This is a genomic window from Streptococcus sp. HMSC066E07, assembly GCF_001814695.1.
Lineage (GTDB): Bacteria > Bacillota > Bacilli > Lactobacillales > Streptococcaceae > Streptococcus > Streptococcus hominis.
This window is the reverse complement of sequence record NZ_KV817466.1, coordinates 116,796-162,108: the sequence shown is the minus strand read 5'-3', so window position 1 is coordinate 162,108 and position 45,313 is coordinate 116,796. Positions and strand designations below refer to the sequence as shown.

The following is a 45,313-nucleotide window of genomic DNA, read 5'->3' as shown; positions in this document are numbered from 1 at the left end:
CCCATCCGCTCGGCTGACACTATAAACCAAAACTAGTTCACTTCGTCCGCCGGGCGGACGGAAGAAATATGATGCAATTTTGAAGATTTAGCAAAAAATAGTTGTGAGACAGAGCAATTGCATTTTAGCTTTGTGCCGCTAAGGATAGAAAAACACGAACTCGTCCAGATTAGCTAACTGCTAGTCAAGACAGGGTTCGTGCTTTTATTGTTTCGTTGGAGTTTTGTTTTGCTCCTTTATTCGTTAGGCTTCTTTCTTGGCAAACTGACTTGTATATAAGTCGTAATAGAAACCTTTATCAGCTAAAAGCGATTCGTGAGTTCCTTGCTCAATGATTTGTCCATCTTTGAGAACCAAAATCTTATCTGCCTCTTGAATCGTCGATAAGCGGTGAGCAATGACAAAGCTTGTCCGTCCTTGCATGAGGTTCTTCATCGCCTTTTGAATCAAAAGCTCTAAGCGCGTATCAACCGACGAGGTTGCTTCATCCAAAATTAAGATTTTGGGATTTGCCAATAGTGCTCGCGCAATGGTCAGCAATTGTTTTTGTCCTAGCGAAATATTGCTGGATTCCTGATTCATTTCCATATTATAGCCACCTGGAAGCGTCCGAATGAAATGATCGACATTAGCTGCTTTGGCGGCTTCCACAATCTCTTCATCTGTCGCATTCAGATTTCCAAAGCGCAAGTTTTCTTTGACTGTTCCTTCATAAAGCCAAGCGTCTTGCAAGACCATACCAAATTGTTTGCGGTAATCTTGGCGCGATAAGTTGCGAATATCGTGACCATCCACAGAAATTGAACCTGCTGTTACATCGTAAAAGCGCATGAGTAGATTGATGAGGGTGGTCTTTCCGGCACCTGTTGGACCGACAATCGCCACCATTTCGCCCGGCTTAACCTCTAAGTTGAAGTCTCGAATGAGCGGTTTGTTTTCCACGTATTGAAAGTCAACATGCTTGAAGCTGACCTGACCTGTCAAATCATGTTCCAGCCGCTCTTTCGCATCTGTTACTTCGTCTGGTTCATCCAAGACTTGGAAAACACGATCCAGCGAAGACTTAGCACTCTGCAATTGCCCAGCTAGTTGCGTTAAGTTTTGGATTGGTTGGTTTACTTGCCACACATATTGTACGAATGCTTGCATGTTCCCAATTGTTAATTGTCCAGAAATGACTTGCAAACCACCAACAACTGCTACAAGCAGATAAGTCAAATCTGAAATTGCGTTCAAAATTGGCATCATCAAGCCAGAAATAAAACTAGCTTTGAATCCGACTTCTTGGAGGTTTTGCGTGATTTCTCGAAAATCGTTTGAAGATGTTTCTTCACGGCCATAGAGTTTCAGCACATTAAAACCAGTTAGATTTTCTTGAACAAATCCATTCATGACACCTAGCGTATCTGCTTGCTTTTTAAAATACGGTTGTGATTTTTTCAAAATAAAGTTTGCCCCCAAATAGGTCAACGGAATGCTAGCAATCACTATCAAAGCCAGTTGAAAATTAAGATACAAGACCATTCCGATAACTAAGGTAATGGTCAAAACCGCATTTACAACTTGTAAGAATGATTGTTGAAGCGCATTTGAGACAGTTTCTACATCACTGGTAAAGCGCCCTAGCAAATCTCCAAATTGATGCTTATCAAAATAAGAAACTGGAATTTGATTAATTTTAGAACTCAACTCATTACGCATGTCACGTACTGTATTTTGCACTGCATTGGTCATAAAATAATTAGAATAGTAAGACCCAATTTCATAGAACAAACCACGCAAAAGGTAAAGTGCCATTACTCCAAAGACATATGTTGTGTTTATACTGGCGCCTTCGACTCCTTTTGCTATGTCCAGCACATTTCGTGTCAATTCTGTAATAGCAAGACCAAGTACAAAAGGCTCTAGCACGCTCATCACAATACTCACTACCTTCAAAAAGATAGCAAGGATTACTGAGAGTTTATAAACTTTTAAGTAACTCCACAAGCGCATAAAACTATGTTGTTTCATCTTTCCCTCCTATTCTTCTGTTAGTGATTGACTATTAAGCTGAGAATTAGCAATTTCGCGATAGATATCGTTATCTTGCAACAATTCTTCATGCGTTCCACGACCAACAATTTCTCCCTTATCCAGAACAATAATCTGATCTGCATCCATAATGGTTCCCACGCGTTGTGCTACAATCAATACAGTAGCATTTTGCGTAACTTCTTTGAGTCGACTTCGAAGAATGGCATCGGTCTTATAGTCCAACGCAGAAAATGAATCATCAAAGATATAAATATCTGGCTCTTTTACGACTGCCCGCGCAATGGAGAGACGTTGCTTTTGACCACCAGAGAGATTACTCCCTCCTTCTGCCAAATGCGTTTCAAAACGCTCTTCCTTGCTTTCAATGAAGTCCCTTGCTTGTGCCACATCTGCTGCTTGCACCAATTCCTCACGACTAGCATTTTCTTTCCCATACCGCAGATTTTCTGCGATTGTGCCGGTAAAGAGCAGAGCTTTTTGTGGAATGAAACCTATCTTCTGCCGTAGTGCTTTTAGATTATAAGAACGCACATCCACTCCGTCCACTAAAATCTTTCCTAAAGTCACATCATAAAAGCGCGGAATCAATTGCACCAATGAGGACTTCCCTGAGCCGGTCGAGCCGATAAAAGCAATCGTTTCACCAGGCTTGGCTTTGAAGGAAATATTATGCAAGACTGGACTCTCTGTTTCACCAGGATATGCAAAGGTAACATTATCAAACTCTAAATAACCATGACTATCTGTCTCAGTCACACCATCTTCGTTTGGATTGATTGAAATGGGCATTTCCATTACTTCTTTCAACCGTTCACTCGAAACAGCAGTTCTAGGATACATAGTAAACAAGCTAGACAGCAACAGAAATGACAGCAATGCATGAAAACTGTATTCGATAAAAGCAACTAAATCGCCAATTTGCAAATCTCCTGTACCTAGTGGTTTTAAAGCAAAGCAGACAATGGCAACAATCATCGCGATGATAATTTGAACAAAAAGAGGTTCTGTCAAACCAGTTAACTTGAACAGACGATTCGAATTATTCGCATAAATGTCATTTTGTGAAGCAAAACGCTCTTCTTGAAATTCTTCTCGAGCAAAAGCACGAATAACGCGCAGCCCCATTAAATTCTCACGTGCGTATTGATTGATTTTATCTAACGTTTTTTGTTGTTTTTCTGATAAAGGACGAGTCTTGACTGCTATATACCAAACGACAATGCCGAGAAAAGGAACGGAAATTGCGACAATCCAAGCTAAAGAGGGGCTGGTGACAAAAATCATCATCACACTGGACATCATCATCATAGGCGTGACGACACCCATTTTTAAGGATTGCTCTGCAAATTGCATGAGAACAAAGGCATCACTGGTAATCCGTGTCACCAAAGACGAAACGCCAATTTGCTCATATTCATGATGCGAATACTCTTGCAATTTATCATACACATCATTGCGCATGTCACGTACCATGCTCGTCGTTAATTTCCCAGCAGCATAGGCAAGGACAATCCGTCCAAAGACTCCTAGCAAAATGACAATGAGCATCACAATTGCCCAATAATACAAACGATTGCTCTCTCCTCGATTAATCCCTTCGTCAATCATTCGTGCCAAAACAGTCGGCAAACCGAGATTCACCACAACAAAGAAGACAGCACCAAAGAAATCCAACATCAACCATTTGGGATATTTTTTCAAATAAGACCAAATATACTTCATGTTTCTCCTTTCTCCTCATAAAACAAATCCACAATAAAAAAGCACTAACGTACTTTTTAGACAAAATGGGAGTGGGACAGAACTTATCTTGAAAAATTTAAGTTCGTGGTCCCACCCCCGCGAGGGTGATTAGGTGCTCTTTCGAGCTTGAAAAGCGAATAAAGAGTCCAATCACCTACTGCGTCATTCGCTTATCACTAAATTAGATAGAGGCTGAGATACTTTTTGTCCGACCTCATGTAACAATAGTATAACAAAAGGATGATATAAATGCAACACTAGCAATAATCTAGTTGGTAACGGTCACTTCTCCTGTTTGATAATTTAGCCGAAGTCCTGTCTGTACGTTGGGAACAAAGACATTCATTTCCAAGCTACTATCGCTTGATTTAGCTTCAATATGCGAACCAACTGGCACTAAATCCTGTTCATTGGCATAAATCAAAGTCACCCGATACCGAACTCGTTTATTATTGTCTAGTGCCTTGCGAACCTTTGTTTCATAGAAATTTTGACCCGTAGAATGACTAGTATTTGCTTGATTAGCCCAAGCTGTTTGCACAGCTATATTTTTCGGGTTACTGGTCGAAGCATCAAACCCTTTCAAGTTACCAATCAAAGCATAACCCAACAAATGTCCTCGGTCAACTGCATGGTTGTATTCACCTGATAAATGCTTGACTTGATGCCAACCAGCAGGCGTCCAAGTCGTGGAGCCATTTCCTGTTTCTTCACGACTTCTATATTGGCGAGTTGTTTTGGATAAAAGAGCATTTGCAACCGTCGGAACGGTCTGACCTCGGACGAGTTTAGTCTTATTATCCGCATAAGGAACGCTTGCAACTTTAGCATCCAATGTTGTTTTATTTTCATTGATTGTGAAGGCTCCTGCCCCATTCCATTCAATCTTTCCTTTGAGTTGCCGTTTAACGGACTCTGTCAAAACACTCTGTGCTAATTCTTGACTGGGTGCTGCATGATTCGTCCGAATACTTCGATTAATAGCAGTGCTGTCAGAAGGCTTCGTACTACCATGATGATTGCTAAAAGAATAACCTCCCAGCGCAAGAACCAGTGCTATAACCAAACCAGCTACACTTTGTGCTACTTTCTGATTGGATTTCTTTCTCGCCATTTCTCCCCCTTTTAAATAAATAGGAAGCGGGACTCAAAGCCAATTTCTACGAAATCACGACCTCTGTCTCACTCCCTTTTTCCTATCAATATTATTGTCTATTGTCCTGTGAATTTGCTGATAATCTCCTGCCACTTATCTGGCGATAAAATAGCCCATGGATTTTTTCCACCATAACCAACAACTAAACCGAGTGCAAACAAAATCAAACCCAACAATAAGACTATCAGAACAATTCCGACTTGTTTTCCAACATATTTCAAATCATTATTCATCGTCTTCTTCCTTCACTCGCTTAATAGAAGCACCTAAGTTAGCCAACTTTTTATGGAACTGATAATATCCTCTGTCCAAATGAGTTAGTTGTCCTACTTTTGTTTCACCTTCTGCAACCAAGCCTGTTAAAATCAGCGCGGCACTCGCACGCAAGTCTGTTGACATCACCTCTGCCCCTTGCAAGGCTTGACCACCAACGATACGAGCTGTGTCCCGCATAATTTCTGAATGTAAACCCATCCGACGCATTTCTTCCAGATGTTGAAAACGATTCTCAAAAACAGTCTCAATCATGGTAGACTCACCCTTGGCAACCGTCATCAAAGCTGTAAATTGCGCCTGCATATCTGTCGGGAAACCTGGATGCGGAAGAGTCTTCACATTGACCGCTTTTAACTTGGATAAATCCGAACAAATCCGAATTCCTTCGTCCTCTTCGGTAACAGACACACCCATTTCCATCAGTTTCGCAATGAGGGGACGATTATGCTCCCAGATAGCATCTTGCACAAGAACATTGCCACCTGTCATAGCAGCTGCTACCATAAAAGTTCCAGCTTCGATACGATCTTGCACCACGCTATGACTTGTCCCAGACAATTCCTTAACCCCAGTAATGGTTAATGTTTCCGTACCTGCTCCACGGACTTTAGCCCCCATTTTGTTTAACAAAACGGCTAAATCCACAATTTCAGGCTCCCGAGCTGCATTTTCAATAACAGTCACACCGTCTGCTAACGTTGCTGCCATCATAATGTTTTGTGTCGCCCCTACACTTGGAAAGTCCATATAGATATGAGCTCCATGCAATTGGTCAGCTTTTGCTTCGATAAATCCAGCCGTCTGCTTAATTTCTGCTCCCATTGCCTCTAAACCTTTCAAATGAAGGTCAATAGGACGGCTTCCAATCGTACAGCCACCCGGCATGGAAACTTTTGCGTGACCATTACGCGCCAAAATAGGTCCTAATACAACAATTGAAGCACGCATTTTACTCACATATTTATAAGGCGCTTCTTCACTCAACGGCTGTGTAGCATCCACCGTAATCCGGTTTTCTTCTTGCTCAAAAGTCACTTTTGTATTCAATCCACGAACCACATTGTTCATCGTAAACACATCTGATAGAACCGGAACATTGGTTAGAGTTGTTTTCCCTGTCGTCGCTAGAATAGTTGCTGCAAGCAAAGGCAAAACAGCATTTTTGGCACCTTCAATTTTAACCGAACCAACTAATGGATTCGAACTGCCTTGTATAATAATTTTATCCATATTTTCTCCAAAACACTTATTTTATTACTTTTCTCATCTTATAAATTGCTATTAAACACATCACGTCCTAATGTATAGAGACTGAGGAAGAAAGAGCTGAGCAAAAAGCCTAATGCAATACTAAGCAATAAAATCAAAAAACGAATTCTAAAAGCATTGTCAGCATTCACTTTCAATAGTTTTTCCCAATTCACAACAGTAGAAAGTAAGTGAAATGAAAGAAAAATAAAGATCATATGGCTACTAAGCGTAAAAATTAACTGAATCATATTCCCATTATACCAAAAAAATAGATGAGAGCAAACTATCGGACACGAATCATGTACCGATAACAAAAAAGCCATTATAAAAAAGGCCAATTGGCCTTTTTTATAATCTTGTTCCAACGTTAATTCGGTTAATGGCACGTTGAAGAGCGATTCTGGCACGACGTTCTTGGTCAATCAAATGCTTTTCATGTGCTTCTTCAATAGCACGTTCAGCACGTAATTTTGCTCTTTCAGCACGACTGATGTCAATATCGCGAGCACGTTCGGCAGAGTCTGCAACAATGGTGATTACATTATCAGCTACTTCGACAATTCCACCATTCACAGCAATCCAATTGACATGATCTTCATCATCAATCCGCTTCACTTTGACCTCATCGACAGCCAAAACAGCAATCATATTTTCATGATGCGGTAAAATCCCCATTTCTCCATCAAGAGTTTTAACGGAAACAAACGTTGCATGGTGGTCAAAAACTAGACCATCAGGTGTCACGATTTGTACTGTCATTTGAGCCATAGGTCACCTCTTAAAATCCCATTTTTTCAGCTTTAGCAACGACATCTTCGATAGAACCAACACCACGGAAGGCATCTTCAGGGAGATGATCATATTTTCCTTCAAGGATTTCCTTAAAGCCACGAACTGTATCAGCAACTGGTACATAAGAACCTGGTTGCCCAGTAAATTGTTCAGCAACATTAAAGTTTTGTGACAAGAAGAATTGAATCCGACGCGCACGCGCAACCAAAGTCTTTTCTTCGTCTGACAATTCATCCATACCAAGGATTGCAATAATATCTTGCAATTCATGGTAACGTTGAAGGACACGTTTCACTTCTGCTGCTACAGCATAGTGCTCTTCTCCGACAATTTCAGGAGCAAGTGCACGGGAGCTAGAAGCAAGTGGATCAACTGCTGGGTAAATCCCTAATTGCACCAATTTCCGTTCCAAGTTGGTTGTAGAATCCAAGTGAGCAAACGCTGTCGCTGGCGCAGGGTCAGTGTAGTCATCGGCTGGCACATAGATAGCTTGGATAGAGGTTACAGAACCTTTCTTGGTTGATGTAATCCGTTCTTGCAATTGTCCCATTTCTGTCGCAAGTGTTGGTTGGTAACCAACGGCTGAAGGCATGCGTCCAAGAAGGGCAGATACTTCAGAACCTGCTTGCGTGAAACGGAAGATATTGTCAATGAATAAAAGCACATCTTGACCTTCAACATCACGGAAATATTCGGCAATGGTCAAACCAGTCAAAGCCACACGCATACGTGCTCCAGGTGGTTCATTCATTTGACCGAAGACCATGGCTGTTTTTTCAATAACGCCAGATTCTTTCATTTCCCAGTAAAGGTCGTTCCCTTCACGCGTTCGTTCTCCAACACCAGTAAAGACAGAAATTCCACCGTGTTCTTGGGCAATGTTGTGAATCAATTCTTGAATCAGGACTGTCTTTCCAACACCGGCACCACCGAAAAGTCCGACTTTCCCACCTTTTAGATAAGGTGCAAGGAGGTCAATTACCTTAATTCCTGTTTCTAAGATTTCTGATGAAGTAGACAACTCATCAAAAGTTGGAGCTTTTTTGTGGATTGGTTGACGTTCTGCATCTTCACCAAAAGGAGCCTCCAAGTCAATGGTATCTCCTAAAACGTTAAAGACGCGACCGAGTGTTTCTTTCCCAACGGGGACAGAAATTGGACGACCAGTATCTAGGACTTCCATGCCACGAGTCAACCCGTCAGTTGATTCCATAGCAATGGTCCGAACCACTCCGTCACCAAGCTCAAGAGCTACTTCAAGGACGATTTTTGATTTTTTTTCGTCATTTTTATAGACTACAAGTGCATTATTTATCTCAGGTAATTTATCACCAGCTGCAAACGCAACATCAACGACTGGTCCGATAACCTGAGCAATTTTGCCTGAGCTCATTCTTTTCTCCTCTTTATATTTATTTTCTGTGACACTATTCTAGTGCACTTGCACCCGCCACAATTTCAGTAATTTCTTGCGTGATAGCTGCTTGTCTAGCACGATTATACTGAATGGTCAAATCATTGATAACTTTTTTCGCGTTATCTGTTGCTGTCTGCATCGCGGTCATTCCTGCCGCATTTTCTGCTGTTTTCGCATCAATAATTGCTCCGTAGATCATACTTTCAGCAAACTGAGGCAATAATTGATCCAAAATGACATCTCGGCTAGATTCCAATTCCAAATTCAAAACGTAGTCTTCATCTGCTTCATTTGGATCCAAATCCACGATTGGAAGCATTTGTTCAACACGCATTTGGCTGGTCAAACTATTGACGTGATGATTATAACAAACATACAATTCATCAAATAATTCGTTTTGATACATTTCAACCGTTTTGTTAATGATTTTACGAACTTCATCAAAGCTTGGTTGATCAGCTAAACCACGTAGTTCATAAATTGGTTGAATACCACGCGCACGAAAGAAGTCCGAGCCCATACCACCGATTGAAATGATGACGAAATCATCTTTATCATGGTATTCTGCAAAAAGTTCCATCATGGATTTGAGAATGGTCGCATTATAACCACCCACTAAGCCGCGATCCGATGTAATAACGATATAGGCTGTTTTTTTCACCGGACGACTAATCAACATAGGGTGGTATTTGGAATTTTGCACTTCATGCCCATGAAGCAAATCTGTCAATAACTTTCTGACTTTAGAAGCATAGATTTGGAAATTCTTGGCCGCTTCTTCTGACTTTCCTAGCTTAGCAGCAGATACCATTTGCATAGCATTTGTGATTTGACTGGTGTTTTTTGTGGATGCAATTTTATTTTTTATATCATTTAATGAAACTGCCATCTGACACCTCTATTCTTACTTGAAGCTAGACTGATTGATAAATTCAGTAATTGCAGCATCTAAGACTGCTTCCTCTGGAAGGTCTTTTGTTGTACGAATGATTTCATAGAGGTCTTCATGATGAGCATCAAAGTAATCAAACAGTTCTGCTTGAAAACGAAGAATATCATCAACCGGTACACTATCCAAGAAACCATGTGTCAAGGCGTACAAAATAACGACTTGTTTTTCAACTGGTAATGGTTCATGAACAGGTTGTTTCAAGACTTCTACCGTCCGACGGCCACGATTCAATTTCGCTTGCGTTGCCGCATCCAAATCACTACCAAACTTGGTAAATGCTTCCAGTTCACGATAAGAAGCAAGGTCAATACGCAAGGTTCCGGCAACCTTCTTCATCGCTTTTATCTGTGCAGAACCACCTACACGTGATACAGATGAACCGGCATCAATAGCAGGTCGAACACCTGCATTAAAGAGACTGTCGCTTAAAAAGATTTGACCGTCTGTAATTGAAATTACATTGGTTGCGATATAAGCGGAGATGTCTCCTGCTTGCGTTTCGATAAACGGCAGCGCTGTAATAGAACCACCACCTAATTCATCCGAAACTTTGGCAGAACGTTCCAAAAGACGGCTATGAAGATAGAATACGTCTCCTGGGAAAGCTTCACGACCTGGTGGACGACGAAGCAAGAGTGACAGTTCACGATAAGCAACCGCTTGTTTTGATAAATCATCATAGACAATCAAAACGTGTTTGCCACTATACATAAATTCCTCTGCCATTGCTACACCTGCATAAGGTGCTAAAAACAGCAATGGTGAAGGTTGAGAAGCCGACGCTGTGACAACGATTGTGTAATCCAGCGCTCCATACTGACGAAGTGTTTCTACTTGCGTACGAACCGTTGATTCTTTCTGACCAATGGCAACATAGATACAAATCATATCTTGTCCCTTTTGGTTCAAAATCGCATCAATCGCAATACTTGTTTTACCAGTTTGACGGTCTCCGATAATCAATTCCCGTTGCCCACGACCAATTGGCACCAAAGCATCGATCGCTTTCAAACCTGTTTGAAGCGGTTCTGATACAGATTTCCGTTGCATAACTCCCGGAGCAGGTGTTTCAACTGGACGCATCTTTTCTGTCTTAATCTCGCCAAGTCCATCAACCGGACGACCAAGCGGATCAACAACCCGACCAATCAAAGCATCTCCGACAGGCACTTCCATGATTTTACCAGTTCGACGAATGGTATCCCCTTCGCGAATATCTGTGAAATCACCTAAAATGATAATCCCTACATCTGTTGATTCTAAGTTTTGTGCCATACCGTATGAGCCATTTTCAAAAATCAACAGCTCACCACTCATTGCATTGTCAAGACCATGAGCACGGGCGATTCCATCACCAATATATGTGACGACCCCTGTTTCTGTGACGTCAAAATTTGGCTGGAAATTTTCAATTTGTTGCTTAATTAAAGCGCTGATTTCTTGTGCGTTAATCGCCAAAATTCACACCACTTTCTATTTCAAATTTTCTTTTACTGTTTGTAATTGACGTTTAATACTTGCATCAATTGTCTTATTATTAGCTGTGATGATAAAGCCACCAATGAGGCTTGCATCCAGTTCTTCTTTTAAAGAACGAACCTGCAATCCAAATTTTCGTTCAATAATCGGAATAATTTTAGATTTTTGCTCCTCCGATAAACCTTGAACTGATTTGATTGTCACTTCAAATTCATTACTAATCTTTTCAAGCTGGTGAAGACTTTCTACTAAAATATCATAAAAAAGATCTTCACGATGATTATGAATAATAACTTCAATGAAATTGTCAATCAAGGATGAATCAGATCCTTGAAAATAGCGAAGGCTTCTTTCTTTTTCTGTATCATCAACACCAATATGTGACAAAAAAGCAGCTAAATGGGTATTGTCAAAAATGTCTTTGATTTGTTGAAGTTTTTCAAAAACATCTTTTTGCTGACCTTTTTCAATCACGAGTTGGACAAAAGGTGTGGTATATTTTTCAATTACCGCATATCTTTTTTTGTCCATTAAGCATCTCCTAGCTTGTCAATATAGCGGTCAATGAGCTCTTTGTGAGCTTCTTGATCCAATTTTTGACCTAAAATTTTGCTAGCAAGATTTACAGTCAAATCGGCTACATCACCTTTGATACTGTTCATGGCTTCTGCTTTGGTTTGAGCGATTTCTTGATTAGCCTTTTCTTTTAAACGTCCAGCTTCATCAGCTGCATCTGCCAAGATTCCTGCCTTGTTTTTCTCGGCAGTTTCCTTGGCATTTTCAATAATTGTTGTCGCTTCTTGACGACTACCTGCTAATTCTGTTTCTCTCTTTTGAGCCAAATCTTCTGCTTTTTGACGAGCAGATTCTGCGCCATCAATATCATCCGAAATCTTTTTGGCACGTTGCTCAAAAGTACTTGTAATATTATCCCAGGCAAATTTCTTAATTAAAACGATTAACAGAAGAAATGAGCCTGCTACAAGGATAAAATCCCCAATAAGACTACCTAAAGTAATATTCATCTCTTTTCTCCCTTCTATTCCTCACCATTAATTTTCTTACCTAGATACATAGATGTCAACATGGTAAATACATAGGCTTGAATACATGAAATAAAGACTGAAAAAGCTGTCCAAACAAGATTCAAGACAAATGCTATTGGATACCAAGCAGCAGCTTGTTGTGACAAAGTTAATAACAAGCCAGACAGAACTTCCCCTGCATAGATATTACCATAGATCCGCAAAGCCAAAGAAGCAAAATTGGTGAATTCTTCCAAAATATTCATCGGTGTCATTCCAGCAGGTGTCGCAAAAGCTTTGAGATACGCTTTCACCCCACGTCGGCGAATCCCTTCAATGTGACAAATCAAGGTAATCAAGAATGAAAATCCTAGGTCAAATGCAAGATTAGCTGTTGGAGATGTCCACAAGTTATATCCCTTGGTTGTCTGCACTTTTGCCATCAAGCCAAGGTTATTAGCTACTGCAACGAAAAGGAATAAGGAAAAGATAAATAGAGAGTAATTCTTCATATACTTATCGCCAATATTGCCCTTTGTAAAGCCAATGACAAAATCATAGAGGTATTCTAAGACGTTTTGCTTACCAGAAGGCTTCAGCGTCATTTTCCGACTAGCCCAATAGACGAAAGCAAATACGATAAGTACGGTTAGAAGAGACATAGCAAGTAGAGTCAAATCAAAGGTCACAGGACCTAAAGTGATAGTTGGATTTACACTTTCTTCCAACGAACTCCACCCCCTTTTCTAAAGGATAACTTTCTTTTCTTATTTAATGATGAATGACATCGCAAGTGTTACGAAGAAAGTACCTTCGATAAAGGCAATCCCCATGATCATAAGTGTTCTCAACTGACCAATGATTTCTGGCTGACGTGATGCTGATTTAAATAGATTTGCCATTAAAAACCCTTCAGCGAGTGAAACACCCATACAGGCAAGACATAATCCAAAAAATGTTAAATTCATGATGAATTCTCCTTTATGTTTAAAATTTACTTACTTAGTTTAGTCCTAAAAATTCTTTTTGTCAAATGTTTTTGTCTTTTGGAAACGTTTTATACGGATTTCTTTCAATTTCCAAAAAAGTAGGCTATCCTGCAACAATTGTGGTTGTAGAATAGTAGTAAAACGAACTTGATCCCACTATCAGTTTGTTGATGTAGAAATAGCTATTTCCAATTATCGAATTTTTTCCTATATATGTATATTATAGGTAATCTTTATCGATTAAATATAGACAAAAACTACAATTCACTTTTTCAACAAAGAGGCTGGATAAGTCCCAGCCCCTAGCTTATTACTTTTTTAGGTTCCAAATTTCTTTGGCGTATTGTTCAATCGTATCATCTGATGTGAATTTATCAGATGTTGCGATATTAATAAGGCTCATACGCGCCCATTTCCCTTTGTCACGATAGAGTTGATCAATCTTTTCTTGAGCCGCTACGTACGAAGCAAAATCTTCCAGAAGGAAGTATTCGTCATTGTGCGTAATCAAAGCTTCATAAATCTCAGAACCTTCATTTCGGACATTTGGAATAGTTCCGTCCACAAAGCTATCCACCACACGGCGAACCACAGGATTGCTTTCATAAACACCACGTGAGTAGTAATCATGACGGGCATAATGGTCATAGACTTCGTCTTTGTCCATACCGAAAATTACAATATTGTCATCTCCGACTTCATCTTTGATTTCAATATTGGCTCCATCAAGAGTTGCCAGAGTAATGGCACCTGTCATCATGAATTTCATATTAGATGTGCCGGAAGCCTCCTTAGAAGCAAGCGAGATTTGCTCTGACACATCTGCAGCAGGAATGATGAGTTCAGCCAAGCTGACCCGATAATTTTCAAGGAAAACAACCTTTAGCTTGCCTTGTAGACTCTCATCATTATTGACAAGATTTGCCACTTCGTTGATCAATTTGATAACAGATTTGGCAAAATGATAACCCGGCGCTGCCTTGGCACCAAAAATGAAGACACGTGGCACCATATCTTTATTAGGATTGTCTTTTAAATCCCAATATAGTTTAAGAATATGGAGCAAATTGAGCAATTGACGCTTATAAGCATGAAGCCGTTTCACTTGTACATCAAAGATAGCTTCCGTTGACACTTCCACTCCTGTAGATTCTTTGATGAAAACTGCTAAGCGCGCCTTGGCTTCTTGCTTGACATTATAAAATTCACTCAAAACTTGCCGATCATCTTTGTAGTCTAAAAGTCTGCGAAGTTCATGAATATCCGTCCGCCAGCCCTTACCAATTAAACGATCAATTTCATTTGACAATGGTTCATCTGCAATTTGCAACCAGCGACGTTGAATGATGCCATTCGTTTTATTATTGAATTTTTCAGGATAAATAGCATAAAAGTCACGCAACGTATCTTCTTTGAGCAACTCTGTGTGAAGTTTTGCCACTCCATTGACCGAATGCCCACCAATAATCGCAAGATGCGCCATGTGGACTTGATTATCTTTGACAATCCGAGTATTTTCAATCACTTGCGGATCAATACCGCGTGCAGCCATATCAGAAACATAGCGATTGTCAATTTCAAGAATGATTTGGTAAACACGAGGAAGAACATTTTTAAAGAGTTCCGCGTCCCATTTTTCCAAAGCTTCCGAAAGAATGGTGTGATTGGTATAACTCATCGTCTTCACTGTTGCATTCCAGGCGTCCGCCCATTCAAGACCGCAGTCATCAAGTAAAAGCCGCATAAATTCTGCTGGTGCAACCGCTGGATGGGTATCGTTGATATGGACCGATACCTTTTCAGGAATTTGCTCTAAAGGCAGGCCTTGTTTCCGATAAGATTTGATAATCGTCTGCAAACCCGCACTAGTCATGAAATATTCTTGAATCAAGCGCAGTTCTTTTCCTTCGTAACTTGAATCATCTGGATACAAAATAGCCGTAATATCTTGCACTTTGCGGCGTGCTTCAATCGTTGGATATTCTAGTTCATATTCTTCAGGAATTTCAACATCCCATAAACGAAGATTGTTGACAGTATCATTTTCAAAACCAATTTGTGGCACGTCGTAAGGTACTGCACGAAGAGTTTGTGAATTTTCATAAACAGGAACGATCCGACCTTCCTTGTTGGCTTGAAGATAGACATTCCCAAAAATTTTGACATCTACAACATCGTGATCTTTCCGCGTTTCCCAGACGTTTCCTAGACTACCAAACCAATCATCAGGCAACTCGACTTGGTAACCGTCCACAATTTTTTGTTTGAAAAGTCCGTAGCGATAGCGGATTCCATTACCAAATCCCGGATAGCCTGTAGTTGCAAGCGAATCCATAAAAGCTGCTGCAAGGCGACCAAGACCGCCATTCCCTAATGCCATATCGTGTTCAGCCCGTTTTACAGCTGTAAAATCAATACCTAATTCGTCAAAACCTTCTTTGACAACATCGAGGATTCCAAGATTTAGCAAATTAGTTTCCAGCATCCGCCCAGGTAGAAATTCAATCGAAAAGTAATAAGCAATTTTTTGCTTGTCTTCTACTAATTTGTTTCGTCGCTCCAACCACATAGGAGTGATGTATTTGCGAATTGTACGTGCTAAGGTTTGAAACAGTTCTGCCGGAGTGGCATCTTCTACTTTAATCAATTGTTCTTCATGCAAAATATCCTTAAAATCATGAAGAAACTGCTCTTTTGTTAGTTTCATTTCTTAACGGCAAACTCCTTTCTATCAATAAAGAGATTGGTACAAATGACTGTAAGCTTGGCTAGCTGTATCCCATGAAAAATCGCGTTCCATAGCCTGTCTTTGAAGGTTATACCATGTATCTTTATCATTGTGGTATACGTCAATAGCCATGTCAAATGTCCATTTCAGCCAGTAACCTGAGAAATTATTAAAGCTAAATCCAGTTCCTGTTCCTTCATAAGCATTGTAGGGTTGAACGGTGTCACGAAGACCACCAACTTCATGTACAAGTGGTAATGTTCCATAACGCATGGCCATCATTTGGGACAATCCACATGGCTCAAAGCGACTTGGCATTAAGAACATATCACAAGCTGCATAAATTTCTTGCGCTAATTTCACATCAAAAGTGATATTGGCAGATAATTTTTCTGGATAGGCTTGACCAAACCAAGCAAATGATTGCTCAAAAGATGGGTCTCCTGTTCCTAAAAGGATAATTTGTACATCATCTTGTAGTAAATTGTGTAATTGATCCACAACTAAATCAAAACCTTTTTGCCGAGTCAAACGTGATACAATCCCTACTAGAGGTACATCATCTCGCACAGGCAGACCAACTTTTTCTTGCAACGCACGCTTATTAGCAAGTTTGCCAGATAAATCATCTTTATTAAAATGATGATCCAGTAACGCATCTGTTTCTGGATTATAAATATCTGTATCGATTCCATTGACAATACCTGAGACTTTACCCGACTCCATCCGCAAAATTTGATCCAAACCGCAACCAAACTCTGGTGTCATAATTTCACGTGCATAACTTGGTGACACGGTTGTCACACGATCTGCATACAGTATCCCTGCTTTCATCCAGTTGAGGCAATCATTCCAACGCAAAGTACCATCTGCATAACGCTCATATCCTACTCCAAACAAATCCCAGAGCATCCCATCCGAAAATTGCCCTTGAAATTCTAAATTGTGAATGGTTAAAACAGTCCGAATACCATGATAAGCCTGAATCCAATGGTATTTTTCTTTCACCAAAAATGGAATCATCGCTGTATGATAATCATGCACATGGAGAACATCTGGAATAAAATCCACTCGCTCCATTAACTCAACAGCTGCCATTTGGAAATAGGCAAAGCGTTCGCCGTCATCAAAATCACCATAAACATGCCCACGGAAGAAATAGTATTGATTGTCTATAAAGTAGAAGGTCACACCATTTAAAACGGTACGTTTCACGCCTACATATTGACCACGCCAACCGACCTTCACTTCAAAATGGAACAAGTCTTCCATTTGGTCGCCAAACTTTTTATCCACCATATCATAGTATGGAAGAATGACGCCCACTTCATGACCTGCCTTCACAAGAGATTTAGGGAGAGCGCCAATGACGTCTCCCAAACCTCCTGTTTTAGAAAAAGGTGCCCCTTCTGCTGCTACAAATAAAATTTTCATTGAATTCTATCCTCTGTTACTTTTTCACCTTTTTTAATGACAACTGGGTTATCAACTGTTCCTCGAATGGTCACATTCTCAGCAACCTCAACACCCTTATCTAAAATAGCATTTTCTACAACAGCATTTTCACCAATAAGGACACGTGGGAAGAGAATGCTGCTTTTAACACTACTTCCTTTGTTAACGCGGGTATTACGAGAAATGACAGAATCAATCACTTCTCCTTCCACGATACTACCAGAAGCGAATTGAGAATTTGAAACCTTAGAACCGACTGCATAATAAGTTGGCTCTTCATTTTTTACTTTAGTATAAATCTTTTGATTTGGGGAGAAAAGAGAATAGAATTTTTGCGAATCAAGCATATCAATATTGGCATTGAAGTACGAAGTGACAGAATGAATATTTGCTAAATAACCCGTATATTCATAAGCAAATGCTTTTTCCTGAGTAGCTAAATCACGTAAAACATAACGTAATTTTTGAGGAAATTCTTTTTGTGCTTCTATTTCTAACTTTTCAATCAGCCAAGGTGTATCCACAACAAAGATATCCGTTGACATGTTGTACAAATCCTGATCTTTTTTATCATCAAAAAGATGGTGATTTTTCACATGATCTGTTTCATCAATTTCCAAAACAGCGTTGACTTCGGAAATTTCTTCTTTTGGTAATTTTTTATAGACAACTGTAATCGGTTGATCAGTTGTACCATGTAAGTGGAAGACTTGGTTCAAGTCGATGTTCACCAAAACATCACAGTTCAATGCTACCGTTTGATCGCTGCCCGAACGTTTTAAGTAGGTCAATAATTGCTCGTAGTATTCTTTACCAACAGTAGAACTTTCTACGCGCGTATTATAAATACCAAGATAGTAGTGACTCAAAAGAGTAGACAGCCCCCATTCACGTCCAGAACGGATATGGTCAAAGACAGAACTAATATTATCTTGTTGGAAAATGCAAAAGACGCTCCGAATCCCTGCATTTGCTAAGCTGGATAATGGAAAGTCAATCAACCGATATTTCCCACCAAAAGGCAAGCTGGCAACTGGACGATGACTTGTCAAAGTAGACATATCATGAAATCCAACTGTATTTCCTAAAATTGCTGAATATTTATCAATCTTCATCTGATGGTACCCCCACTTTCTCATTGTATCCGATAACTTGTACTTCGTCTGTTCCATCAATTTCTACACCATCAGAAATGATAGCTCCTTCACCGATAATAGCACGTTTGATTTTTGCTCCTTGACCAATGATAGCTCCACTCATAACAACAGAATCTTCTACAACTGCATCTTTACGCACCTGAGCTTCCGTAGAAAGAATCGAATGTTTAACCGTGCCATCTACCAAACAGCCGTCCACAACCAAAGAATCTTCAACATGAGCGTTCTCTCCAAGGAAGTTTGGTGGGGAAATCAAGTTCCGTGAGTAAATTTTCCATTGACGATCACGGCTATCTAAGGCATTATTGGGATCGATATATTCCATATTAGCTTCCCAGAGAGATTCAATCGTGCCGACATCCTTCCAGTATCCGTTGAATTCATAAGCGTAGACGCTCTCGCCAGACTCTAGATAATTTGGAATAACATTCTTACCGAAGTCAGACATATCTACATTGCTCTTTTCAGCAGCTACCAGCATAGTACGCAGGCGTTTCCAGTCAAAGATATAAATCCCCATAGAAGCCTTGGTAGACTTAGGTTCAGCTGGTTTTTCTTCAAACTCGACAATGCGGTTATTGGCATCTGTATTCATAATACCAAAACGACTTGCTTCTTTCAGAGGGACATCTAGAACAGCCACTGTTAAGCTGGCATTGTTATCTTTATGAGACTGAAGCATATCATCATAATCCATTTTGTAAATGTGATCACCAGACAAAATCAAGACATATTCAGGATTGATAGTATCAATATAATCAATGTTTTGATAAATCGCATGGCTCGTTCCTTCAAACCAACGATTTCCTTCACTTGCTGAGTAAGGCTGGAGAATGGATACTCCTGTATTAATGCCGTCAAGTCCCCAACTAGAGCCATTCCCAATATGACTATTCAAAGCTAATGGTTGATATTGAGTAATGACACCAACATTATGAATCCCTGAATTCGCACAATTGGACAAAGCAAAGTCAATGATACGGTAACGTCCACCAAATTGTACTGCTGGTTTGGCAATACTTTGAGTGAGTTTTCCAAGACGCGTTCCTTGCCCACCGGCAAGAATCAAAGCTAGCATTTCATTCTTCATTTGTTACTCCTTTTTGGACTTTTTACTTACATTTGCTGATTTCACACGACGTTTAATCTTCCAAATACTTGCCCCTAATGCTGGCAAAGTAAAGGTCAACGTCTGAGGATAATCCTTCCACAAGCCTTCTTGAGACTGAACCGTTTGATTGTGCTCTTTCCACACACCTCCCCATTCTTCTAATTCCGTATTCCAAATTTCTTCATATATGGCTGCTACCGGAACACCAATGGTAAAGTCTTTGCGCTCTACCGGAGCCATATTAAAGACGCAAACTAACATATCTCCCTTGTCATTTTTCCGAATAAAGGAAAGCACACTTTGATCTGTATTATCCGCATCAATAATCTCTAAACCGTCCCAACTCAAGTCATTTTCCCATAAAACACGATTTTCTTTATAAAGCTGATTGAGCTGAGAAGTGAAATGCTGCATCTTGGCATTCATATCATCAGCCAAATCACGCCATTCCAAAGATTCTTCGCATTTCCACTCTAAGAATTGTCCCCATTCACTACCCATGAAAAGTAATTTCTTACCTGGGTGACACATTTGATATGTATAGAGATTTCGCAGACCAGCAAATTGATTGTAGCGGTCTCCCCACATCTTATGCATGAGGCTCTTCTTACCATGCACCACTTCGTCATGAGAGAATGGCAGTAAGAAATTTTCAGAGAAAGCATACATAAAACTAAAGGTTACTAGATTAAAATCATACTTGCGGTAAATTGGGTCTTCTTCGTAGAAGCGCAGAATGTCATTCATCCAGCCCATGTTCCACTTGTAGTCAAATCCAAGACCACCCATTTCTGCCATACCTGTAATCTTTGTATCACTCGTGCTTTCCTCTGCAATCATCATGACATCTGGATGAGCCAGTTTGATAACCGTGTTCAAGCGTTGAAGGAAGTAATAGCCTTCGTAGTTGCGATTGCCCCCGTCAATATTTGGTTGCCATGGACCACTATCATAATCTAGGTAGAGCATGTTGCTAACAGCATCCACGCGGATTCCGTCTAAGTGATAAAAGTCAATCCAAAACTTGATACTAGAAATCAAGAAAGACTGCACTTCATTCTTTCCTAAGTCAAAATTGAGAGCGCCCCAGCCGTAATTATGGGCACGGTCATGATCCTGATATTCAAACGTAGGTGTACCGTCATAATAAGCCAAGGCATCATCATTGATAGTAAAATGACCCGGCACCCAGTCAACAATAACTCCGATATTATTGACATGACATTCTTCAACAAAATCACGAAACTCTTCAGGCGTTCCATACGTGTGCTCAAGTGCAAAATATCCCATTAGCTGATAACCCCAGCTCAATCCAAGTGGATGCGCCATTAGTGGCATGAATTCCACATGAGTATAATTCATTTTAACCAAATAAGGAATCAGTTCATCTTTTAATTGAGCAAATGAATACGGGCTACCATCCTCATTTTTCTTCCAGGAACCTGCATGAGCTTCGTAAATATTCACTGGACGTGAGAAAAATCCCCAACGTTTTCTGCGAGCTAACCATAGACCATCTTTCCATTTCTTTTCTGGAATCGTCCGAATTACTGCACCTGTACCAGGACGTTTTTCAAAATAAACTGCCAGCGGATCAATTTTCAAAATTTCTTGCCCGCTACTTCGTTTGATGTTGTATTTGTAAATGTCTCCTTCCTTAGGTAAATCCGTAAACACTTCCCATACGCCACCTTCATTACGTGCCATAGGGATTTGATTTTCATACCAGTCGGTAAAGTCTCCAATCAGATGCACACTCTGAGCATTCGGTGCCCATACACGAAATGTATAGCCACTTTGCCCATCTACTTCATCTTGATGAGCCCCCAAATAGTGCTGCAAATGGAAATTTTCACCTGTGGTAAAAGTTCTCAATGCTTCTTGTCTATCCATTTTTTCACCTCGTTTTGTAAGCGTTTTCTATGATTCTATTTTACTATTTTTCCTATTGCTTTTCAAGTAAATTTCCATTATTATTACAAAAAATTCTCAAAACCGAACATTTCTTCAAATAATGCCCACTATTAGCAAAAATAACTAGATTTTGTTAAAATTTTAAACTTTTCATTCCATTCCTACTAAATAGTCGATAAAAGAGTAAACTTTTTTAAATGAAAATTTTCATAAAGGTCTAGACAGCTTTACAAAAAAGGCCACACAAAGTCGCCTTTTGATTTAGTTTATAAGATTGAATTGCAACAACAGGATATAATTTCAAATATCATTCCTCCATCGTCTGGTTACATACTAGTTTACCGTATTTTTCTGAAATTTTCAATAACTCTTTCTAAAAAACCAGCTAATTTGTGAACTTTTTTATTTTTTTACAACTCAAATATTCGGAAATAGAGGATTCTATTTTTGTAAAAAAGAATTGGGAGCATTCATCAGCCCAATTCTCTAAAAATCTTATCTAGTCTACTTTTACTACTTGAAGTTGAACTCCGCCTAGCAGCACTAGATATTTTTCTATTTTTTCAATACCATACGAACGACGAAGAGCTTCAGCATAAAGTGATAATTGTGCTTGATAGCGATCCACTAATTCACTTGGATTTGTATATTGATCTGTCTTATAATCAAAGAGAATGATTCGGTCCGTCAACAGTAGATAACCGTCCAAAATTCCACGGACTACAAAATCCTGTCCGCTCGCTTGATCTTGCTTTAACATAGCAAAAGGAGCTTCACGATAAACTTTATCCGCCTGCTTCAAGAGCAGTTGACCAAGCTCTGTCTCAAAGAAACCAGCTATCTTTTGCAAATCAATCTTCTTTTTAACACTTTCTTCTGCCTGAACCTGTTTTAAAACTTTTCTCAAAATAACTATCGTAGGGGCTTGATCCAAAGGAATACGCTGCATCAGTTCATGGATAGCACTACCGATTTGCGCTCCTGTAACAGGGGCTTTTTTAGCAAAGTCTGGTAGTTCAAAAGAAGTTTTTCCAATAAAATCTGGAGTTTTTTTCTCCATAATTTCAACGCCGTCTGTATCCATGACCGGTTCATAAAATTTCTTGATTTGGCTCGGTGTCCGAACACTTGGCAAATGGATGGCAGCTCGATACTGAGTATTTAGCCTGTCCACATTTTCCAAAATATCCAAAGCCCTGCGAATATCCTCAGACTGGCGATTGTGCGCTAAGTTCTCCTCGACAATCCGTTCCTTCAGCTTTAGCTGACCTATTTTCTCACTTGTTAAATCGCTATCCGTCACAAATCGGGTTGAAAAGGTTAAGTCATCATTCTTAAAGACGGTTTGCAAAGCCCAAATCCAGTCTTGAAAACTTGTCATAGTTCGCCTAATGGAGGCTGCTAAACGACCATTTTCAGGAGCAGGGAAGGTCTTTTTCTCCAAGCTTTCTTGACGACCTTTGCCAACCAGATATAGCTTTTTTTCTGCCCGCGTCATAGCAACATAGAGCAGACGCATTTGCTCAGAAATACTCGCCAAATGAATCTCACGCTCATTTTGCACATAAGGAAGAGTATCGATAGACAAACGAACATGATTAGGCGCCAACTTATCAGTTACATCTACCGCTACGTCCGCGACATACTTGATACCGACGCCATTTTGACGACTGAGAATCAAGGCAGAGCTGCTATCCTTACGATTGAAGGCTTTATCCGTATTAAGCAAAAATACATATTTAAATTCCAAACCTTTGCTCTTATGAACTGTCATCAAGCGGACTGCATGCTTCGGAGCCGCAACGACGACACTCGCCAAATCGTTCTGTGTTTCCAATATTTTGTCAATCATCCCAATAAAACGAGATAGACCTTTAAAGCTCATCTTTTCGTAGTCATTTGCTCGCAAAGTAAGAGCGTAGAGATTCGCTTGACGCCCTGCGCCATTTGGTAGGGCTCCTACATAGTCATAATAAAAGCGGTCTTGATAGATTTTCCAAAGCAAATCATAGAGCGAATTTATTTTTGCAAACTCTCGCCAATCTAGCAGTATTTCTTGAAACTGCTGGATTTTCTTTAAAAGAGGAGGTGTGATGAGTTCGGGATGTTGGCCGTGTCCACTCAAAGTGTTTTTCAATTTCTCATAGAGATTTTCCTGATGAACAACGTGATTAGCTTCAGTCACTTTTTTTTGCAAGGCCAAACGAGCCAATTCATCTTCTGTAAAGGTGAACATTGGCGACTTTAAAAGCGCCACTAAAGCATAATCATTGAGAGGGTTGTTAATCGTACGCAGGGTATCCAACATCACCATAACTTCTACAGATTGCAAATAATTATCCTCGCCACCGTCTGAAACGACTGGGATATCGTATTTAGCAAACTCAGCTAAAATCACATCATTGCGCGTCCGCGAAGCCGTTAGCAATGTCATATCTTCAAACGGGACACTTTCCTCATTGTACAGACGGATAATTTCCTTAATGACCAGCGCTACTTCTCCTGCAGAAACAGAAGAAACATCCTTGTCATTCCCCTCATTATTCGTCTCAAGTGTTCCGTCATAAATGAGAAACTCCGTCTGATATTGTGGATTTGGCTCTTTCTTATCAGGATTTCCAGCTACCAGATAATGCGTTTCATTGTAATCAATTTCTCCCACTTCCTCATCCATGAGACGTTTGAAAACGTCATTCGTGGCTTCCAAGACTTCTACATGACTGCGGAAATTCTCTTTCAAAACAATCAATTTCCCTTGCTGGCTATCGTCTTGATACAACTTGAACTTATCGTTAAAAATCTGTGGATCAGCCTGACGAAAACGATAAATAGACTGCTTAATATCCCCCACCATAAAGCGATTATGTCCATTTGATAACAGTTCTAGCATACGTTCTTGCGTATGGTTGGTGTCTTGATACTCATCCACCATAACTTCATGGTATTTATTTCGATAAAAATGGCGCACATCAGGAAATTCTTCCAAAATCTGAATAGCAAAATGACTGATATCTGCAAATTCAAACGCATTTTCTTCTTTTTTCCGTTGTAGATAGCTTGTCACAAACGATTTCATAAATTGCTGCAAGACAAGCAAGATTTCCTTGGCTTCCTCATGATAGGTCACTTGAAATTCAAAGCGATAAAATTGATCTGCCAAATCTCGTAAAACTTGAATTTTTTCTTTGCGTTTTTCGTTATAGGCGTTAATAATTTCTTTTAATTCTTCTTTTCGTCCGCTGTTCGTCAAGGCTTTTCCATTGCTGGCACGCGATATTTCTACAATGTTATTGAGCGTTGTGAGATAGGCTTCCTCAGAGGAATGCCCTTGTAAACTTGCCAGACAATCAAGCACACGCTGCACATTTTCAAGGTATTTTGCTTTGGGAAATTCCTTGGCTTCATTCGCCAAATGATACTGGAAAAATTCTTCTAGGTCAAAAAGGGCTTCTTTTGTTTGTGCTAAAAGTTGCGCTTTTTCTTCTTGGAAATCCGCATGAGCGTAAGCTTTCAAGAAATCTTGTTCTAAGTATTCGATTGGGCTACTGGTGGATTGCAAAAAAGCATAAATCTTATAAACCTGCTCTCGAAAACCAAGCAAATCTTTCCTCTGACCTGTAAAATTTTTGACTAATTTTTTAAACAAAGTTGCCTGATCAGATTGATAGAAGTCTTCAAAAACTTGCTCGAAAACTTCATTTTGCAGCAATAACTGCTCACTTGCGCTTTGTAAAATGCGAAAATTCGGCGCCAATTCTAGGAGATAACCATATTTATTGAGGACCTTTTGGGTGAAAGAATCCATGGTACCAATGTCAGCATTCGGAATATCAGCTAATTGCTGTGCCAAATGCTGTTTGAGCTCCTCATCATCTGTTGCCTTCAAGACCTTGGATAACTCTTTCTCCAAGCGCTCTTTTAATTCACTGGCTGCTTTAACGGTAAAAGTCGAAATGAAGAGCTGGTCAATGCGAACTCCCCGCAGAATTTGGTCAATAATCCGCTGCACCATAACAAAGGTTTTTCCTGAGCCTGCAGAAGCAGATACAAGGATATTTTGACCGGAGGAGTAAATGGCTTCGATTTGCTCTGGTGTACGTTTTTGAGCTTTGTCAGACTGTGCTTCTTGATCCTGCAAAGCACGAATCTCTGCTTGACTCAAAAATGGAATTTGCTTCATTTTTCTAACTCCTCCTTCATCTTTTCTATCCATGCTTGACGTTTTTTTTCACCTGTCGGGTGGCTATCTAACTTAACCAAACGGCGAGCGCTAGAGAGGTGAAGGTTCGCTTCAAATCCCGTAATGGACTTGTACTGCTCCACAAAAGGTGCAATACTTTTGCCATTCTCCGTATAAGGATTGATGTAAAAATGCCCTGCCAAGATCTGCTCAGCAGCACGGCGATACAAGAGTGCATTATAAGCCAACAATGTCTCCAGCTCCTCTTGACTCAACAGATTCACTTTCTTTTTATCGTACAAACCATTCAGCTGACGAGCCTGCTCAGACAAGAACAGACCTTTGTATTCTAGATTCTTCATTGCTTCTTTGACAGCGTCGCCTTGCGACTTCGTCTTGGCTAAAGGCACAAGTGGATTGGCCATCTGCAAATACATGGCACCAAAAGTCTGTACTTCATCATTCGCCCACTTTTCTTGCTTCAACGCCATTAGATATGTAGGCAATTGAGAATTTAGACCATTGAAGAATTTTTGAAAATCAAAATTTGTGTCACTTGATTTATAATCCACAATTCCCAGACTACCGTCACTTCTCAATCGGTCAATGCGGTCAACTTTCCCTCGAATTTGAAGATTGCGTCCGTCTGACAAGGTTAGAACATTTGTTTCTTCTTGTCCGAAAACAGCCTCTTCTTGAATGGTTTCGACTAAATCATTTCTCTCTAAAACCTGTCCTGTCGCACGCGCGGTGTCCAGCAAAACTTCGTGAGCAAATAATGCTTCTGCATTTTCTGTATAAAGAGCTTCAAATTCCGCTTCCTGACTCGCTTCTTGAATGGCTTTTTCTAGACGATGATCGAATGACTCACTAGACTGCTCTTGCATAACTTTTTCAAACACACGATGCAGAAAATTTCCATGACTACGCGCATCTGGATGAATCGTCATTTCTTCCTGCAAAGCCAAGACATACTTCAAAAAATAAGCATATTGATTGCGATAGAATTCTGTCAAAGCTGAAGTAGATAGCTGAAATGCTTGATGAGGCGGATAAAGAACTTGTAATGTCTGCGTTGACAAGGTTTCTGTTTCAAGACTTGACGTTACATTAGGAATCGAAATCCCTTCGCTTTCCAATTTTTTGCGCAAAACCCGTACGACGACTGACCAAAAAGTCTGTTCTTTCTCAGTCAGAGAACACTCCCGATCAATATCCCCTTGATTTAACTCAATAACCCTCGCCAACAGAGCTCGATAAGTTCCAATATCATCACTTGTTGCCTGCGGACGCTTCACTTCAATCGGCAGCTCAATTGGTCGTTCATGCAATTCTAACAAATATGGAGAAATGTTGTTCTCTATTTCATTGACAATCTGAGGAGTAGAGAGCACCAACCTCTCCGTTGCAGCATTCAGAAGTGACAAGGCGACAAAACGATTTTTCTGGAGATTTTCCTGAGCAGCAATCAGCAACTCCGAATGCTCATCAGTTGCTTCATTTAATCGTAATCGGTCTTCATCTGACAAGAGGCTCTTGTTTTGCGCAATTTTTGGAAAATAGTCTTGAGTCAAACCAACAGCATAGACAAAAGGACTTGACAAAGGCTCGATCAAATCATAAGACTGAACGGTCACAACGTCTACTGTTGCTGGAATAGTCCGATAATTGGATAACAGCATTCCTGACTGCACTAAAGCCAAAAAATCATCTAGCTTGACCTTATTAGCTGAAAAGACACTAGCAAATTGTTCCAAAACATGACAAAAAGCCTTCCAGACTTCTTCTTGTCTTTCTTGGTCTTGCAGGTTCGTAAAATCTACTAAAGAAGCAAAATTCTGAGAAAAAGCAATCTCTGTCAAAAAGTGATGAAATTTCTGAAGCAGACCTGTCGCTGTTTGACTGCGAGATTTGAAAAATTCCAAGAGCGGAGTGACTATTTTTTTTCTTAATTGATTGATGTGAATCAAGTCAAATTTTTGATGCTGATTGTGAGTAAAATCTTTAGAAAATTTACTAATCCCTTTTACATCCGCAAAGCGAATATATTGCTCAAACAAATCCAGCTCTTCTTGCGTTAAACGACCATAAAGACCTGTCTTCACAAGATTGAGCAAATCCTCCGTCCGAAAATTATAGCGTTTCAAACGCACTAAAGATTCGATAAATTGCACCAAAGGGTGATGTGCCATAGACTCGCTTCGCCCCAGATAAAAGGGAATCTGATACTGATCAAAAATCGTCTTTAACTGCAAACGATAGGCTTCTACATCTCCCAAAAGAACGCGAATATCCTTGTAGCGAGCACCGTCATGAACTCGCTGGCGAATGCTCTTTGCCACATATTCCAGTTCTTCTTTTTGATTGACAGTCGACCAAATCTGTACATGCGAGCGGTCTTGCTCCGTCAATTCCAACTCAACATCTGAGAAATCATAGCGGCTTTCTAGCAGTTTTGAAATCTTTCCAAAAGCATCATCTGGCTGTATTGACGGTCTATATTCAGGTTTTACCTTATATTTATCTGCCAAATGGCGCAAGAAATCCACGCTAGCCTGATAGAGATTGCCCTCTCGAAAAGTCGCACGATAAGCTTTTTCACTTGCATAAGCACCAATGACGATTTCCACACCTTTACGATGTAGCAGCTCTACCAAATAAGCTTCCTCAGCAGAAAACCGTGTAAAACCGTCAATGACCAAAGCCAATCCTTGCAATTCTTTATCTACATCAGCTGCTATAATGTGATTGGCAAAGGCCATGATATTTGACTCAGAAGTAAATTCACTCTGATTCAGCTGATGCATAACAGCTTGTAAAATCTTGATTAAATCTGCTTTTTTCTCGTCTTCATCCAGATAGTCCAAGTCTGCAACAGTCATTTGAGCTTCTTGCAACTCATGATAAAGCTCAACCAATTGCTGAATAAACTGCGCATCCGTCCGAATGCCGCCGTACACCTGCAAATCATGCTCTTCCATTTCAGATAAGACCTTATAAAAGAGCATTCCCAAACCAATATCGTCTAATGGTCTGCCTTGCTGCACATCATTGAGGACAAAATAACGCGCCATCTGCGCAAAACGTGTCACCGTAATGGCAAATGAAGCACGGTTTTCTAAAAGACGCAAAACGGCTCTTTCCTTTTCAAATGAAAGAGAGTTGGGTGCAATATAAAACACGCGCTTGCCTGCTTGTGCTAAACGCTCTGCTTCTTCTGTTAGAATGTTTGTTAAGGGATTGCGAATATCCGTATAAAGTAATTTCATGAGCATCCTTTTTGTCAAAATATAGTCCTATTATATCATTTTTAAAGTTTTTCAACAGCGATTGACTACATACCTTTTCAAGAAAAAAATCCCCACAAGAATACTTGTGGAGAACGATTTTTAATGATAAGCTAAAGCTTTTTTGAAGCTCTTCCAAATGCCAATGTCATCTGTTTGTAAAATTAAACTGGAGTAAATCCGACCGATATAAACTGTCATTCCTAAGGTAAAGACAAAGGCAATGGCAAATGAAATCCAAGCTTCTAGCCCATTTGCATAACCGTTAATGGCACGGAAGGGCATAAAGAAGGTCGAAATAAACGGAATATAAGAACCAACTTTCAACAAGATCGTGTCACCAGCGTTTCCAAGAGCCGTCACTCCCAAAAATCCCAAAATAATCAGCATCACAACAGGCTGAACAGCTTTCCCAACGTCTTCAATCCTCGTTACCATTGAGCCTAAAAAGGCAGATAAAACCACAAACATAAAGACACTCAAGGTGATGAAAGCAATGGTATTAAAGGAAATTGCCTCTCCCAAATGCTTCATCAGATTTGGATTGGCATCTAAGAATTCTTTTACAAAAGAAATCTGGTCTGAAAAAGCAAGCAACAGCACAGCGCCGATTACATAAATACCCACATGGGTCAAGATAACTGCAAAAATTCCAGCCATTCGACCATAAAAATATTCAGATGCCTTGATACTGGAGAAAATAACCTCCATAATCTTCGTCCCTTTTTCGCTTGCAATTTCTTGAGCAGTGGAGCTTGTATAGACAAGGAGAATCATGTAAAGCATAAAACCAATTGCTGTTGCGACAATCGTTTGAGTGGCCTTCTTCGCTTCTTTCTTCTCATCAATCTTTTCTTTGAAATCAATAGCTCTTGAAAGTAGCTTCACTTGATTAGCTGATAAATTAGCTTGGCTAATATTTGCAACCTGTTGCAACTGCATCAGTTTCTGTGTAATTTCAATTTTTGTAGCACTACTCATGCTCGTATCTGCAAAATAAGTTGCCTTGATTTGCCCCTCTGCTTCTGATACTAGCAAATATCCACCAACATCGCCATCTTTTACAGCTTTCTTAGCTGTTGCTTCATCTTTATAATTGATATCCAGATTCTTAGTATCTTTCAAAACTTCCTTCACTTGAACATTGTTTGATACAACTGCGACCCGACTAGAATTACTGCTTGACATAGAAGAAAGGTAGCCAACACCTAAACTCAATCCTACAAAGATAAAAGGGGATATGACCATAAAGACAAAACTCCATGACTTGACATGACGAAGATAGGTTTCTTTGATAACAATTAAAGTCTGTTTCATACTTCCACCCCTGATTCTAACTTAAAGATTTCATCAATTGTTGGAGCTTGTTGGTCAAAAGTTTCAATATATTGTCCTTTAGTCAGCAAGTCAAACAATTCCTTACCAGCCGCTTCGTCATCTAAGACTAAACGCCATGTTCCTTGATTGGTTAGGCTGGCTTTCGTCACATGAGGAAGTGCTTCTAATTCCGTTTGAGACAGCGAGCTAGACACAAACAGACGTGTTTTGCCATATTGATTACGAACTTCCTGCACGCTGCCATCCAAAATGACTTTCCCATCACGAATCATGACAACATCATCACACAATTCTTCCACATTGGTCATCACATGGTCAGAGAAAATAATGGTTGCTCCTCGCTCTTTTTCCTCAATAATGACTTGTTTCAAAATCTCGGTATTGACAGGATCCAAACCACTAAATGGCTCGTCTAGGATAATCAAATTTGGCTCATGCAAAAGTGTGATAATCAACTGCACTTTTTGTTGATTCCCTTTGGACAAGCTCTTGATTTTATCAGTCACTTTTCCTTTGACTTGCAAGCGCTCCATCCACTGAGGCAATTTTTCTTTCACAACCGCATTTGGCACTCCCTTTAAATTTGCCAAATACCGCACTTGCTCATAAACGGTTAACTTAGGCATCAGACTTCGCTCTTCTGGCAAATAACCAATTTTCCGATAGGTCTCCTGAGAAATCGGTTGCTTATCAAATGTAATGTTTCCGCTGTATTCTAAAAAACGCAGAATACTGTGGAAAATCGTTGTTTTCCCAGCACCGTTCTTTCCGATCAGACCGAGGATTTGTCCTGATTCAGCCCTGAAATCAACACCAAATAGTACTTGTTTTTGCCCAAAACTTTTTTCTAACTTCTGAATTTCAAGCATCCTAAACCTCCTAAAATTCTAAGCTCACTATATGTATATATACAATCTCTATATTTAATAGTATAACATTTTGAAAGCGTATTTTCAAGTTTTTGTGTAAAATTTCCTTATTTTCTACAGCAAAAAGAGAGCCATCAACAATTGCCCACAGTGCGACTGCCTCTCACTCTCTTGCCTTGATTCTATTTGTAATTTTCTAAGCCTTAAAGGCATCTACCAGTACTTGAAATTCTTCATTGGAGAGCGTAATCCCTTTCCCCATTTTTGTATGGTCAGGACTCCAACTACGAATATCGTATTTGGCTGGCGCACCATTGAAGCTCACACGATTCAGCTCTTTCGTCCAGCCTTTATCATTTTCTGACAACACCAATAACTTTTCTTCTATCTCAAATTTGAATTCTGACATTTTTGTCTCCTTTTTCTTCTTTCTTGATTTATTCGTAAAAAATTTACTTTTTTAGCGAGTTTGTTATATAATATATTGTAACAAGTTATGGAGAATTTAGCTATGAAAAAATTTCTCGAAATGATTTTAGAGCGCGCAAGTGAATTTATCAATTACAAAAAGGATACACAAGAGGTAGAGGAAGACAACGCCAATATTTTGCAGACGATTGAAATAGCTTTGCAAAAAAAATCAGGTGTGCATGTCATTTTTTCAGATAAAAGTTTTACTGGTGATATTGTCAAATATGACAAAGAGCGCCAGCAATTGATTGTTAAAAACTTCCAGAAAAGTATGTCAACGATTATTCGTATTTCAGATATTAAGCGGATTCGTCTGGTTCCAAATACTATCAGAGAAGCGCAAAAAAGAAATTCCAACCTCAGCTAGGAGATTGGAATTCTTTTATTCAAATAAGCTGTAATAATCCGCAATCGTCATTTTCGCTTTCTCTTCTTGATGTAAATCTTGGATAATTTGTCCGTCTTTCATGACAATCAAGCGATTTCCGTATTTGAGAGCATCTTCCATATGGTGGGTAATCATGAGAGCAGTCAGTTGGTCACGATTCACAAATTCTTCTGTCAGACTCATCAATGCCACACTGGTTTTGGGGTCAAGCGCTGCTGTATGTTCATCCAAAAGCAACAGCTCAGGGCGTTTGAGAGTCGCCATTAAAAGACTCAAAGCCTGTCTTTGCCCACCCGAGAGAAATTCAATCGGTGTGTCCAAATGTTTTTCTAAGCCATTGCCGATTTTGTCTATTGTCTCCTGAAATTCTTTGCGATAATGGCTCAGACAACGTGGCACCAGACGGCGTTTTTCACCACGAAATTTAGCAATCAATAGATTTTCTGCCACCGTCATGCGCGGAGCTGTTCCCATTTTTGGGTCTTGAAAAACGCGTGACAGATACTTAGCCCGTTTTTCTGGTGAATAATTGGTCACATTTTCACCTAGAATATAAATGCTGCCACTCGTCAATGGTAATGTTCCTGCAATGACATTGAAAAGCGTGGATTTCCCTGCCCCATTTCCGCCTAAAATCGTAATGAAGTCATGCTCAAAAATATCCAGTGAAACATCATTTAAAATAACTTTTTCTTCCTCAATACCTGTGTTGACAATTTTTGTCGCGTTTTTTAATTCTACAATTGCTGTCATTTGCTTAACTTGACTCCTTTAAAGAATTTATTTTTGAAAGTCGGAATCATGAGACAAATTGCCAAGATAACCGCACTATAAAGGCGAAGATAGCTGGTATTAAAGCCAAGCGCAATCACGCCCCAAATCAGGAATTGATAGAAAATAGAGCCGACAACAATCGTCAATAGGCGTTCTGCCAATGTCAGGCTGGTAAAAAGCACCTCTCCGATAATGAGACTGGCAAGCCCCACAACAATGACACCAATCCCGCGCGAGACATCCGCATAACCTTCCTGCTGGGCAATAAGGGCACCAGCTAGGGCAATGACACCATTAGACAGCACCAGACCCATTAACTCCATTCGTCCTGTGTGAATGCCAAAACTCCTTGCCATATCAGGATTATCACCCGTGGCAATATAAGCTTGACCCAATTTTGTATCTAGGAAAAAAAGCAATGCTACAATTACCAAACTGACAAAAATCAATCCTGTCAGAAGATTGTTTAATTCGCCAGAAAACGGTAGAAAGTCCTGAATTTGCTTCGTTCCAAGAAGTCCAAGATTAGCCCGCCCCATTAACATAAGCATAATCGAATGGCAGGAAGTCATGACTAAAATTCCCGAAAGGAGAGTAGGAATTTTCCCCTTAGTATAGAGAAGCCCCGTTACCATGCCTGCCAGACAGCCAGCCAGAATGGCAACAGCAGTTGCCAGAAAAGGATTGATTCCCTTACTAATCAGCGTAACTGCTACTGCTCCGCCCAATGGAAAAGAGCCCTCTGTTGTCATATCAGGGAAGTTTAAAATGCGGAAGGTCATAAAAATCCCCAAGCCTAAAATAGCCCAAACAAGTCCTTGTGAGACAATTGAAAGTATCATACTGTTGTCCTAACCTTTAAAATATACTAGCTTTACTCAATGACTTGTCCTGCTTTTTTCAGAACATCATCTGGAATTGTTATTCCTAGCTGAGCAGCCACTTTTTTGTTCACAACTGATTTGCCAGTAGCAAAGATTTCAACAGCTGTGTCTGCTGGTTTAGCGCCCTTCAAAATTTTCGCCGTCATTTTTCCAGTCGCCACTCCAAGATCTTTTTGATCGACAACCACTGAACCCAGACCACCTTCTTCTACCATAGCTGTCGCACTTGGATAGATTGGTTTTTTAGCCGTTTGATTGCTGGAAACGACTGTTGAAAAAGCTGAAGCAATGGTGTTGTCAATTGGAATCCAAATAGCATCTACCTTTCCTGTCATCACATTCATGGTTGAAGCAATCTCATTGGTAGAAGGTACAGCATAAGGAAGCACTTTATAGCCTGCTTTTTCAGCCAAAGCTGTAAATTCTTCTACCTGCGTTTTTGAATTGTCTTCACTGCTTGAATAAAGGACGCCGATTGTTTTCACATTCGGTGTTAATTGTTTGATGAGCTCCAATTGCTGTTGAGCTGGGTTGTGGTCAGACACACCTGTAATGTTGCCTCCCGGCTTTTTCAAATCCTTTAGTAAATTCGCCCCAACTGGATCGGTCACTGCTCCCATGACGATTGGCTTGTCTTTCGTTACACTAGCCAAACCTTGAGCAGCAGGCGTTGCGATTCCAATCAGCACGTCATTGCCATTGGCAACTAATTGCTTGCTCATCGTTGCCACTTTACTTTGGTCACCTTCTGCATTCATAAAGTCAATTTTGATCTTCTTACCTTTATAACCTTCTTGCGCCAATCCTTCTTGAATCCCTTTATAAATCAAATCAAGTGACGGATGACTGACATATTGCAGCACACCAACTTTTACTGTTTTGGTTGTATTGTTTGTCTTCGGTGCTTTCTCGCCATTTACACTAGAATAAATAATGCCTCCGACAACTAATACCACCAAAAGAGCAATCATTCCCATTAACCGTTTGTTTTTCATATCTGTTCTCCATTTCGTATTTTCTAATTTTTATTCAAGTAAAAGCCAGAGTCGCCATCGTTTCAACATATTTTTACCTCCATTAACGAGACTGAAACAATAAAAGAAAAACCCACACACAGTTCATCCTGTGTGAGGGCGTAAATCGCGGTGCCACCTCAATTATGGGAAAAATAATAGACTTATCCCACATCTCAATCTTGTCTAACAACAAGTTGCACTGTAAGGTGTGCTCACCGAATTTTTATCGTTTCAAATTCAACTTCTATCCATTAGCCCAATTTCATAAAACGCTGCTGCTTGTTTTCACCAACCACAAGCTCTCTGCCAACAACTATTTTATTACTTTTCTAATTTGATATTATTTTAGATGTTTCTGAAACAAATGTCAAGTGTTTTGTCAAACTTTTCTGACAATAATTTTCCAACCTTTTCTTGCTATTTTTTGTTATAATCTTCTTTAGTATCATTCAAGGAGAGAAAACCATGTCCTTTGACGGATTTTTTTTACACCACATGACAGAGGAATTGCGGCAACAGTTGCTATATGGTCGCATTCAAAAAATCAACCAACCTTTTGAGCAGGAATTAGTGCTGCAAATCCGCAGCAATCGGCAAAATCACAAATTGCTCTTGTCTGCTCACCCTGTTTTTAGTCGCATTCAACTAACCCGTACCGCCTTTGAAAATCCAGCAGTACCCACCACATTTATCATGGTTATGCGAAAATATCTACAAGGCGCTACAATTGAAAACATTTCACAAATCGAGAATGATCGAATTTTAGAAATTTCTGTCTCCAATAAAAATGAAATTGGAGATAGCGTGGCAGCAACTCTAGTCATCGAAATCATGGGTAAACACAGCAATATCATCTTAATGGACAAGGCAAGTAGTAATATCATTGAGGCCATTAAGCATGTTGGCTTCTCGCAGAATAGTTACCGCACGATTCTGCCGGGCTCGACCTATGTCGCTCCACCTCAAACAGGCAGTCGCAATCCGTTTACGATTTCTGACGAAAAGTTATTTGAAATTCTCCAGACAGAGGATTTATCAGCTCGTTCTTTACAAAAGCTGTTCCAAGGCTTGGGGCGCGATACAGCGACCGAGCTCAGTCAGCGCTTAACGAGTGAGAAACTAAAAACCTTCCGTGCTTTCTTTGCCAGTCCCACACAAGCTCATCTGACAACCAAATCCTTTGCCCCCATTCTTTTTGTGGACAGTCAGAAAGAATTTCCGAGCTTATCGCAGCTACTAGACGATTTCTATCAAGACAAGGCGGAACGCGATCGCGTTAATCAGCAAGCCAGTGAACTGATTCATCGAGTAGAGAATGAATTAGAAAAAAACCGCAAGAAATTAAAAAAACAAGAGCAGGAATTAGTCGCGACTGAAAATGCTGAAGAATTTCGCCAAAAAGGAGAACTCCTCACTACTTTTTTGCACCAAGTTCCAAACAATCAAGACCAAGTAGAACTGGACAATTACTACACAAGCGAAAAAATTACTATTGTGTTGGATAAAGCTTTGACCCCTAACCAAAATGCTCAGCGCTATTTTAAGAAATACCAAAAGCTGAAAGAAGCAGTCAAGCATTTAACGGGACTGATTGAAGAAACTAAAGAAACCATTCAATATTTGGAGAGCGTAGAAACAGCTTTGTCGCAAGCTAATCTCACAGAAATTACAGAAATCCGAGAAGAATTGATTCAGACAGGCTTTATTCGTCGACGTCAGCGTGAAAAAATCCAAAAACGGAAGAAACCTGAGAAATATTTGGCAACTGACGGTAAGACGATTATTTTGGTCGGTCGAAACAACTTACAAAATGATGAGTTGACCTTTAAAATGGCTAAAAAAGAGGACCTTTGGTTTCATGCCAAGGATATTCCCGGCAGTCACGTCGTTATCACGGACAACCTACATCCAAGTGATGATGTCAAGACAGATGCTGCGGAATTGGCGGCATACTTTTCTAAGGCGAGATTGTCCAATCTCGTTCAGGTGGATATGATTGAAGTCAAAAAACTTAACAAGCCAACAGGTGGTAAACCTGGTTTTGTAACCTACACAGGGCAAAAGACCCTACGCGTTACTCCTGATGAAGTCAAAATTAAATCCATGAAGATGTAAGGTGTCTACTAACTGGCACCTTTTTCTGACTATTTTTTATATGTCCGACCCTCGGATGAAATGAATTTCTTTTCAGGTAAGCTGTCCGACCCTCGGACGGAATGAATCTCTTTTCAGGCAAGCTGTCCGACCCTCGGACAGAGTGAATCTCTTTTCAGGCAAGCTGTCCGACCCTCAGACGGAATAAATCTCTTTTCAAGCAAGCTGTCCGACCCTCGGACAGAGTAAATCAGTTCTCAAGCAGGTCGTCAATGTGAATGACAGCTCAAACCAATTCTCGTTCACTTCTTCGACCGGGGCGACAGCTTAAACTAGTTCTCATTCACTCCGTCGACCGAGACGACAGCTTAAACCAGTTCTCGTTCACTTTGTCGACCGAGGCGACAGCTACGAACTTATTCTCATTACAAGGACTTCTTAGAAAAATAAAAGGCTTAAAATCAGTGCTTTTAACAACACGATTTTAAGCCTTTTTGGCATCATTCTTTTGAATTTTGAATGGAATTTAAGCTTTTGTCTAACTTTGTCCACCGCCTTTTATTCCGATTTCTCAATATCTTTCTTTAACTCCGACACATTCAATTTTGCAGAGAGAAAATCTTGGTCTTGAACCGGAAAACGCTGCTCCAAAGCCGCAATCGTTCCGATTTCAACCTCTCCATTTTTCATGACAAAATCCATGACATGTCCACCGAATTGGTGGTCATCAGATAGAAAATGAAGATGATAACCAGCTACGCTAACGCCGTGAAACAGCTCCGGCGTCCAAAAGCCAACAATCGTTCCTGAAACGTGTTCTGCATGGTACTCAGGCTGATGAGCGGCAATTTCTACGAACTTCTTCCCCGAAGAGGATTTTGGAGCCATGCGTACATGCATGCTGCTAAATTCACCATGAATCTTAATTGAGCGAAAAAGATTTTCCCCGACATAGCTAGCTTCTATGCGCTTCTTCAACGCTTCATCACTTAGCTCAACGTCCTGACGAAAACGCACTTCTGCTTGGTGGAAAGCCACTGCAGCATAAGGAACCGTCATATCTGTTGAAACCTCTATCACTTCAGGACTTGCTCCTATTCCCTTGGCTTGATAAGCCTTACCGTCAAGCACAATCAGCTCTCCGTCAATAGAGTCTAAAGTACCAATCCCTAAATCGCCATGTTGAAGCAATTCTTCAATCGTCATCGTCCCCTTGTAAAGCCCCGCCATCAAAGCCCCCAAAGTATTGTAGTGAAATAATGTTACAAGCTCTGCCATTTCTCCTCCTAGGCAATTTTTACTATCTTTCCTTGAAAAAACAGTGGAAAAACGAACTCTTTTAACAATTTCGAGTTCTTTCCCACTTCTTCTTTAATAAAACTCATCTGGTAAAATCGTTTCTCCCAGCGTGCTGCTGTCCTTGTAATCCACTGGCACATCAATGATAACCGGTCCATTTTCCTTTAAGGCTTTTTGGAGCAACTGTGTTAATTCTGCTGGAGATGTTGCTCGGAATCCTTTCGCACCAAAACTCTCTGCATATTTAACGAAATCAACAGCTCCGAAGTCTACTCCAGATGAACGACCGTATTTCATTTCTTCTTGGAATTCCACCATATTATAATGACCATCGTTCCAAATGAGATGAACAATTGGCAAGTGCAGGCGAACCGCTGTCTCTAGCTCCTGAGCCGAAAAGAGGAAGCCACCGTCTCCAGACACAGAAATAATCTTGGTGTTAGGACGAACCAAGGCTGCTGAAATTGCCCAAGGCAATGCTACACCTAGCGTTTGCATCCCATTTGAAAAAAGCAGATGCCTTGGTTCATAGCTCTTGAAATAACGTGCCATCCAAATATAATGCGTACCCACATCTACTGTAACTGTCATATCGTCTGTCGTATTTTCCTGCAAAACTTCGACAATATCCAGCGGGTGTAGGCAACCTTTTTCAATTTGGCTGCGGTCAAATTTCACATCACCGTCCATTTTATCTCGCAGCACTTGCAGATATTCCCGCGAGCCTTCTGGTAATTGATAGCCGTTAATCGCTGGCAGCAATAAATCCAAAGTATTTACAATATCTCCAATCAGCTCCCGCTCCGGTTGGAAGTAAGTATCAATCTCTGCTGGCTCTACGTCAATCACAATGACGCGGGCAGAAATTTCAGCATTCCAGTTGCGTGCTTCATACTCAATCGGATCATAGCCGATAGCGATGACTAGATCAGATTTTTTCAAGAGCATATCACCCGGCTGATTGCGAAACAGTCCGACACGTCCAAAGAACGTAGCTTCTTCCAATTCACGAGACACAATCCCAGCCCCTTGGAATGTTTCCACAACAGGCAACTGTACTTGCTCCAATAACTGACGAATAGAAGCCGTCACTTTGGCACTTGAAGCGCCATTCCCCAAGAGAAGAACGGGCAACACAGCATTTTTAATCGCTTGCGCTAGGTAGTTGATGTCAGCCACTGAACTAGAACCCAGTTGCGGATCCGTCAACGGTTTAATAGCCTTCACACGAACCTGACTATCCACCACATCCTGTGGAATGGAGATAAAACTTGCCCCCGGCATCCCTGACTTGGCATGACGATAAGCATTGGCAATAATTTCTGAAAGAGTATTGCCATCTTGCACTTCGACAGAATACTTGGTAATCGGCTTAAACAGTGCAGCATTATCCATGGACTGATGTGCACGTTTGAGAAGATCAGCTCGTTTGACCTGACCGGCTAAAGCTAGTACAGGATCCCCTTCTGCGGTCGCAGTAACCAATCCCGTTGCTAAGTTTGAAGCACCTGGTCCACTGGTTGCAATCACGACACCTGGCTCTCCTGTAATCCGCCCAATTCCTTGCGCCATAAAAGCAGCATTTTGTTCATGACGAGCCACGATCAGTTGTGGACCTTTGTCCTCTAAGGTATCAAACACACGGTCAATCTTTGCACCCGGAATCCCAAACACATAATCCACTTTATGATTAATTAAACTATCTACAATTAGATCAGCACCAAATTTTTCAGTCATTTTCTTCGTCCTTCCTGAATATCACGCTCATCATTATATCATAATTCCCATGCGTCTTATAGGATTGTGCTTGTTACTCTTTTTACAAACTATCGTACAATTCCTGCATCTCCATATCATCTGGAACCAAGTGAAGATAATACTCTGCTTGGTGTTTTGCTTCTTCAAAATCCCCCATTTCACGAAGTAGATAAATATACTGCTCTAAAAATTCTGGATTTTCCTTTAAATCCGAGAGCAACAGACGATAGCGCTCCAAAGCTGCTGTTGTCTGTTCCAAAGCCTGATAGGCACGCGCAATATTCCACTTAGTCAGTACATTGTCTATGTCTTGCTCCTCAAATTTCAAAACTTCATCAAAACGCTCTTGCTCTAAGTAAAGATTAGACAAACGCAATGCAATTTCTTCCAAGTCTTCCGCATTATCTTTTGCTTTCAAAAGATAATCTTCTGCCTTTTGCTCATCATGAAGTTCATAAGAAAGCTGCGAAGCTAGCAACAAAAGACGTGTATCAAATGGATTTTTCGACAAGCCCTGCTGCGTGAGGCGCAATGCATCTTCTGTCTGATGTTCTGCATGAAGCGACAAAGCATAACCATACTCATAACCTTCAAATTCCGGCGAAATCGCATCAATTTGCTTAAAGTATAGATTAGCTTTTTGATATTCTTTTTGGTCATATAAAATAGTCGCTAATTCAAAGGCTACAGCATCATCGTATTCAATCTCTAAAGCTTTTTCTAAAAACTCAATCGCTACTTCAAATTTCCCCAAACTTGCATAGGAAACGCCAATCCGCTGATAAGTAGAAACACCCGTCTGCTCATAAATCAGGCGATTGTCTAAGCTAGCATACTCTTTAATAGCTTGATTGAAATTTCCCAATTCAAAATCTATTTCAGCCAAGCCAAAAGTCACTAACGGCTCGTCAGACAATTGCTTTGCCTCGGCTAATTTTTCTCTTGCAACGTCCGGCAACCCTTCCATTTGGTACAAATCGGCTTTGACCAAGAGTGCTGTCACATACCAGTCACTATCAGAAGTAATTTCTTCCAGATAGGCAAAGGCCTCTTCCACTTGTCCATCTTCACTAGCAATCTGTGCTAAACTAATATAGGATTCTGGATAGTGGGGAGCTAAGTTTTCATAAATTTGCTTAGCTTGAGGGAAAAAGCCGATACTTTCTAAGTAGTCGGCTAATTCAAGTAATTCTTCTTCTGTATCATTTGTTAGAGCTCTTTCAAAATATTTATTGGCATGTGCCAAATCCTGCTTTTGCAAAGAAGCAACCATTTTCTCACTGTTGTTCAATTTCTTCTCCTGTCTCATCTACGGATTCTTCTTCATACAAGCCGCTGACTTTCTTATACCATTTAAAAATAGCAGCAATCACAACTTTTGCAGACGCATAAACGGGAATTCCCAGCAAAACGCCCCAGATACCAAACATAGAACCAGCTGTCAAAAGGACAAAAAGGACATTAATCGGGTGGATATTCAATTGGCTACCGAGAATCAATGGTGATACAAACCGCCCTTCAATCGTTTGCTCTACAATAAAGACAACAATAACTTTCAAGAGCATAATTGGACCAGCAATCAAACCTAAGACAAGAGCCGGTAACATCGCGAGAAAACTTCCTAAGTAGGGAACCAAATTTAAAATCCCTGCAGTTACTCCAAGCGTCACTGCATAACGAAGTCCTATTATCTTAAAGAAAATGATAAACATAATCGCTACAATGATAGCAACAGTCACCTGACCACGAACATAGTTGGCAAGCTGTGTATTGACGTCTGTCAAAATTTGCCCAACAGGTTCACGAAACTTAGTTGGCATGAATTTTGTCAAATAAGATTTCAAATTTTTCCCATCTCGTAAAAGGTAAAAAAGGATAAAAGGCATGATAATAATGGCTACAATCACTTGCGAAGCTGTACTAATTAATGTACTAACCCAGTTCACCGCTTTCGATGAGAAATTACTCGCCCAAGCTGTCACTTGATCTGAAAAATTATTCGCAATTTCTTCCAATTGAGGCTTGACATCATCAGAAATTCGATTTTCCAAAAAATCTTGAATGATTTTATTCGACTTTTGCAAATTAGCTGGTAAATTCCTTACAAAGCTCACAATCTGATGTTGCAAACTTGGAATTGCTACAGCCAAGCCCCAAATTAAGAGCAATGCAATCAAAATAAAAACAATCGTAATCGCAACTAAACGATTGATCTTATGTTTCTCCATAAAATCTACAATTGGATTTAAGAGATAATACAAAAGCCCTGCTAAAATCACCGGCAGCATGATAACTCCGATAAATTCTAGAACAGGAATAAAAATAAAACTAATTTTGCTTAATACAAAAATATTCAACCCCAACAATAAGGTCACCAAAAAAACAGTGATTGCCTTATTGTCTAAAAACCACCGAAAAAACCATGATAGGCTGAAATCCTTCTTTTTGTGTTCCATACAGACATCCTTTTCTTTATTTATCTCATTGTAGCATTTTTCACTAAAAAATTCTTGAAGAAAGGGTAGTCCTTTATGAATTTCCTTCTTACGCTCGAGTCAAACACAAAAAGCGGTCATCCATTCAATTCATGAACAGATTCCCACTTTTAGCTTTCTTTATCTGAGAAAAAAATTGTAAACCGCATTCGTTTGTCATCAACAGCTTCAAAGAGATAGTGCAAATGATGATTTTCCAAAATCTGTTGCACGATAAAGAGTCCCAGACCTGTTCCACCATCTTTGCGGTTACGACTGTAATCCGGACGATAAAATGGCTGAAATATTTGCTGGATTTGCTGTTCATCCAACACATGTTCCGCATCATTTTCAATGATTAACTGATTGTCTTTAATCATTAAAAGAATCTCTCCGCCAGCTACTGTATAATGGAAAGCATTATCTAGTAAATTTTTAATAGCTTTCAGCAAATAAGTCTTGTTGCCATGCACTTGAAACTCTTCTAACTGTACAGTAAATTGGTAGCCTTTCACATCAGCTAACATTTTATAGCTGCTCAAGTTTTCCTCCAAGAGCTGATTAAGTGAAAAGTCCTCTTCTTCAGCTTCTATTCGCATTTCAATCTTAGAAATTGCCAAGATAGACTGTACAAGTTTTGATTGCTCTTCCAAAATTTCACGACATTTATGCAGGTATTTATCTTTATCTTTGAAGTCACCAACACCGTAAATCATACCATCCACAATTCCCATCATGCTGGTAATCGGCGTTTTCAGCTCATGAGAAGTCATCCGTAGAAATTCTGCTTTCTCCCGCTCGCTTTCAGCCACTTTTTCATTTTCCAATCGCAAAGCTTCAATACTCATCAACAGATTTTGATAAAGAGTGTTAATATCTTGAGCAAGTGTGGATATTTCATCCCGCCCTTTGACAGGACAAGCCACATCTGGAGAAAGAGTTGCCATTTTTCGCGTGCTCTCTGAAATATCTGTAATGCGTTTGGTTGCAAATCGACTATAAAGAAAAGCCACTATACCACCTAACGTTAACGAAAAGAATAAGATATAAGGATAAAGACTTAACAACACGTAAGTAGCATCCGATATTGGTTGGAGCGAATATTCCCCACGTAAGGTCAATGTGGTCCCTTCTGCCGTTCTTATCTTCTTGCTCATACTTTTAGTTTGATTTTTCAAACTCATGTCAGAAGGTAAAATTGTTAATTGGAATTCTCCCTTTTCATTAGCTAAATCAATATGTGGATAAATAAGTTTTCCTTTCGCATCTAATATACTAAACCAGACGCGTGTATTCTTTCGATTGTAGTCACTTAAAAGCTTTCCTATATCATCTGACGGTTTTCCTTGAACTTGCTGAGCAATCTGAAAGAACTCACTTTTAGCTTCTCGATGCTTGACTTGCTCATAATAAACAGGCATCACAAAATAGAGTGTTGTTAAAACCGTTGTCACGATAATAAAAATTATTGTTCCTGTCAAAAGAAAATGCTTTTTAGCAATTCTCACTCTTCTTCTCCTCCAAGTTGATAACCCATACCAGTAATCGTTTTAAGAGGTATTCCAGGAATTTTTTTCCGAATATTTTTTACATGGTTATCCAAAACACGGCTATCCAGTTCACTATAACCCCAAATTGTATTCATCAATTGATCCCGAGTCACCAAATGATTTTTTCTTTGAGCTAAAGCTTGGATAATTTCATATTCTTTTTTAGTAGGAGACATTTTCTCTTCTTGCCAATAAACTGTACAATCGTCAATTGAAACACGTAAGTCTCCAATGACAATCTCTGATTCTGTCACAGTACTCCGGAAAATATTTTCAATGCGTTTCATCAAAATAAGTGGCGAAAATGGTTTGGTAACATAATCACTGATAAGGTGATTAAAGCTGACCAGCTGAGTATATTCATCATCTAGTGCAGTTAACATCATAACTGGTACCTGCGACGTCTTCCGGATTTCCTTCAACACATCCAGACCGCTCATAGAGGGCAACATAACGTCCAGAATGATGAGGTCAAACGATTTTTCCTCAAATTCACGTAGGGCTTCTGCCCCGTCAAAAACTGGTGTCACCTCATAATGATTTTCTTTCAAAAATTCACAAATCACTTGATTAATCGTAGTGTCATCTTCTACTACTAAAATCTTATGCATTTCTTACTCCTTAAAATATAGATATAAAATTAAATGACTGCTAATCAATGTAAAGATTACTTTTATTATACAACAAAATAGTGAACTTACAAAGATTGAACCGTGATGCAGGATAAAAACTTTCTTCCCAAAAAACTAAACATTTTTCAGAAGTCAAACAGACAACCCTGATTGTTAGCGCCACCACCCGCAAATCTATTTTTATTGTATCAAAGTCATCTGTTCCCATCCTATCTCGAATCTATTTTTTATCTATTTTTTCATCATAAAACTGACAGCAGCTTTCACTTGTGAAAACCATTTCATCTCTTTTTGTGTTATAATGAAAGTATCAAATATTTCGAGGTGAATGATGACACAAACAGTTTATTTTGGAACTTATACACGTCGTAGCTCAGAAGGAATTTACAAAGCTGATTTTGATACTAGCACAGGAGAACTGGCAAATTTAACACTTATTGCAAAAGAGCCAAATCCTACTTATTTAGCTTTTGACAAGCAACAGAACCTATATTCTGTCGGAACTGAACACGGTGAGGGAGGCATTGCAGCCTTTAATAAAGCGGGACAGTTACTCAATCACGTTGTGGCCGAAGGTGCTCCTCTATGCTATGTGAGTGTAGATGAAGCAAGAAGCCTTGTCTACGGGGCAAACTACCATAAAGGACAAGTATTAGTTTATAGACGACAAGAAAATGGTAGCCTTAAATTAGTTGATTCTGATGTTCATATCGGCTACGGTCCTCATGAAAACCAAGCTGCTGCTCATGTGCATTTTGCAGATTTAACACCCGATAAGTATCTGGTTACGTGTGATTTAGGAACTGATGAAGTTGTG

General features: G+C 39.9%; 36 protein-coding genes and 1 other annotated feature (1 of these 37 running past the window's edge). Of the genes, 3 read left to right on the top strand and 33 right to left on the bottom strand.

Annotated elements, in window-relative coordinates:
* Window positions 1-243 precede the first annotated feature (243 nt).
* The 24 genes from HMPREF2984_RS09160 to HMPREF2984_RS09045 form a co-directional block, all read right to left on the bottom strand.
* Window positions 244-2,013, bottom strand: coding sequence for an ABC transporter ATP-binding protein (locus tag HMPREF2984_RS09160; protein ID WP_049533573.1), 1,770 nt, complete (start codon window positions 2,011-2,013; stop codon window positions 244-246).
* A 9-nt stretch (window positions 2,014-2,022) separates the two neighbouring features.
* Entirely contained in the window at window positions 2,023-3,759 is a 1,737-nt protein-coding gene (locus HMPREF2984_RS09155) for an ABC transporter ATP-binding protein (protein WP_070671186.1), read from the bottom strand.
* 289 nt (window positions 3,760-4,048) lie between these two features.
* Window positions 4,049-4,894, bottom strand: coding sequence for a DNA/RNA non-specific endonuclease (locus tag HMPREF2984_RS09150; protein WP_049533575.1), 846 nt, complete (start codon window positions 4,892-4,894; stop codon window positions 4,049-4,051).
* Window positions 4,895-4,992: 98 nt separating this feature from the next.
* Window positions 4,993-5,169, bottom strand: coding sequence for a DNA-directed RNA polymerase subunit beta (locus HMPREF2984_RS09145; RefSeq protein ID WP_003028073.1), 177 nt, complete (start codon window positions 5,167-5,169; stop codon window positions 4,993-4,995).
* Complete coding sequence (gene murA / locus HMPREF2984_RS09140) at window positions 5,162-6,442, bottom strand: UDP-N-acetylglucosamine 1-carboxyvinyltransferase (protein ID WP_003028071.1); 1,281 nt, start codon at window positions 6,440-6,442, stop codon at window positions 5,162-5,164. The genes HMPREF2984_RS09145 and murA overlap by 8 nt, the downstream gene beginning before the upstream one ends.
* A gap of 38 nt (window positions 6,443-6,480) precedes the next feature.
* The gene (locus HMPREF2984_RS09135; protein WP_018543445.1) at window positions 6,481-6,711 is read right to left on the bottom strand and encodes a DUF1146 family protein; all 231 of its coding nucleotides are present in this window, start codon (window positions 6,709-6,711) and stop codon (window positions 6,481-6,483) included.
* A 100-nt stretch (window positions 6,712-6,811) separates the two neighbouring features.
* Window positions 6,812-7,231, bottom strand: coding sequence for a F0F1 ATP synthase subunit epsilon (locus tag HMPREF2984_RS09130; RefSeq protein WP_003028068.1), 420 nt, complete (start codon window positions 7,229-7,231; stop codon window positions 6,812-6,814).
* Between the two features lie 10 nt (window positions 7,232-7,241).
* Window positions 7,242-8,648 carry a F0F1 ATP synthase subunit beta gene (gene atpD / locus HMPREF2984_RS09125; RefSeq protein ID WP_003025268.1) on the bottom strand — a complete coding sequence of 469 codons (1,407 nt, stop codon included), beginning with the start codon at window positions 8,646-8,648 and terminating at the stop codon, window positions 7,242-7,244.
* Window positions 8,649-8,682: 34 nt separating this feature from the next.
* Complete coding sequence (locus tag HMPREF2984_RS09120) at window positions 8,683-9,561, bottom strand: F0F1 ATP synthase subunit gamma (protein WP_003028065.1); 879 nt, start codon at window positions 9,559-9,561, stop codon at window positions 8,683-8,685.
* Between the two features lie 15 nt (window positions 9,562-9,576).
* On the bottom strand, window positions 9,577-11,082 hold the full coding sequence (atpA, locus tag HMPREF2984_RS09115; RefSeq protein ID WP_070671184.1) for a F0F1 ATP synthase subunit alpha: 1,506 nt from the start codon (window positions 11,080-11,082) through the stop codon (window positions 9,577-9,579).
* 15 nt (window positions 11,083-11,097) lie between these two features.
* Complete coding sequence (locus HMPREF2984_RS09110) at window positions 11,098-11,634, bottom strand: F0F1 ATP synthase subunit delta (RefSeq protein WP_049513640.1); 537 nt, start codon at window positions 11,632-11,634, stop codon at window positions 11,098-11,100.
* Window positions 11,634-12,128 (bottom strand): F0F1 ATP synthase subunit B, encoded by a 495-nt coding sequence (atpF, locus tag HMPREF2984_RS09105; protein WP_003028058.1) that lies wholly within the window; start codon window positions 12,126-12,128, stop codon window positions 11,634-11,636. Before atpF ends, HMPREF2984_RS09110 begins: the two co-directional genes overlap by 1 nt.
* Before the next feature lie 14 nt (window positions 12,129-12,142).
* The gene (gene atpB, locus HMPREF2984_RS09100) at window positions 12,143-12,856 is read right to left on the bottom strand and encodes a F0F1 ATP synthase subunit A (RefSeq protein WP_003028057.1); all 714 of its coding nucleotides are present in this window, start codon (window positions 12,854-12,856) and stop codon (window positions 12,143-12,145) included.
* 39 nt (window positions 12,857-12,895) lie between these two features.
* Window positions 12,896-13,096, bottom strand: a complete 201-nt coding sequence (locus HMPREF2984_RS09095) for a F0F1 ATP synthase subunit C (RefSeq protein ID WP_003025282.1) — start codon at window positions 13,094-13,096, stop codon at window positions 12,896-12,898.
* 331 nt (window positions 13,097-13,427) lie between these two features.
* A complete protein-coding gene (locus HMPREF2984_RS09090) occupies window positions 13,428-15,824 on the bottom strand; it encodes a glycogen/starch/alpha-glucan phosphorylase (RefSeq protein WP_049533576.1) in 2,397 nt (798 codons plus the stop codon).
* Window positions 15,825-15,848: 24 nt separating this feature from the next.
* A complete protein-coding gene (gene glgA, locus HMPREF2984_RS09085) occupies window positions 15,849-17,279 on the bottom strand; it encodes a glycogen synthase GlgA (protein WP_003028054.1) in 1,431 nt (476 codons plus the stop codon).
* Complete coding sequence (glgD, locus tag HMPREF2984_RS09080) at window positions 17,276-18,415, bottom strand: glucose-1-phosphate adenylyltransferase subunit GlgD (RefSeq protein ID WP_003028053.1); 1,140 nt, start codon at window positions 18,413-18,415, stop codon at window positions 17,276-17,278. The genes glgA and glgD overlap by 4 nt, the downstream gene beginning before the upstream one ends.
* A complete protein-coding gene (locus HMPREF2984_RS09075) occupies window positions 18,405-19,547 on the bottom strand; it encodes a glucose-1-phosphate adenylyltransferase (protein ID WP_003028052.1) in 1,143 nt (380 codons plus the stop codon). The genes glgD and HMPREF2984_RS09075 overlap by 11 nt, the downstream gene beginning before the upstream one ends.
* A 3-nt stretch (window positions 19,548-19,550) precedes the next feature.
* Window positions 19,551-21,461, bottom strand: a complete 1,911-nt coding sequence (glgB, locus tag HMPREF2984_RS09070; protein ID WP_003028051.1) for a 1,4-alpha-glucan branching protein GlgB — start codon at window positions 21,459-21,461, stop codon at window positions 19,551-19,553.
* Between the two features lie 520 nt (window positions 21,462-21,981).
* Complete coding sequence (gene addA, locus HMPREF2984_RS09065) at window positions 21,982-25,662, bottom strand: helicase-exonuclease AddAB subunit AddA (protein WP_070671182.1); 3,681 nt, start codon at window positions 25,660-25,662, stop codon at window positions 21,982-21,984.
* Window positions 25,659-28,931, bottom strand: coding sequence for an ATP-dependent nuclease subunit B (rexB, locus tag HMPREF2984_RS09060; RefSeq protein WP_049533581.1), 3,273 nt, complete (start codon window positions 28,929-28,931; stop codon window positions 25,659-25,661). Before rexB ends, addA begins: the two co-directional genes overlap by 4 nt.
* A gap of 120 nt (window positions 28,932-29,051) precedes the next feature.
* On the bottom strand, window positions 29,052-30,266 hold the full coding sequence (locus HMPREF2984_RS09055) for an ABC transporter permease (RefSeq protein ID WP_003028048.1): 1,215 nt from the start codon (window positions 30,264-30,266) through the stop codon (window positions 29,052-29,054).
* Window positions 30,263-31,156, bottom strand: a complete 894-nt coding sequence (locus HMPREF2984_RS09050; protein WP_049513659.1) for an ABC transporter ATP-binding protein — start codon at window positions 31,154-31,156, stop codon at window positions 30,263-30,265. Before HMPREF2984_RS09050 ends, HMPREF2984_RS09055 begins: the two co-directional genes overlap by 4 nt.
* A gap of 196 nt (window positions 31,157-31,352) precedes the next feature.
* Window positions 31,353-31,565, bottom strand: coding sequence for a YdbC family protein (locus HMPREF2984_RS09045; RefSeq protein WP_003025304.1), 213 nt, complete (start codon window positions 31,563-31,565; stop codon window positions 31,353-31,355).
* A gap of 87 nt (window positions 31,566-31,652) precedes the next feature.
* On the opposite strand from HMPREF2984_RS09045, the gene HMPREF2984_RS09040 reads away from it, so the two are divergent.
* A complete protein-coding gene (locus HMPREF2984_RS09040; protein WP_049533583.1) occupies window positions 31,653-31,994 on the top strand; it encodes a hypothetical protein in 342 nt (113 codons plus the stop codon).
* A 15-nt stretch (window positions 31,995-32,009) separates the two neighbouring features.
* Here HMPREF2984_RS09040 and HMPREF2984_RS09035 read toward each other — a convergent pair whose 3' ends face one another.
* Genes HMPREF2984_RS09035 through trpX form a run of 3 tightly spaced genes read right to left on the bottom strand, consistent with a single transcriptional unit; the run spans window position 32,010 to window position 34,668 of the window.
* Window positions 32,010-32,768 carry an ABC transporter ATP-binding protein gene (locus tag HMPREF2984_RS09035; RefSeq protein WP_049533584.1) on the bottom strand — a complete coding sequence of 253 codons (759 nt, stop codon included), beginning with the start codon at window positions 32,766-32,768 and terminating at the stop codon, window positions 32,010-32,012.
* Window positions 32,765-33,631, bottom strand: coding sequence for an ABC transporter permease (locus HMPREF2984_RS09030; RefSeq protein WP_003028041.1), 867 nt, complete (start codon window positions 33,629-33,631; stop codon window positions 32,765-32,767). The genes HMPREF2984_RS09035 and HMPREF2984_RS09030 overlap by 4 nt, the downstream gene beginning before the upstream one ends.
* Window positions 33,632-33,663: 32 nt before the next feature.
* On the bottom strand, window positions 33,664-34,668 hold the full coding sequence (trpX, locus tag HMPREF2984_RS09025; RefSeq protein ID WP_003028040.1) for a tryptophan ABC transporter substrate-binding protein: 1,005 nt from the start codon (window positions 34,666-34,668) through the stop codon (window positions 33,664-33,666).
* Between the two features lie 131 nt (window positions 34,669-34,799).
* Window positions 34,800-35,036, bottom strand: a binding site (T-box leader).
* 118 nt (window positions 35,037-35,154) lie between these two features.
* On the opposite strand from trpX, the gene fbp62 reads away from it, so the two are divergent.
* Window positions 35,155-36,804, top strand: a complete 1,650-nt coding sequence (gene fbp62 / locus HMPREF2984_RS09020; RefSeq protein ID WP_022525450.1) for an Rqc2 family fibronectin-binding protein Fbp62 — start codon at window positions 35,155-35,157, stop codon at window positions 36,802-36,804.
* 537 nt (window positions 36,805-37,341) lie between these two features.
* Here fbp62 and budA read toward each other — a convergent pair.
* The 6 genes from budA to HMPREF2984_RS08990 form a co-directional block, all read right to left on the bottom strand.
* Window positions 37,342-38,061, bottom strand: a complete 720-nt coding sequence (budA, locus tag HMPREF2984_RS09015) for an acetolactate decarboxylase (RefSeq protein ID WP_070671180.1) — start codon at window positions 38,059-38,061, stop codon at window positions 37,342-37,344.
* 93 nt (window positions 38,062-38,154) lie between these two features.
* Complete coding sequence (gene alsS / locus HMPREF2984_RS09010) at window positions 38,155-39,819, bottom strand: acetolactate synthase AlsS (protein ID WP_059220569.1); 1,665 nt, start codon at window positions 39,817-39,819, stop codon at window positions 38,155-38,157.
* An 82-nt stretch (window positions 39,820-39,901) separates the two neighbouring features.
* Window positions 39,902-41,131: a tetratricopeptide repeat protein gene (locus HMPREF2984_RS09005; RefSeq protein WP_070671178.1), complete on the bottom strand. Its 1,230-nt coding sequence runs from the start codon at window positions 41,129-41,131 to the stop codon at window positions 39,902-39,904.
* Window positions 41,118-42,296 carry an AI-2E family transporter gene (locus HMPREF2984_RS09000; protein WP_049533589.1) on the bottom strand — a complete coding sequence of 393 codons (1,179 nt, stop codon included), beginning with the start codon at window positions 42,294-42,296 and terminating at the stop codon, window positions 41,118-41,120. Before HMPREF2984_RS09000 ends, HMPREF2984_RS09005 begins: the two co-directional genes overlap by 14 nt.
* A gap of 149 nt (window positions 42,297-42,445) precedes the next feature.
* On the bottom strand, window positions 42,446-43,822 hold the full coding sequence (locus HMPREF2984_RS08995; protein ID WP_049533590.1) for a sensor histidine kinase: 1,377 nt from the start codon (window positions 43,820-43,822) through the stop codon (window positions 42,446-42,448).
* A complete protein-coding gene (locus HMPREF2984_RS08990) occupies window positions 43,819-44,475 on the bottom strand; it encodes a response regulator transcription factor (RefSeq protein ID WP_049533591.1) in 657 nt (218 codons plus the stop codon). Before HMPREF2984_RS08990 ends, HMPREF2984_RS08995 begins: the two co-directional genes overlap by 4 nt.
* Window positions 44,476-44,827: 352 nt before the next feature.
* On the opposite strand from HMPREF2984_RS08990, the gene HMPREF2984_RS08985 reads away from it, so the two are divergent.
* A protein-coding gene (locus HMPREF2984_RS08985) for a lactonase family protein (RefSeq protein WP_049533592.1) crosses the window boundary here: on the top strand, window positions 44,828-45,313 show its 5' portion. The gene runs 528 nt beyond the window's last position; only the first 486 of its 1,014 coding nucleotides appear in the window; its start codon is at window positions 44,828-44,830; its stop codon lies beyond the right edge, outside the window.

Bases quoted from the DNA above. Each gene is read 5' to 3' on its own strand.
- HMPREF2984_RS09160 (WP_049533573.1), bottom strand. From the start codon at position 2,013: ATGAAACAACATAGTTTTATGCGCTTGTGGAGTTACTTAAAAGTTTAT.
- HMPREF2984_RS09155 (WP_070671186.1), bottom strand. From the start codon at position 3,759: ATGAAGTATATTTGGTCTTATTTGAAAAAATATCCCAAATGGTTGATG.
- HMPREF2984_RS09150 (WP_049533575.1), bottom strand. From the start codon at position 4,894: ATGGCGAGAAAGAAATCCAATCAGAAAGTAGCACAAAGTGTAGCTGGT.
- HMPREF2984_RS09145 (WP_003028073.1), bottom strand. From the start codon at position 5,169: ATGAATAATGATTTGAAATATGTTGGAAAACAAGTCGGAATTGTTCTG.
- murA (WP_003028071.1), bottom strand. From the start codon at position 6,442: ATGGATAAAATTATTATACAAGGCAGTTCGAATCCATTAGTTGGTTCG.
- HMPREF2984_RS09135 (WP_018543445.1), bottom strand. From the start codon at position 6,711: ATGATTCAGTTAATTTTTACGCTTAGTAGCCATATGATCTTTATTTTT.
- HMPREF2984_RS09130 (WP_003028068.1), bottom strand. From the start codon at position 7,231: ATGGCTCAAATGACAGTACAAATCGTGACACCTGATGGTCTAGTTTTT.
- atpD (WP_003025268.1), bottom strand. From the start codon at position 8,648: ATGAGCTCAGGCAAAATTGCTCAGGTTATCGGACCAGTCGTTGATGTT.
- HMPREF2984_RS09120 (WP_003028065.1), bottom strand. From the start codon at position 9,561: ATGGCAGTTTCATTAAATGATATAAAAAATAAAATTGCATCCACAAAA.
- HMPREF2984_RS09110 (WP_049513640.1), bottom strand. From the start codon at position 11,634: ATGGACAAAAAAAGATATGCGGTAATTGAAAAATATACCACACCTTTT.
- atpF (WP_003028058.1), bottom strand. From the start codon at position 12,128: ATGAATATTACTTTAGGTAGTCTTATTGGGGATTTTATCCTTGTAGCA.
- HMPREF2984_RS09095 (WP_003025282.1), bottom strand. From the start codon at position 13,096: ATGAATTTAACATTTTTTGGATTATGTCTTGCCTGTATGGGTGTTTCA.
- HMPREF2984_RS09090 (WP_049533576.1), bottom strand. From the start codon at position 15,824: ATGAAACTAACAAAAGAGCAGTTTCTTCATGATTTTAAGGATATTTTG.
- glgA (WP_003028054.1), bottom strand. From the start codon at position 17,279: ATGAAAATTTTATTTGTAGCAGCAGAAGGGGCACCTTTTTCTAAAACA.
- glgD (WP_003028053.1), bottom strand. From the start codon at position 18,415: ATGAAGATTGATAAATATTCAGCAATTTTAGGAAATACAGTTGGATTT.
- HMPREF2984_RS09075 (WP_003028052.1), bottom strand. From the start codon at position 19,547: ATGAAGAATGAAATGCTAGCTTTGATTCTTGCCGGTGGGCAAGGAACG.
- glgB (WP_003028051.1), bottom strand. From the start codon at position 21,461: ATGGATAGACAAGAAGCATTGAGAACTTTTACCACAGGTGAAAATTTC.
- addA (WP_070671182.1), bottom strand. From the start codon at position 25,662: ATGAAGCAAATTCCATTTTTGAGTCAAGCAGAGATTCGTGCTTTGCAG.
- rexB (WP_049533581.1), bottom strand. From the start codon at position 28,931: ATGAAATTACTTTATACGGATATTCGCAATCCCTTAACAAACATTCTA.
- HMPREF2984_RS09055 (WP_003028048.1), bottom strand. From the start codon at position 30,266: ATGAAACAGACTTTAATTGTTATCAAAGAAACCTATCTTCGTCATGTC.
- HMPREF2984_RS09050 (WP_049513659.1), bottom strand. From the start codon at position 31,156: ATGCTTGAAATTCAGAAGTTAGAAAAAAGTTTTGGGCAAAAACAAGTA.
- HMPREF2984_RS09045 (WP_003025304.1), bottom strand. From the start codon at position 31,565: ATGTCAGAATTCAAATTTGAGATAGAAGAAAAGTTATTGGTGTTGTCA.
- HMPREF2984_RS09040 (WP_049533583.1), top strand. From the start codon at position 31,653: ATGGAGAATTTAGCTATGAAAAAATTTCTCGAAATGATTTTAGAGCGC.
- HMPREF2984_RS09035 (WP_049533584.1), bottom strand. From the start codon at position 32,768: ATGACAGCAATTGTAGAATTAAAAAACGCGACAAAAATTGTCAACACA.
- HMPREF2984_RS09030 (WP_003028041.1), bottom strand. From the start codon at position 33,631: ATGATACTTTCAATTGTCTCACAAGGACTTGTTTGGGCTATTTTAGGC.
- trpX (WP_003028040.1), bottom strand. From the start codon at position 34,668: ATGAAAAACAAACGGTTAATGGGAATGATTGCTCTTTTGGTGGTATTA.
- fbp62 (WP_022525450.1), top strand. From the start codon at position 35,155: ATGTCCTTTGACGGATTTTTTTTACACCACATGACAGAGGAATTGCGG.
- budA (WP_070671180.1), bottom strand. From the start codon at position 38,061: ATGGCAGAGCTTGTAACATTATTTCACTACAATACTTTGGGGGCTTTG.
- alsS (WP_059220569.1), bottom strand. From the start codon at position 39,819: ATGACTGAAAAATTTGGTGCTGATCTAATTGTAGATAGTTTAATTAAT.
- HMPREF2984_RS09000 (WP_049533589.1), bottom strand. From the start codon at position 42,296: ATGGAACACAAAAAGAAGGATTTCAGCCTATCATGGTTTTTTCGGTGG.
- HMPREF2984_RS08990 (WP_049533591.1), bottom strand. From the start codon at position 44,475: ATGCATAAGATTTTAGTAGTAGAAGATGACACTACGATTAATCAAGTG.